The sequence below is a fragment of the Streptomyces sp. MZ04 genome, from assembly GCF_004684775.1.
GTDB lineage: Bacteria > Actinomycetota > Actinomycetes > Streptomycetales > Streptomycetaceae > Streptomyces.
The window spans coordinates 57,437-103,120 of record NZ_SRIC01000003.1 but is presented as its reverse complement, the minus strand read 5'-3'; the positions used below and the strand labels follow the sequence as shown (position 1 = coordinate 103,120).

Genomic DNA, 45,684 nt, shown 5'->3' with positions numbered 1-45,684 from the left:
TCTCTTGACAGCCCCTCCCGTTCCCCCACAGGATCACCTCCGTGAACCTGTCAGACAGCCAGACAGGTGGCTCGGTGCCGCGGCGCGTCAGCGCCATGGAAGCGGTCCTCGGTCATCTGCGTACTGCCATTGAGCGCGGCGACTACGCCGTCGGGGACAAGCTGCCCTCCGAGGCGGAGCTCTGCCGTCGCCTGGAGGTCAGCAGACCCGTGCTGCGGGAGGCCCTGCGGGCCCTGCAGACGATGGGTCTCACCGTCTCCCGCACCGGCAAGGGCACCTTCGTCGTGTCCAACGGTCCTGACGAGGACCCCACCTTCGGCGACTACGCGGCCAGCGATCTCCTCGAGGTCCGGCGGCACGTCGAGATCCCGGTGGCGGGGTACGCCGCGGCGCGCCGGACGCCCGAGGACCTCGACCACCTCGCCCACCTCCTCGAGCGGATGGAGCGCGAGACCGACACCACCGCCTGGGTGGCCATGGACACGCTCTTCCACCTCGCCGTCGCGCAGGCCGCCCAGAACCCGGTCTTCCGCCGCGTGATCGAGGAGATCCGGGACGCGCTGGCCCGCCAGTCGGCGTTCCTGAACGAACTCGGCGGGCGCCGCGAGCAGTCCAACCGCGAGCACCGCGCCATCGTCGAGGCCCTGATCGACGGCAGCGAGCACGACGCCACCGACGCCATGGCACACCACCTCGACCGCGTCGAGACGACCCTCACCGCGATCGTGCGCCCCGAGCCCACGGACGTCCCAACGGAAGGCGGAGCCCCAGCGTGAGCGAGCAGTCCCTCGACGAGCAGACCGGGCGGATACGGAAGGCGGGCGCGCATGTCGACGCCGGCGACGCGGGGTACAGCAAGTCCCTGAAGTCCCGGCACGTGAACATGATCGCCATCGGCGGCGCCATCGGGACGGGGCTCTTCCTCGGCGCCGGCGGCCGGCTCGCCGAGGCGGGTCCCTCGCTGTTCATCGCGTACGCCGTCTGCGGTCTCTTCGCCTTCCTGGTCGTCCGCGCCCTCGGTGAACTCGTCCTGTACCGGCCGTCGTCCGGCGCCTTCGTGTCGTACGCACGGGAGTTCCTCGGCGAGAAGGGCGCCTACACGGCGGGCTGGATGTACTTCCTGAACTGGGCGACCACCGGCATCGCCGACATCACCGCGGTCGCCACGTACACCCACTACTGGGGCATGTTCTCCGACATCCCGCAGTGGGTGATCGCCCTGATCGCGCTGGCCGTGGTCCTCACCGTGAACCTCATCTCCGTGAAGATCTTCGGGGAGCTGGAGTTCTGGTTCGCGATCGTCAAGGTCAGCGCCCTTGTGATCTTCATGCTGATCGGGATCTTCCTGCTTGTCACCCAGCAGCCCGTGGACGGCCACTCCCCCGGCCCGTCCCTGGTCACCGACAACGGCGGCATCTTCCCCAGCGGCCTGCTGCCGATGCTGCTGATCATCCAGGGTGTCGTCTTCGCGTACGCCTCTGTGGAGCTGGTGGGCGTCGCGGCGGGCGAGACCGAGAACCCCGAGAAGATCATGCCGAAGGCCATCAACTCGATCATGTGGCGCGTCGGTCTCTTCTACGTCGGCTCCGTGCTGCTGCTCTCGATGCTGCTGCCGTGGAACAAGTACACCTCCGGCGAGAGCCCCTTCGTCACCGTGCTCTCCCATATCGGCATCCCGGCCGCCGGCGGCGTGATGAACCTCGTGGTGCTGACCGCGGCCATGTCGTCGCTGAACTCCGGCCTGTACTCCACCGGCCGCATCCTGCGCTCCATGGCGATGTCCGGCTCCGCGCCCCGGTTCACCGGAGTCATGAGCCGCAGCCAGGTCCCGTACGGCGGCATCCTGCTCACCAGCGGCATCTGTGTGCTCGGCGTCGGGCTCAACTTCGTGGTCCCCGCCGACGCGTTCGAGATCGTCCTCAACTTCGCGGCCCTCGGCATCCTCGCCACCTGGGGCATGATCATGCTCTGCCATCTGCAGTTCTGGCGGAAGACCCAGGACGGCGAACTCGAGCGCCCGGACTACCGGCTGCCGGGCTCCCCCTGGACCGAGCTGGTCACCCTCTTCTTCCTGGCGTCCGTCCTGGTCCTGATGTACGCCGACGGGGGCGCGAGCCGCACGACGGTGCTGTGCCTGCCGCTGATCGCGGCCGTGCTGGTGGCGGGATGGTACGGCGTGCGGGGCCGGGTGGCGGCCGTGCGCAAGTCCGGGGCGGACGCGTGAGCCACCTCAACACACTTTCCGCGTACGGCCGTTCACTCACCGAGGCGCCCTCCGTCCGGGAACCGCTGCACGCGCCCGTCGCCCATCTCGTACGCGGCGGTGTCGTCGAGGGTGTCCACCACGGCTCGGTCGTCGTGCTCGGCGCGGACGGCCGCGTGGAGCTGCAGATCGGTGACGTCGAGGTGGCCTTCTATCCGCGCTCGGCGCTCAAGCCCGTGCAGGCCGTGGCGCTGCTGCGGGCCGGTCTTCCGCTCGACGGCGAGCTGCTCGCACTGACCGCGGCCAGCCACTCCGGCGAGGAGCGGCATCTGGCGGGCACCCGGCGGATCCTGGAGCTCGCCGGGCTCGGCGAGGCGGATCTGCGCAACGTCACGGACCTGCCGTTCGACCCGGTCGTCCGCGAGGACTGGATCCGCGCGGGGCGGCTGCCGTCGCGGCTCGCGCAGAACTGCTCGGGCAAGCACGCCGCGATGCTCTACGCGGCGCGGCTCGGCGGCTGGTCGCTCGACGACTACCTCGACCCCGCCCATCCGCTGCAGCAGGCGATCGCCCTGACCGTCGAGGACCTCACCGGGCAGGCCATCGCCCAGGTGACGGTCGACGGCTGCGGCGCGCCGCTCTTCTCCGTCTCCCTGCACGGCCTCGCGCGCGCCGCCGCCCGCATCACGACGGCCCCGCCCGGCACCCCCGAGGCGCGGGTGGCCGACGCGATGCGCGCACACGCCGAGATGGCGTCGGGTTCCGGCCGCGACGTCGCCGCGCTGATGCGGGCCGTGCCGGGGCTGCTGGCCAAGGACGGTTTCGAAGGTGTGCAGGTCGCGGCGTTGCCGGACGGCCGGGCCGTCGCCGTGAAGATCGCCGACGGGGCGGACCGGGCGCGCGTGCCGGTCACCGCGGCGGCCCTCGCGCGCTGCGGTGTCGACCCGGCCGCGCTCGCCGAGTTCGCCGGGGCACCGCTGCTCGGGGGCGGGGCGGTGGTCGGGAGCATCCGGCCCGCGCGCTCGCTCCGGCCGACTACGGCGGCCTGAGCTCCCCGCCCCTGTAGGACCAACTCATCCCCACCCACTCCAGAAGGAAGATCCACACCGCTATGTCCGTCCGCAGCGAGCACGACCTGCTCGGCCACCGTGACGTCCCCGCCGAGGCCTACTGGGGTGTCCACTCCCTGCGCGCCAAGGAGAACTTCCCCATCACCGGTACGCCGATCTCCGCGTACCCGCATCTGATCGACGCGCTCGCCGCCGTCAAGGAGGCCGCGGCCCGCGCCAACGAGGAACTGGGCCTGCTCGAGCCGCGCAAGGCCGCCGCCATCGTCGAGGCCTGCCGGGAGATCCGCGACGGCAAGCTGCACGACCAGTTCGTCGTGGACGTCATCCAGGGCGGAGCCGGGACGTCGACCAACATGAACGCCAACGAGGTCGTCGCCAACCGTGCGCTCGAGCTGCTCGGCCATGCCAAGGGCGAGTACGCCTTCCTGCACCCGAACGAGGACGTCAACCTCGGGCAGTCCACCAACGACGTCTACCCGACGGCCGTCAAGATCGGCACGGTCTTCGCGGTACGCGGTCTCCTCCAGGCCATGGCCGTGCTGCAGGACGCCTTCGCCGCGAAGGCGATCGAGTTCCGCGACGTCCTGAAGATGGGGCGTACGCAGCTGCAGGACGCCGTGCCGATGACGCTGGGCCAGGAGTTCTCGGCGTACGCGGTGATGCTGGACGAGGACCGCAGCCGGCTCGCCGAGGCCGTCGAGCTGATCCACGAGATCAACCTGGGCGCGACGGCGATCGGGACGGGGCTCAACGCACCCGCCGGATACGCCGAGTCCGCGCGCCGGCAGCTGGCCGAGATCACCGGCCTTCCACTGGTCACCGCCGCGAACCTGGTCGAGGCCACGCAGGACTGCGGGGCGTTCGTGCAGATGTCGGGGGTGCTGAAGCGGATCGCGGTGAAGCTCTCCAAGAGCTGCAACGACCTGCGGCTGCTCTCGTCCGGGCCGCGCGCGGGCCTGAACGAGATCAACCTGCCGCCGGTGCAGGCCGGTTCGAGCATCATGCCGGGCAAGGTGAACCCGGTGATCCCCGAGGTCGTCAACCAGGTCGCCTTCGAGGTGATCGGCAACGACGTCACGATCACCATGGCGGCGGAGGCGGGCCAGCTGCAGCTGAACGCCTTCGAGCCGATCATCCTGCACTCCCTCTCCGAGAGCATCACGCACCTGCGCGCCGCCTGCCTGACGCTCGCCGAGCGGTGCGTCGTCGGGATCACGGCCAACACGGAGGGGCTGCGCGCGGCGGTGGAGAACTCCATCGGCCTGGTGACCGCGCTCAACCCGCACATCGGCTACGAGGCGGCCACCACCATCGCCAAGGAGGCGCTGGCCTCGGGGCGCGGCGTTGCCGAACTGGTTCTGGAGCAGGGCCTGTTGCCGGCCGAGCGGCTGACCGAGCTGCTGCGGCCGGAGGCACTGGCCGGGACCCAGCCCCGCTGAACCGAACCGCCCGCGCCAACGGCCCGGCCGGGGCGAGCGGTTGGGAACTCCTGGAGTGTCGTGGGCGTCATGGGGATACGGGCGACGTGCCCGTCGCCCTGAGGGCGCGCAACGCCTGCGACGACGAGACGATCAAGATCTGGGACACGGAGGCCCCGCCTGTCGACGGGCCCGGGTGGCGCACTGGACTGCGGGACAGCAGTGATTCAGGCCAGGGAACCGCCGCGCGAGCGGCCTCGATCACACCGGACGGCAGCCGGCTTGTCACGCTGCACCCGTCGAACGATCTCCGGATCTGGGCCCCGCACGCCGAGTCCGTGACCGGCTGGGATGCCGTCTCCTGGGAGCAGAACAGCAGGTACAGATTTCACGCCGTCCTTGCGCTGTCCCCGGACTGCAGGTACTTGGCCGAATGTCAGGACAGCCACCGGCCCACTCGCGCCGACCTCGCTTCGTATGCCTACGTCTACGATCTGGCCGGAACTCTCGAGCAGCAGATCTTTCCACGCTTCGGGGTCACCATCACCACCCTGGCGATCGCCGCGAACCGATCCCGGTTCGTCGTGGGCGACATGGAGGGCGCCGTGACGTTCTGGGACCCCACGGAGGAATCCCCGGCGGCACACACCCGCCCCGGCCACACCGGCCGCGTGACCGTAGCGACCATGGCGCTCGACGGGTCCTGGGTCGCGACCGGCGGTGAGGACAAGAAGGTCAAGCTGTGGAACATGGCCACCCGGCGCGCGACCACCCTGACCGGCCACACCGCCCCGGTGACGGCCATCGCCGTCGCACCGGACGGCACCTGGCTCGCCACCGGCGGGGAGGACGGCACCACGAGGATCTGGGACCGCGCCGGGGGCGCCTGCACTGCTGTCCTCACCGGGCACACCGGCCGGGTCACGTCACTGGCGATCACGCCGGACGGCGGCCGCATCGCCGTCGTGACCGGCTCGCGGACGCTGCACATCTGGGATCGCGCGACGGGCGAGGCGCTGACCCTGATGCGTACGGAGGCCCCGCTGCTCGCCTGTGCCTGGACGGGCGACGGGCACGACCTGATCGCCTGCGGCTCGCGCGGTCTGTACGGCTACCGGTTCCGTCCGCGCGGCACGGCGACCGATCCCGGCTCCTCCGGTTGATCACGCACAATGGTGATCATGACCTCGTCCCTGACCTTTCAGCCGGTTCTGGACCGCATCGCGGCCGAGATCGAGGAGACCCCGGGGCGCGGCCGACCCGCCGGCTACATCCCGGCGCTCGCGGCCTGCGACCCGAGCCGTTTCGGCATGGCCGTCGCGGAGCCGGACGGCACGGTGTACGGGGTGGGCGACTGGCGGGAGCCGTTCTCCACGCAGTCCATCACCAAGGTCTTCACCCTCGCGCTCGACCTGGCGCGCGAGGGCGACACGCTGTGGGAGCACGTCGGGCGCGAGCCCTCCGGAAACCCCTTCAACTCGCTGGTGCAGCTGGAGTACGAGAACGGCATCCCGCGCAATCCGTTCATCAACGCGGGCGCGCTGGTCGTCACCGACCGGCTGCAGACCCAGACCGGCGACGCGGCGGGCGCCCTTCTGCGCTTCCTGCGCGCCGAGAGCGGGAACGAGCGGCTTGCCATCAACCATGACGTCGCCGCGTCCGAGTCCGCCCACGGCGACCGCAATGCCGCGCTCGGCCACTTCATGGCGTCCTACGAGAACATCGACAATCCGGTGCCGGTCCTGCTCGACCAGTACTTCCGCCAGTGCTCCATCGAGGCCTCCTGCGCCGACCTCGCCCTCGCCACCGGCTTCCTCGCCCGCCACGGCATCCGCGCCGACGGCTCACGCCTGCTCACCCGCAGCCAGGCCAAACAGGTCAACGCGATCATGCTCACCTGCGGCACGTACGACGCGGCGGGCGACTTCGCCTACCGCGTCGGCCTGCCCGGAAAGAGCGGCGTCGGCGGCGGCATCATCGCCGTCGTCCCCGGCCACTGCACGTTGTGCGTCTGGAGTCCGGGACTGGACCGGCGCGGCAATTCCGTGGCGGGCGTCGCGGCACTGGACCGGTTCACGACTCTGACCGGGTTGTCGGTGTTCTGAGGCGCACCCGTGGTTCAGCGGCCCGCAGACGCCGGGGCCGGGGCCACGTCCTTGGACGCCGTACCCGAGTCCTCCGTACGCATCCAGACGGTGCGCTGCGGGAAGGGATGCTCGATGCCCGCGGCGTCGAGGGACTCCTTCACGCGGCGGCGCAGTTCGCGGGTGACGGACCACTGCTTGAGCGGGGCGGTCTTGACGACGAGGCGTACGACGATGCCGTCGACGTCGAGCGACTGCACGCCCCAGACCTCGGGGTCCTCCAGGAGAACCTTCTCGAAGTGCGGGTCCTCGCGCAGCGCGTGGCCGGTCTCCTCCAGGACGCCGAACAGGGTTTCCAGGTTCGTGTCGTAGGCGACGGAGACGTCGAGGACCGCGCGGGCCCAGTCCTGGCTGTCGTTGCGCACCCGCAGGATCTCGCCGTTGCGGATGTGCCACAGGCCGCCGTTGATGTCCCGGACCTGGGTGAGCCGCAGGCCGACGTGCTCGACCTCGCCGACGGCTTCCCCGAGGTCGACGGAGTCGCCCACGCCGTACTGGTCCTCGAGCATGATGAGCATCCCGGACAGGTAGTCCGCGACCAGGCTCTGGGCGCCGAAGCCGATCGCCAGGCCCACCACGCCCGCGCTGGCGAGCAACGGGCCGAGCGCGATGCCGATCTGATCGAGGATCATGGCCAGGCCCATGACGGCGATGACGACGGTCACGATGCTGCTGAGCACCGAGCCGATGGTGCGGGCCCGCTGCTCGCGCCGCTCGTCGGCACGGGACGCGTCACGCTGCAGGACCGCGGGGCCGCGCGTGGAGCGGCGCGGTTCGTTCTCCCCTTCGGCGGGCTGCAGGATGCGATCCACGACCCGGGTGATGGCTCGCCTGGCCAGCGCCCGGACGAGCATCGCGGCCACGACGATGACGAGGATCCGCAGCGGGATGCCTATCACGGCGCCGAGATTGTCCGCGAGCCAGTCCGGGGCGGCACTGGGGGTCAGGAGAGGCGACGCGGACGCCTCGATGGGTGACACGGGAAATGCTCCACTCACTCGGTGTGCGTGCTGATCGGCGCGCCGAACGTAGTTCCGGTTCTTGACGCCGGTCAAAAGATGTGGCGAGCACGTGTGAGTGGCGTGAACGGCGTGCGGGCGCCCCCGCGTTCCGGGCCCCGCCGTGGGCTCAGGCCGTGACGGTCGTCAGGAGTACGGCGGCGTCCGTGACCGCGGTCAGGCCGTGGCGTTCCGGCCCGATCGGGTGGAGCTGACCCGCGACGAGGGTGACGTCCCCGGATGCGGCCGTCAGCCGCACCGTGCCCCGCAGCACCTGGAGCGTCGCGGCGACAGGCGTGTAGTGCTCGTCCAGCGCGTTGCCCGCCGTCAGGGCGATCACGCTCTGCCTCAGCGGATCCTCGCGCAGCAGCAGATGGGCGCTGCGTCCGTGCGCCGAGTTCTGCGCACGGGAGAGGTGCTCGTCGGCCAGCAGTTGCAGGTCGTACGTCGTGGTCATGGGCCCCAGCCTGTCGCGCGGGCCGTGGCCCCGCGATCCACCGGGTCCGAACGGGTCCGAACGGGTCGCGAACGGACGTCAGAAGCCGTGACGCGACCCGATCCGCAGTTGCAGCCAGCAGGCAAGCCGGCCGTCGGGGGTGTCGAGGTCGAGGCCGAAGACCTCCCGTGTGCGCCGGAGCCGGTACTTGAGGGTGTTCGGGTGGATGTTGAGCCGCCGCGCCGCTTCACCGACGTTCCCGACGGCGTCGAGCCAGGCCGTCACCGAGGCGGCGTACCGCGTGTGATGGGTGCGGTCGTGCTCGAGCATCGCCTCGACGCCGGGGTGGCGCAGCCTCGGCCGGTGGTCCAGCGCGTCCGCGAGGTGGGCGATGAGCACTTGGGCGTGTACGTCGGTCAGCGCGGCGACGTCGGGGCGGTCCGGGTCGCCGGTGGTCACCCGGAGGACGTCGTCGGCCTCGGCGCGCAGCGCGGACAGTTCCGTCAGGTCCGCGGTGAGCCGGCTGACGGCGGCGCGCAGCGGCCGGGTGCGGGGGCGGGAGACGGCGGCGAGTGCCTGGGCGGCCTGTCGCCGGGCCGCTTCCGGGTCGTCGGCGGGCAGCAGGGCGTACACGGAGCGTGGGCCGGTGGAGACCGCGCCCGTGGGACGTACCGCCGAGAAGTGCCGGCCGAGGTCGGCGCCCAGACGTGCCAGGAGTGTGCCCGCCTCCGGGGCGGGACGCACCGGGGCGAAGGCGAGCACGGTGACCTGGGCGCCCTTCGGCAGGCCGAGCCGGTGAGCCGTCTCCGGCGCCGGCGCGGTGCCGTCGAGCGCGGCGCGCAGGGCCTGGTCGCGGGCGTGCAGTTCCAAGGCGGCGGCGCTTCGGCGGCGCAGCAGATGCAGGGCCGCGGTCCCGGCACCCTCCAGCAGAGCCCGCTGCCCGGCATCGTCGAGGGGCTCCCGGTCCACGATCGCCCAGATCGTGCCGAGGGGAAGGTCTCCCGCGCGGATGGCGACGGCGGCGCGCGGCAGTTCGCCATCGGCAAGGCCCGGCAGCGCCAGGACACCGGGGGCCGCCAGGACGTCCCGGTACTGGCGCTGCTGCCGGGCGGCCTGCGGCGCCGGCTGGTCGGGGACCTGCCGGCCGAGGATGCCCTGGCGGCGCAGCTCGTCGATGCGCTGGCCCGCCAGCGTGGAGTGCGCGAGCACCCGGGTGTCCAGATCCTCGATGGCCACCGATCCCCCGATGACCGCCGCGATGGCGTCGGCGAGCGCGAACAGCTCCTCGCCGCTTCCGTCACCGCCTTCGCCGATTGGCGATCCCGACCATTCCATGGCCGGATCCTAGGCGTTCGCGACAAGGCGGCGGGAGCGGGGCGGGCTCCAGCATGGTGCGACCGGTCCCCGGCTCGGGGAGACCGCAGCACATGTACGGAGGAACACCATGGCCATCCCGGTCGCGCCGACCACCCAGCCGCCGTCGTCCGAGGCGTCGCAGGCTGCGTCGCAGGCGGCACTCCTCGGGCTGTTCCCGCCGGGAGCGGCGCTCGCCGAGGACGGCGGCCTCGTCATCGGCGGCTGTCGGGCGACCGACCTGGCGGAGCGCTTCGGCACGCCCGCGCTGATCGTCGACGAGGCGGCGCTGCGCGACCGAGCACGGCGGTACGCGCGTGGGCTCGCCGCGCGGTGGTCCCCTTCGCGGGTGGCGTTCGCGTCCAAGGCGTTCCCGTGCACCGCCGTGTACCGGCTGCTCGCCGATGAGGGGCTGAGCATCGATGTCGCGAGCGGCGGTGAGCTGACCCTGGCCCTGGCGGGCGGGGTCGACCCGGCTTCGCTGGTGGTGCACGGGAACGCCAAGACGGACGCCGAGCTGCGGATGGCCGTGGAGGCCGGGGCGGGCCTTGTCGTCATCGACAACTTCGACGACATCGACCGCCTCGAGCGGATCGTCCCCGCCTCCGCCGAGCAGCCCGTTCTCGTCCGGGTCACACCCGGCATCCGTCCCGACACCCACGCTGCGGTCTCCACCGGACAGGAGGGATCGAAGTTCGGCCTGACACTGCCCCAGGCCCGGGAGGCGATCGCCCGGCTGCGCGGAAGCGACCGGCTGCGCCTCGACGGCGTACATGTCCACATCGGGTCCCAGATCCTCGACACCGACCCGTTCGCGCGGGCGGTGGAGGCGGTGGCGGGTCTCGGCGCCTTCGCCGTCTACGACCTCGGTGGCGGCCTGGGGGCCCGCTACACCTACGACGATCACCCGCCCAGCGTCGAGGAGTACCTCGACACGCTGGTGGGCGCCGCGCGCCGGGTGCTGCCCGCCGACGCGCAGATGGTGATCGAGCCCGGCCGGTCCATGGTGGCCGAGGCCGGGGTGACGCTCTACCGGGTGGTCACCGTCAAGCACGGCGAGCCGACGTTCGTCGCCGTGGACGGCGGGATGGGCGACAACCTGGAAGTCGCCCTGTACGGACAGCGCTTCGAGGCCACCGTCGTCACACGCGTGGGCGGCGGTGACCCCTGCGACCTGGTGGGCAGGCACTGCGAGTCCGGCGACAGCCTGAGCACCGGGGTGCGGCTGCGCGATCCCCGTCCCGGAGATGTGATCGCGGTGCCGGCCACCGGCGCGTACTGCTTCTCCCTCGGCAACAACTACAACGGCGCGCTGCGGCCGCCGGTCGTCTTCTGCGCCGACGGCGACGCGCGCGCCGTGGTCCGCCGGGAGACGTACGGCGACCTGCTGCGCCGCGACCTTCCCTGAGTAGTCAACCGTCCCCGCCCTCCCCTCTTCCCCGTAGGAGCCTCGATGCCCGTTCGGCCGACGCTGCGTCAGCAGCTGCTGAGACGCAAGCCGTTGCACACCTTCACCACGGAGTCGGAGTCGGAGTCGGACGGGGGCGGCGGGCTGCGCCGCAGTATCGGTCCCTTCCAGCTCACGATGATCGGCGTCGGCGCCACCATCGGCACCGGGATCTTCTTCCTCCTCGGCAGCGCGGTACCGGAGGCAGGCCCCGCGGTCGTCGTGTCTTTCGCCCTCGCCGCGACCGCCGCGGCGCTCACCGCGCTCTGTTACGCGGAACTGGCATCGGCGGTACCGGTGTCCGGCTCCTCCTACTCCTACGCGTACGCCACCCTCGGCGAGTTCGCGGCCTGGGCGGTGGGCTGGTGCCTGCTCCTCGAGTACGCGGTCTCGGGCGCCGCGATCGCGGTGAGCTGGGGGCAGTACCTCAACGACTTCACCGAGCGCCTCTTCGGGTTCCGGATGCCCGAGGCGATATCGGCGCCGCCGGGCGCGGGCGGATTGATCAACCTGCCCGGGGTGGTCCTGGTGGGCCTCTGCTGCCTGCTGCTGGTGCGCGGCGCCAAGGAGTCGGCCGCGTTCAACACCGCGATGGTGCTGGTCAAGCTCGCGGTGCTCGCCCTGTTCGTGGTGGTGGGGATCACCGGCTTCGACGCCGGCCACTTCCAGCCGTTCGCTCCCCTGGGCGTGGCCGGCATCGGCACGGCATCGGCCACCGTGTTCTTCGCCTTCATCGGCCTGGACGCGGTCTCCACCGCGGGCGAGGAGGTCCGCGACCCGCGGCGCACCCTGCCGCTGGCCATCGTCGGGGCCCTGGTCGTGGTCACCCTCACGTACATCCTGGTGGCCGTGGTGGGTGTGGGCGCCCAGCCCTGGACGGCGTTCGAGGGGCAGCAGGCCGGGCTCTCCGACATCCTCGCCACGGTCACCGGAGCAGGCTGGCCCGCCGTGCTGCTCTCCGCGGGGGCGGTGCTTTCCATCGTCAGCGTCACCCTGGTCGTGCTGTACGGACAGAGCCGCATCCTGTACACGATGGGCCGCGACGGCATGCTGCCCGCAGCGTTCCGCCGGGTGAGCCCGCGCACCGGAACGCCGGTGTTCAGCACGCTCCTGACCGGCGCCTTCGTCGCCGTCCTCGCGGCGGTCTTCCCGCTGGACCTGCTCGCCGATCTCACCAGCATGGGCACCCTGGCGGCCTTCGCGGTGGTGTCCCTCGGCGTGATGATCCTGCGCCGTACGGCCCCGGACCTCGACCGCGGTTTCCGGGTCCCCGGCTATCCGGTGGTGCCGCTGCTCTCGCTCCTGGCCTGCGGCTACCTCATCTATGAACTGCCGCTCGGCACCTACCTGTTGTTCGGCGGCTGGCTCGGCCTGGCCCTGGCCGTCTACCTCTCGTACAGCCGCCGCCACTCACGGCTGCAGGCTGCCGCCGACACCGCTCCCGAACAGGCCCCGGCATGACGTCGTCATAGGGCAGTGCGCCCCGCCGGACCGGCGGGGCGCACTGCCGCAGCATGGGGCGCGACCTGTCACACGAGTTCGGCGGCGGGTTCCGCTACCGCGGGCCGGTCCGTGCGCACCACCGCGGCTCGCGGCGCGTGCGCCGCCTTGAGGCCGATGAGGGCGACGGCCACGACCAGGGCGAAGGCCGCTCCGGCGATGGCGAAGCTCAGCGTGAACTGGCTCTCCTGGGGCAGCGCGGGCATGCCGTCCGGCAGCTCGATGGTCTTCGACGCGAGAAGCGAGGTGATCATCGCGCTCGCTATGGCGCTGCCGACCGAGCGGGAGATGGAGTTGATGCCGTTGGCAATGCCGGTCTGGTGGGCCGGGACACTGGCGACGATGAGCGCCGGCATCGACGCGTAGCCGAAGCTGATCGCCAGGCCGATGACCATGCCCGCGCCGATCACCGATGCGGTGGTGCCGTGCGCGGCGGTCAGCCAGGCGAATCCCGCCACGCCGAAGGCGGCGCCGGCGGCCAGCGTGAGGCGCGCCCCGATCCTGCGCACAAGGAGTCCGCCGAACTGGGCGCCCACCAGAGAGACGAGGGTGGTCGGCAGGAGGTAGACGACGGCCGCGTCCAGGACCGAGGCGCCGAATCCGTATCCCGTGAGCTGTTCGGGCATCTGCACGAGGTACGAGACGCCGATGAACTGGGCGAACATCGCGAAGCCGAGGAGCAGCCCGGCCAGGTTGGTGAAGAGGACGGGACGGTGGACGAACATCCTCATGTCCACCATCGGCTCCTTGACCCGGAGCTCGGTGAGGACCCACACCCCCGCCATCACGATCGCGCCGGCGAAGGCGCCGATCGTCCGGCCGGAGGTCCAGCCCCACTCGTGGCCCTGCGAGATGGGCAGAAGCAGCAGTACGAGCAGCAGCGCGAGGGCGAGGGCGCCCAGCCAGTCGGTCCGTCCGCCGGTCTTGGCGCGGGAGGCGGGCACCACGAACAGCACTCCGGCCAGCGCCACGACGGCGAGCACCACGGCGAGCCAGAAGACCCGGTGGTAGTCGGGGTCGGAGCCCTGCGTGAGGAGTCCGGCGCCGACAAGCGCGAGCCCGCTGCCGAAGGCGAGGGTGCCGCTGACCAGGGCCATGGCGCCGGGCAGCTTGGCCGGCTTGATCTCCTCGCGCAGCACGGACAGGGCGAGCGGGAAGATCGCGGTCGCGGCGCCCTGCATGACGCGGCCGACGATCAGCCAGGTCAGCGAGCTGGTGGTGGCGGCGAGCACCGAGCCCGCGATCATCACGAGCAGGACGCCGACGAGGGTCTGCTTCTTGCCGTGCTGGTCGCCGAAGCGCCCGAGCAGCGGGGTGAAGACGGCGGCGGAGAGCAGCGTGGCGGTGGTCACCCAGCTGACGTTCGCGGTGGTGGCGTCGAGGTCGGACTGGATGATGCTCAGCACCGGGACGACCAGGGTCTGCATCATCGAGACGACCATGGCGGCAAGACCCAGCGCCAGGACGAGCAGGGTCTGCCCGGAGGCGCGTGGGGGCGCGGCGCGATGTGCGTTGGACACGGTGGTTCTCTCTCAGTTCTCGCTCGGTTACTTGACAACCTTGATGCTTGAGATTCTCAAGCAATGAGGTCGACCGTAGACGTCGATATTTGAGATCGTCAAGTTTCACGAGGTAAAGTGATCCTCATGACAGGCTCTCCCCGCACCGAAACGGCCCAGCTCATGGAGGGGCTCTCCAGGTCGCTCGGCGCCTACTACGGCGACTTCACGCTCGCGGCGGCGAGCGAGAATCTCACGGCCAGCCAGGGCAAGGCACTGACCGTGCTGCGCCGCGGTCCCGCGGCGATGCGCTCCCTGGCCGACGACCTGACCTGCGACGCGTCCAACATGACCGGGATCCGATGGTCGGCCCGCGGCTCATGGGGCCCTGCGAGCCGGCCTGGATAGAACAGGCCCTCGCCGCACTGGACGACACCGGCCTGACGGGCGCCGAACGGATGGACGCGGTCGTCCTGCTGTCCGGCCACGTACGCGAGATCGCCCAGCAGGCCCGCGCGGCGGGCCCTGCGGGTGACCCCGAAGCGCAACTCAGCGCCACGCTCGGCGAGTTGATGCGGGAGCACGGCGAGCGCTACCCGGCCGTCGCCGCCGCGCCGGCCTCGGCGGCGCAGCACGGCGGTCAGGACCAGGCACTGGAGTTCGGCCTGCAACGCATCCTGGACGGCCTGGGCCTGCTGATCGACCGGCGCGCGAGCTGACCGGGCCGCCCGTCAGCGCCGGGGGCCGCCTCGTCAGCTCCGGGGCTGCCTCAGATCGGCGAGGAGGCCGTCGAGGGCCTTGCCGAGGGCTTCCGAGTTGGCCGGGTCGAACCACGTGGTGCGGATGCGTTCGTTGTTCCCCTTCGGCGATTCATGCTCGGCGGCGAGCCCGCTCAGCGAGCGTGCGTCGAAGGCCGCCTCGTCCGCGACCGGCTGCGCCCCGCCCAGCCGGCCGAAGAGCGCGTCCACCACCGGGTGGGACGGAAACGTCACCGTGACGGAGCGGCGATCGCGCGCGGTGGGCAGCGGGATGGCTCGTACCAACGCGGCGTCGGTGGTGAGCATGCGGCGCATCTCCGATGACGCCGATGCGTTTGATGCCGATGCGTTTCACCGCGCCTTCCCCCCATCCTTCCAGAGAGAGGCTCCGAGGAACTCGAGGATCTCCGTCCGCGCGGCCTCGGCCTGCTTCACCATGCCGGGCATGCTGAGGAACGCGTGCCCCGCGCCTGGGTATTCGGTGAGCCGCGTGAGTGTCCCGGCCGCTTGCAGTCGTTCGGCGTAGCGGCGGCCGTGATCGGCCACCGCGTCGTGGGTCGGCACCACGACGAGCGCCGGGGCAAGCCCGTTCAGGTCGTCTGCGGAGAGCGGCGAGAGCGCGCGGGAGTCAGTTCCCGCCGGCACGGCGAGCCGCTGGAACAGGCGCAGTTGGGGCTCGGCGAGCGTCGGGGTGTGTGCGTACTCGACGACCGAGGGGTAGTCGAACATCGTCTCGGTCACATCGACAGCCGGGTTGACCAGCACCTGCGCCTGGAGGTGCGGTCCTGCCTCTTTGGCCCGGATCGCCGCCAGGGCGCTGATCAACGCGCCGCAGCTCTCGCCGAACACGGCCGTCCGCGCCGGGTCGATGCCCCATTGCGCGGCGTGCCGCACCACGTGCTGGAGCACGTCCCAGCCGTCGTCGACGGCCGCCGACAGCGGGGTCCGCGGGTCGAGGAGGCGGTGTTCGACCGAGACGACGACCGCGGGCAGTTGGGCGGCGAGGTGGCTGGTGACCCAGTCGCACTGCACCGCCGTACCCACGAAGCCGCCGCCGTGTACGTGGAGCACCAAGGGCAGTTCGCCCCGGTCGCCGCCCTCGCCGTCGCGCCCTGGGGCCGGCCGGTACACCCGGACCGGGAGTTCGCGGCCGGGCAGCGCTATGGCCTGCCATTCGATCCCGGCTCCGGGATCCGGCTCCCCGGTGACGACCCGCGCCGCGTCGGATGACCGGAACCGGTTCTCCGCGTCGCGGTAGGCGACCAGTTCCTCGGCCGTCATCGCCAACCAGTCCGGCTCCGGCGGTCGTTCCACAGCGGTTACCTCACTCATGCCTGCTCCTTCGCCCAGGGAGTTCCACTAGAGAGTTACGCGACCTACGGTATCGAAACCGAAGGTAGCGAAAAGAGGTATCGTTTGGCTATGGCATCGACCACATCCGCCAGGCCGCCCGGTCGCCCGCGCGCCGGCGTCAACGACGCGGTGTTCGCCGCCACGCTGAGCACGGTCCAGGAGCTCGGCTACGCGCGCGCCACCGTCGAACGCATCGCCGCCGCGGCCGGCGTCGCGAAGTCGACGGTCTACCGGCGCTGGCCGTCGAAGGGCGCGCTGATCGTGGACTGCCTCCTGGACGCGTTCGGCCCGGCGCCGCTGGAGGGCACCGGTCGGGCCGAGCTCCTGGCCTCGACCATCCGCTGGATCGCGGCGAAGATCGGCGAGCCCGGGGTGGGGGACGCGTTCGCCGGCGTGTTCAGCGATGCCGTCAGCGACCCGGCCCTGCGCGAGATCCTGTCCACGCGGTTGCAGGACCCGTACCGCCTCGCGCTCCAGGACGCGCTCGGCGAGCCCGAGACCCGGGTCCTGTTCCTCATCGACGTAGTTGTCGGAGTCCTGCTCCACCGGATGGGCATGACCGGCGCACCGATGGCCGATGCCGACGTCGACGCGCTGGTCGAGATGGTTCTGGCGCACTTCGCCGGCGGCACCGGCCGGGATTAGGGCGCCATTCATTACCGTTACGACGATGACAACGGGGCGGTCCGCGGTTCACCGCGGGGAGGGGACGGAAGTCGATGAGTCTTCGTCAGTACGAGTACGCCCTGGCCGTTGCCGAGCAGGGCTCGGTGACGGCGGCGGCGGAACTGCTGCACGTCGCTCAACCGTCGGTGTCCCAGCAGATCCGCGGCCTGGAGCGGGAACTTGGCGTGAAGCTGTTCGCCCGCACGCCGACCGGCCTTGTGCCCACCGTGGTCGGCCGCGCGTTCCTGCGGGAGGCGGAGGTCGCGGTGAGCGCGTCGCGGCGGGCGAGGGCGACGGCGCGGGCCGCTGCCGACGAGCTGGTGGGCGAGCTGGTGGTCGCGGCTCAAATGGGCTTTGGCACACGGCAGTTGCCCGGCGCCCTGAGCGCGCTGCGGCGCCGCTTCCCGCGCCTTGAGGTCACCGTCTTCGAGGAGCCGAGCTCCGCCGAGCTGGAGCGGCTGTGCCGCCGGGGCGTGCTCGACCTCGCCCTGATGGCGGCGTGCGAGCGGAGCCCCGCCGACGCCCACCACCTCGGCGACGAGGAGTTCGTCGTGGTGTTGGGCGCCGGGCACCGGCAACTCGCCGCGGACCGGGTCGAGTTGCGCGAACTGGAGGGTGAGCCGTGGGTGAGGTTCGACCGCGACAGCGCGCTCGACGGCGTACTCCTGAACGTACTGCGGGAAAACGGTCTGACCCCCACCACGGTCGCCCGCGTGTCCCAGACGGCGACGGCCGTGCGCTGGGCCGCCCACGGGCTCGGGGTGACGCTCGTCCCGGCCTCCGCGGTGCCCCAAGGACACGAGCACCTCGTTCGCCCGGTGTCCCCGGCCGTGCCCCAGCCCGTCATCGCCGTGCTCCGGCAAGCGGCGGGCCCGGCGGAGACGGCTCTGCTCGAACTCCTGCGCAAGGAGACCTGGTCCGAGTCCGAATTCTTCTCGCCGGCTTCCTGACGGCCGAGAAGGAGACGGGCGTCAGGGCCGAATTTCTTTTTTCGAAAACCGCGTTACGTCACGGAATTGCCGTCGGCTTCACCCCCTGGGGAATTCGCCGCCGTCCACGGCGAGATTGCTCCCGGTCAGCCAGCTCGCCCGGTCGGACAAGAGGAACAGCACCGCGTGGGCGATGTCGTCGGGGTGACCGTCGCGCCCCAGCGGGGGCGCGGTGGTGTCCTGGCCAGGCCCCTCGTCCAGGCGGGCCCACTGCTCCCGCGTCGCTTCGCCGCCGGGGGTGGCGGTCCTTCCAGGAGACACCGTGTTGACCCGGATTCCGAACGGAGCCAGCTCCGAGGCCAGTCCCCTGCTGTAGTTCTCCAGCGCCGCCTTCGCCGCCGTGTAGTGCAGGAACGGTGGCGGCGTGAGGGGGACCGCGGCCGATGAGACGTGCACGATCGCCCCCGAACGCCGTTCCCGCATCCCCGGTGCCAGCAGTGAGTCCAGGCGTACCGACGCCAGGAAGTTCAGGTCCAGCGCGTCCTGCCACACCTCGTCGGGGATGGCCGCAGCGCCCTTGTACGGCACCGCCCCACCCGCGTTGTGGACCAGGATGTCCACCCCGCCGAGCCTCTCCCGCGCGGCCGCGGCGAGCGCCTCCGCACCGGCCCGCGTCCGCACGTCGGCCGCCACGAAGGCGGCCCCCTCCGGCACCGTGCCCGTCGCCGACCTGGCGGTCGTGAGCACCTCGGCGCCCGCGTCCAGGAGTTGGCGCACAATGGCCGCTCCAATTCCACGAGAACCACCTGTGACCAAGGCCCGCTTTCCCGCGAGTTCGCGTGTTCCCGATCCGTTTTCGTTCGTGGCCATGCCACCGGTCCTCTCGATTTCGTCCGCTCGATTTCGTCCGCTCGATTTCGTCCGCTCGATCCGTCGAGCTGTTTGACCGTACGTTCGGAAAAGAAGGAGAGGCAAAGACCAAATGCCAGCAGGCGCCATAGGGAATTCCTATGGCATCGCGACTCCCTCTGTGGCGCATACATGTCGACTTGTGGACCCGTCACGCACCCGTCGCGAACTATTCCTTGACACGAATATTCGTTATGGCGAATACTCGTCGCCATGGACGCACTCCTCACCGCACTGGCCGACCCGGCCCGCTGGCGACTCGTCAGCCTGCTGGCCGAGCGGCCCCGCTCGGTCGGTGTCCTCGCCCAGCTCGCCGAGGCACGCCAACCGCAGACGACCAAGCACCTGCAGACCCTTGAGCGCGCCGGCATCGTCAGCTCCCAGCGCACCGGCCAGCGCCGCGTCTACGCACTCCGGTCCGCTCCCCTGCGTGACCTGGCTGCCGCGCTCAACCGGCTCGCCGACACCGCGGACCAGGACGACGGGCCGCGCGCCACCTATGACCGGTACGGGCTCAACCTCCACGCGGAGCGGCTCGCCGCGGAGGAGTCGGGGTGGGCCGACGGACGCTCGTTCACGTTCCACCGGTCGTTGACGGGGCGCCCCGAGCTGGTGTGGCGCCACCTGACCGAGGCCTCGCTGCTCGCCCGATGGTGGACGCCCGACGACCTCCGCGTCTCCGAGCTCGTCTTCGAGGCGCGGCCGGGCGGGCGGATCGTCCACGAGTACCGCGACGCCGAGGACGCCGACGGCTCGGATCTGGTCGCCGGTCGCGCGGAGGGAGTCGTGGGCGACGTACGCACCGGTGAACGTCTCGCCTACCGGCTCTCCCCGCTCCTTCCCGACGGCAGCATCGCCTTCACCGCCCACGTCGAGCTGGGCCTGCGGCCCACCGGCACAGGCACGGACCTCGACGCCCACTGGCGGATCACCGACAGCACGGTGGACTCCGCGGACTTCATCGCGGGCATCGAGATCGGCTTCGGCCAGAGCCTCGACAAGCTCGCGACGACACTCGCCGCAGAAGCGCACGACACCAACGGCAACAGCAACGCCCATACCAGGAGCGCGAAATGACCGAGCAGAAGCAGACGTCCGGCCGCCGAGTCGTCACCAACATGAGCCTCTCCCTCGACGGCCGGTACGCCGCGCCGGACAACCCGCTGGACATGAGCTGGGTGATGCCGTACGCCGTCACCGACGTCTCCCGCGATCACATGGCGGGTCTGCGGGAGTCGGCGACGACGGCCCTGCTCGGGCGGGTCAACGCCGAGGGATTCCTGGGTTTCTGGCCCACCGTCATCGGCATGGAGGGTGCCGACCCGCGCGACGAGGCCTTCGCCCGGTGGCTCGTCGACACCGACAAGGTGGTCCTGTCCTCCACCCTGGGCGAGGCGCCGTGGGAGCGGGCGACGGTCGTCGACAAGCCGACCGCCGAAGTGGTCGCGGACCTCAAGGCCACCGAAGGCGGCGACATCCTCGTGCTCTCCAGCGCGAGCGTCATCAAGGCGCTGCTGGCGGCCGACCAGGTCGACAGGCTGGCGCTCACGATCTTCCCGGTCTTCCTCGGCGGCGGGCCGCGCCTCTTCGACGACGGCCTGCCCACGGGACAGTGGGAGCTGGTCCGTCAGGCCGCGGGCGAGCACGGCACGTTGGCCCTCGTCTACGACCGCGTTCGCTGATACCGGCTGATACCGGCTCAGCTGTCGCCTGCGTGCGGCTCGGCCGGTCGGAACGGGCCGTCGAGGGCGGCCCATTGGAGCAGCATGATGGTCTTGGCGTCGGCGATCGTGCCGTCGCGCACCATGGCGAGCGCGTCGGCGAAGGGCAGCTTGACGGTGGTGATGTCCTCGACGCCCTTGCCCTCGGCGCGGGCCTGGGCGGCCATCCGGTCCGCTCCCTCGGAGGGGCCGCCGATCCGCAGAACGGCGTCGCAGCGGGCGAGCAGTTGCTCGGCGACGGGGTGGAAGATCTCGTCGAACAGCGGGTCGCCGGGCCCGGTGCTCCCCGCGGTGTCCAGGAGCGGCAGGGCGAGGGCTTCGCCGGTGACGGGGGCGGGGGCGGTGACTTGGTCTCAGGCCAGGACGGTCTCGACGCCCGCCTCGCGCAGGGCGTCCATGGTCTGCGGGCCGCTGGGGTGTGTGCCGGCGTCCTCGGCGGCCCGGTCCGTAACGAAGCGGTGCACGGCGTCGAGGGGGGCGACCCTGCTGAAGGCGCGCACGCCGAGCTTGGTCGCGTCCGCCACCGCGATGGTGTGCTCGGCCCGGGCCAGTCCGGCCTGTTTGACGGCGGCGTCGTCCAGGGAGAACTCCGACCAGCCGTGCTCGGCGTGCACTCCGCCGATGGACATGACGAAGCAGTCGAAGGCCAGGGACTCCAGCGTGCGCAGCGCCAGCGGGCCGACGAAGGAGCGCTCACCGGGGCGGGAGCGGCCGCCCACCACCAGGAGCTCGATCCCGGGCCGGTCGGCCAGGCAGACCGCGGCCTGCAGGCTCAGTACGGCGACCGTCAGCGGGGCCCGGGCCGCCAGGTGTTCGGCCACGTGCACCGTCGTGGTGCCCGCGTCGAGCAGGACCCGTGATCCGGGCTCCACCAACGCGGCCACGGCGCCGCCCAGGCGGTCCTTGGTCGCGGCCTGCCACGGCTCGCGCGCCAGGAATCCCGCGTCCTCGGCCCGTGCACGCGTCGCCACGGCCCCGCCGTGCACGCGACGCACGAGGCCCTGACGCTCCAGCGCGTCCAGGTCCCTGCGCACGGTCATCTCCGACACACCCAGGCGCTGGGAGAGCTCCGACACGGAAACCCGGTCGGAGCCCTGCACCCATCGCAGCGTCAGGTCCAAACGATTGGCGACACCCATGCCGCTTTTCGATCACTCCAGAGTTCGAATGAACAACGAAGTGTGAGGCTCTCGCGGTCGATACCCCCGTCGCGCGCGAACGCGCAGCGATGTCCGAAACCGATCAGAGGCCGAACTCCTGCGGGGACACACCGAGCGCCGCGCACGCTTCGCGCAGGACCTGCTCCTCGGCCGGGGCGATGTACCCGTCCGCGCCGGCGACCACGAATCCGGTCTGCACGACCGCCTTGGCCTCCACCGGCTTCTTCGCGGCCTTGGCGATCTCCTGCATGACCTGGGTCTTGCCCTGCTGGAAGTTCAACGTCAACTGGTCGACGTGCTTGTTGAACCGCTGCCGCAGCTGGTCCGGCGGGAAGTTCTGCAGGACGTCGTTCTGTAGGATCAGCGACTCCACATGCTGCCGCTCGGCCGGGTCGACCGACCCGTCGGCGGCCGCGACCAGGGCGCACATGGCCATGCTGGCGTCCCTGTACGCACCGCTCTTGAGTTCCGTCTTGAGGGAGCCGAGCTGGGACTTGAGCACGCCCACGAGCTGAGCCTTCGACCCGCCGCCGGACCCTGAACCCGACCGTCCGTGACCGCCGGAGCTCCGTGCCCCCTGCGACTGCTGCTGCAGACCCTTGGCCTGGTCCTTGATCCGGTCCCACATCGCCATCCGTGCCACCTCTGCCAGCCGTTCGCTCGTCCGCGCACCTTCCGCGCGCACCTCTGCCAACGCCTTCCCGCCCGCCGAAGTTCCATGGGAATCACGAGCCGGCCAGGGCGGTTGACGCAGGAGCGACGCCGATTCGGCAGGGGCAACTTCGACTTGGAGTGTGCGTTGAGCGGTCTTGATCCTCGGTTCATCACCTTCGACATGTACGGAACGCTGACGGACTTCGCCATCGGGTCCGCCGCCAGGGAGGTGGTCAAGGACGTGGCACCGCCCGACAGGCTCGACGCCTTTCTCCATCGGTTCAGCTGCTACCAACTCGACGAAGTGATGGGGGATTGGCGGCCCTACGACGAGGTCGTCTCCCGATCCTTCGAGCGAGCGTGCCGGAGCACCGGCGTCGAGTTCCGGCCGGGTGATCCCGACAAGATTTTCGCGGCGATCCCGGGGTGGGGTCCTCACCCCGATGTGCCGGGGCCCCTCGCCGAGCTCGCCGAGCATTTCCCTCTCGTCATCATCTCCAACGCCGCCGACCGGCACGCCGATCAGAACGTCGCGAAGCTCGGCGCATCGTTCCACGCGGTGTACACGGCGGAGATGGCGCGGGCCTACAAACCGAGGCTGCGTGCCTTCGAGTTCATGTACGAGCAGTTGGGCTGTCGGCCGGAGGAGACGATGCATGTGTCTTCCAGCCCGCGTTACGACCTGCAGTCGGCAACCGACCTCGGCGTGAAGGACACGGTGTATCTCAACAGGGGAACTGAGCCGTCGGCGCCCTACTACCACGCGTACGAGGTCACCTCCCTCGCCGGGGTGGTAGAGCTTCTCGGCATCTGAATTCCGCCGAATCGCCGCGCAGTTGCCCGCCCCGGAGCGAGAGACTGTGGGCATGGAGTTCTTCTGTTACCACCGTGACCGGCCCGGCTCCGGCAAGTTGCGCAGCGAGCTGCTGGAAGACCACTGGTCCTACATGGACCGGTACGCGCAGCAGATGATCGCTCGCGGCCCGACGTTCGCCGACGACGGGGACACTCCCACCGGCAGCGTGCACATCGTCGACCTGCCGGATCCCGCCGCCGCCCGCGCGTTCGCCTTCGACGAGCCCAACTACCAGGCCGGCGCGTACCGGGACGTGCTGCTGCGCCGGTGGCGCAATGAGCTGGGGCGCACCATGTGGGACTTCCCCGGCGGCCGGACCGGCGACGATCGGTATCTGGTGCTCGGTCTCGGCGCCGGGCCGGCCACCGACGTCGCGCTGCCGCCCGCCCGGGACGAGTTGATCGCGTACGGGCCGCTGCTGTCCGACGACGCCGCCCAGTGGCTGGGAACGGCGGCGCTGGTCCGCGCCCCGGACGCGGACACGGCACGCGCAGTCCTGGACCCGCACCGCTACGCCGCCGTCGAGGTCCACGCCTGGGAGTTCGGCGGGCGGCGGTGACGTCACGCCGTGGCCGCCACGGGCCGCCGCCCGGCGAATGCGCTTGTCCGCACTCGGGGCACCGCACTACCGTGCCGATGTGGATCTCTTCTCGCACTCGTGGACGGCTCTGCGGGCGGCCGTCGCCGACCTCGAAGACGCGGACTTCGCCCAGCCGTCCGGCTGTTCGGGCTGGCTCGTACGGGACCTGGTGTGCCATCTGGTCATCGACGCCCAGGACGTACTGATCACCCTGGTGACCCCGGCCGAAGGCGAACCGACCCGCGACGCGGTGACCTACTGGGACGTCGCCGACACGCCGCCGACCGGCGACGACCCGCTCGACGCGCTGATCGTCCGGCTGGCCGCCGCGTACGGGGAGCCGTGGCTGCTCAAGTTCCACCTCGACGACGTCGGTTCCGCCGCGGGCCGCGCCGCCGAACTCGCCGACCCGGCCCTGCGGGTCGCCACCCAGGACATGGTCCTCACCGCGGGCGACTACCTGGACGCGTACGTCCTGGAATGGACGCTGCACCACCTCGACCTGGTCGAGCACCTCCCGGACGCGGCGGGACCGCCCGCGGAGGGGCTCGCCCGGTGCCGCGAGATGCTGGAGAAGATCGCCGGCGCCGTGTTCCCCGCCTCGTTCTCCGACCGGGACGCACTGCTGGTCGGCACCGGACGCCGGGCTCCGAGCGCGGCGGAGCAGGCCGAACTGGGCGAGCTGGCCGAACTGGGCGAGCTGGCCGCGAAACTCCCGCTCGTCCTCGGGTGACCGCCCCTCATCGTCATGTGACAGGAGACGCCGATGTCCATCCGCCGGGTCATGCCCGACATCCGATCGGAGGCCCTGGAGGAGAGCCGGGACTTCTACGGCCTCCTGGGGTTCGAGGAGGTCATGAACCTGGGCTGGGTGATGACGCTCGCGTCCCCTGACAACCCCACGGCGCAGGTCACCTTCATGGCGCACGACAGGACCGCGCCGGTCGTGCCCGACATGAGCGTCGAGGTGGACGACGTGGACGCGGCCTACGCGGCGATGCGGGCGAGCGGCGCGGAGGTCGTACACCCGTTGCAGGACGAGGAGTGGGGGGTGCGCCGGTTCTTCGTACGCGACCCCAATGGCCGGGTGGTCAACGTCCTCGGCCACCGCTGACCCGCCTCTCCCGTGATGCGCGGCGCGCGAGCCGCCGTCCCCCAAATTCCCTACCGTGGCGGCCGGAAAGGACGGAGACTCCTCTCATGGCTGACATCGGGGCTGGCATCGGGGCTGACATGCGGGCTGACATGGGGTTGTTCCAGGAGGCGGTCGCCTCGTGGGCGGCCGGAGGCCCCGGCGACCCCGCGCGCGAGCTGGCCGCGCGGCTGCCCGTCCGGACAGCCGTCCTGCTCGAAGGGCCCAGCGACGCCGCGGCGGTCGGCGCGCTGGCCGCGCGCCGCGACCGGAACCTGGCGGCCGAAGGAATCTGCGTCCTGTCGATGGGCGGCGCGATGAGCGTCGGGCGCTTCGCCCACCTCCTCGGACCGACCGGCCTCGGCCTGCGCCTCACGGGCCTGTGCGACGAGGCGGAGCGTGGCTACTACGCCCGCGGCCTGGAGCGGGCCCGTGCGACACAGGACGGGTTCTTCGTCTGCGAGGCGGATCTGGAGGACGAGCTCATCCGCGCGCTTGGCGTGCCACGGGTGAAGGAACTGGTCCGGGCGGAGGGCGACCTGCGCGCCCTGGAGACCTTCCTGCGCCAGCCCGCCCAGCAGAGCCGCACCGCACAGCAGCAGTTGCGGCGCTTCCTCGGCACCAAGAAGGGGCGCAAGATCCACTACGGCCGTGTACTCGTCGAGGCCCTCGACCCCGACCGCGCACCCGCCCCACTGGACGACCTGCTCACCAGCCTCTGACTCGCCGGCCCCTGACCAGCTACCTGCCCCCTGCGGACCCGTCAGGCAGGGCCGGGTGCGCGGCCGCACCGGGAACCGGATGAATCCCACCGTGGCCGTTGACTGCTATCGCCGCCTGTTGGAGCGTCTGTGCGGCCACCAAGCGGGATTCCGTCAAGACGTCACCGCGTTCCCGCACCAGGCCCTCGTAGACCGGCAAATGATCGGTTCCTGCTGACGTGGGTGTCACAGGGCTGCCCCTTCTCGATGTCGTGCGTACTTCTGGCAGATCCCCGCGGCCAGAACTGAGATCTGAATGCGGTCACGCTCGACTGAGGCGCGCCGCGATCCCATGACCGACCAGTAGATAAATAACGGCCGGCAGTCCGTAATTGAGGAGAACACGAAGCCCCTCTGTGTCCATCGTGAAAACATCCTGTGACCACCAGGCAAGCAAGTCGGCCGTGCCGTGCACGAATTCGACGAAGACGTTGGCCTCATTGGCGTCGAGCAGGTAGAGCAGGACCCACAGGCCGAGGAATACGGCGGCGATGTCGGCGATGGTGTGGACGGCGAGGGCCGTCCGCCGAGCAGCGCTCGGGTTCCGCTCTTGGCGCTGCGGAGCCTGCGGAGCCTGCGGGGGCCGGCCGTAGCCATGGGGGCCCGACATCGGGTCGATATTGCTCACGGGTGTCCAATCTGACGCATTGCTTTGCGGGCCGGGGCAGTCGCGCGGGCCCGTGTACATCTGCGCCGTATGGCCGCCGCCGCGTTACGCAGGCATCGGAACATCCCCAATATGGTCAGGCATTCCGCACCTTGTGTGCCCCTGATGGCGACTCAAGGCATATCACTTCACGTCTGGTTCAGATTGAGCGGCACGTGGCGGGGTAGCCTCCCGCGGCTATGCGCGAAGACCAGACCGATGGCGCGAAGTCCGACAGGTCGACGTTCGATGACGTCTTCTGCGGCCTGCTGCCCCGGCTCTATCGCAGAGCCGTGATGTTCTCCGGATCCCGGCAGCTCGCCGAGGACGCCGTGCACGAGGCCTATCTCAAGCTCGCCACCCGCCCCGAACGGCTGCTCGACCACCCCGAGCCCTACGCATACGCCTTCTCGGCGCTGATGAGCGCCGTCCGGGACGCGTACCGTCGGGAAAGACGGCAGGTGCTCATCGACGACGTCGAGGCGCATAGCGGGGTGCGGACGCTCGAGAGCGGAGTCGCGCACGGGGGTGCCTTCGTCGACGGCGCCTGGGACGGCGGTCTTGAGCGGCGGCAGGGCGAGTGGGAGGCGATGCGGCTGCTGAGCAGACTCTCGCCCCGGCAGGCGGGCGTCGTCATCCTCGTCGATCTCGACGGCTACACCATCGACCAGGCCGCGAAGATCATGAAGGTGCACCGGGGCACGGCGGCCCGCCACCGCGCCCGCGCCCTCGACAGCCTGCGCGGCATGCTGGTCGAAGCGCCGTCCGAGCCGGACGGCGGGCGTACATCACAGCCCGGGCGGCGACCCGAGGACGGGAGGGCGTCATGAACTCAACTCCGGGCCCCCCGGGGCAGGTTCCTCCGGACGGCACCGAGCGCTCCCGGCGCGCCGGGGCCACCGATGACGCCGCCGTCGCGGTACTGCGCGAGCGGTTGCGCGCAGCCGACGAGGCGATCGAGGTGCCCCACGGGCTGTGGGACCGCATCCAGGCCGACTCCCCCGCCGGGCGCCGACAGCGCAGGCCGCACCGCATCGCCGTACTCGACACACTGGGCGGACATCGTCCGCGCTTGGCCCTCGTCTTCGCGGCGGCGCTTGTCGGTGCGATCGCCCTGGGGACGTGGTGGCTGGTGCGCCCCGGCGGGCAGGACCGCCCCGCCCCGCCCGCAGGGACACGGGGCGTGACCATGACGGTGCACAACGCGGAGTCGGCCTGCCGTGAACTGCGCACCCTGGAGTGCGCGTTGCGGGTCGCGAAGGATCCGTACGAGCGGTACGCCGCACCCGGCAACCGCGCGGCCCGTGTCTGGCACGGCGACCGGCTCGAAGCGCTGTGCGTCGTCACCGACGGCACGCTCGTACAGGACGAGAAGGGCATCACGTCCACCCGGTGGTACCTGGTGCGCACCACTACCGGCACGGAGGGCTGGCTGCCCGGTGTACGGACGCGCAACAGCGCGGAGGTGCCGGACTGCGCGCGGAGCGGCGACACCCCGTGACGCACACGCTCCCCTGACGCACATGTGACGCAGGTCACAGACGCGGATGTCATACAGGAAGCGGTCGCGTCCCGTGTAGCGCGTGAGAGCACGTACTACACGGGGAGAACGACATGAGCGTACGTACCTTTCTGACCGGGTCCGTCGCGGCCGTGGCGCTGACCGCGGGGAGCCTGGCCGTGACCGCGGGTACGGCATCCGCCGCCGAGGCGGCGCCGAAGGCCGGTGCGGCTGCCGCCTTCACCGTCTGGGCGACGGACGTGAACGTCCGCGACAACCCGCAGTCGCCCGCGACGTGCGACGGCTTCCCCTCGCCGGGGAACTGCCCGACCGTGTCCGGCAAGTTGCAGCCCGGGCAGCAGTTCGAGGCCCGCTGCCAGCGCAAGGGCGAGACGGTGAGCGGCAACGACTGGTGGGTCTTCATCGAGCGGGGCGACTCACGCGGCTGGATCGCCAGTTACTTCGTGGACACGCCGTCCGACCAGCTGCCCGGCGTGCCGGTCTGCGGCGCCTGACAGCGAGAACCGAACCAACCAATCGACCAACCAATCGACCGACCAACCAACCAACCAACGGGGAGACAGACATGAGGATTCTGAGGAGCACCGGCCGGACCGTCGCGCTGGCGGCGGCCGTCGGCACGCTGGCGCTGGCCGCACCGGTGGCGGCGTCGGCGTCGGCGTCGGCGTCGGCCCAAGACGCACCCGCCGCCGTACAGCCCTCGGCGCAGCAGCAGGCGCTGGCGGGCAAGGAGGTCCGGGTCTGGGCCGGCAATGTGCGGCTGCACGTCGAACCGGCCGTCAACTCGCCCTCGCCCACCACCTTCGGGCCGGGCACGCTGATCGACTTCTGTCAGCGGCAGGGCGACTTCGTCTCCGAGCCGGGCCAGGGATCGAGCAGCTGGTGGTCCTACGTGGAGCTGCCCGGCGGCAGCGACGGCCTGTGGATCAGCAATGTCTACCTGGTCGGCGGGGAGAAGATCGAAGGCGTGCCCGACTGCTGACCTCCTTTCCTGCCACGCGCCTCCCGCTGTCGCCCAAGGCGGCGGGAGGCGCGCCGCCACCCTTCAGTGGGTCACGGCGAACAGGAGCAGGACGATGAGCAGCGCCAGGGCGCCGAGGGTGGCGCCGATGAGCGAAGGGCCGAAGTTCGTCGCGAGGCCCCGCTCGTTCTTCCATACCCCCAACGCCCCCAGGACCAGGGCCAGGAGACCGAGGGGCGCGGCGACGAAGTCACCGAGTACGGGGATGAAGGAGCCGAGGAGGGCGACGATGCCCAGAGGGAGGGCGATGTCTCCCAGGCGGTTGCCGGGTGCGCCCCCATGGCGTTGGTCGTCCTTGTGCGACATGCGTCCTCTCACACTGGCATCCGGTACCGAAGACCCGCAGGACCATCAGACGTCCTGCGCGGCCGCGTGTCCAGCACGGCTCCGCCCGATCCCGGTCACAACGCCGGCCAGCGCGACGCACACCACGCTGACGCCGATGCCCAGGCAGGTGGCGGTGACACCGGCTCCGGCCGCCGCCGCGGTGACCGCGGCGGCCCCCAGCGGGCCCAGGGCCGAATGCGTCGTCCAGAACGCGGCAGTGACGCGCCCCAGGAGATGGCCGGGGGTCACCTCTTGGCGTAGCGACATGGAGCAGGTGCCCGCGATGCTGGTGCAGAACAGGATCACGGCGGCGAGCACACCGACCACCAGGGCGCTTCCCGAAAGGCCGACGCACAGCACGGTCGCGCCGCACAGCACGAAGGCCCCGATCCAGCTGACGCCGAAACCGAGGCGTTCGCGTACGCGCGCGACGGCGAAGGACGCCAGACAGGCCCCGAGAGTTCCGGCTGCCAGGACGAACCCGACGGTGCTGTCCGGGTGCCCGAGCTCTTCCTTGAGCCGGAAGATGATGAGGTCGGTCAGACCGTAGGTGAGGAAGGTCAGGAGCGAGAGCAGCACGGTCAGCGGGCGCAGCACCGGGTGGGCCCAGAGGAACCGCACTCCGGCCAGGAACTCGCCGCGCACACCGGCTCGTTCGGCCGCATCACGCGTGGTGACCCGCCGGGCCGGGCGGATCTTCACGAAGGCGATGCCGATCGCGGAGAAGGCGAACGTGACCGAGTCGATGCCGATGGCCGCGGCCGGGCCGAAGGCGGAGGCGATGAACCCGGCCAGTGCCGGACCTCCCGCGCCGGCGGCCGCGTACGTGCCGAACAGATGGCCGTTGGCCCGGGTGATCTGACCGGGCTCGACGATGGCGGGAACGACCGTCACATAGGCCACTTGGAACAGCATCATGAACACGCCCGCGGCCGGGACGACCGCGTAGACCAGCCACATCGGCGTGGCGAAGAGCCAGACCAGCGGGATGAGAGCGAAGAGCAGGCAGCGCGCCCAGTCGGCCACCATGAGCAGGCGACGCCGGTCCACGCGGTCGACGAGCACACCGGCGAACACTCCCGTGACGATGGAGGCGACGCCGGTCAAGCCGGTGACGAGGCCCATCTGCACGACCGAGCCGGTGCGGTGCAGGACGAGGAGCGGGATCGCCACGTACGAGAAGGAATCACCGAGGGCGGACAGCGTCTGGATGACCAGGAATATCCGGTAGTTGGGGTTCGCCCATAAGCCAGGAGGATCCGGGTCCGTCCTGCCCGCCGCCCCCGGCTTCGCACCTTCGCGCGCATCTCGCGCATCTCGTGCGTCTCGTGCGTCTCGTGCGTCTCGTGCATCTCGTGCATCTCGTGCATCTCGTGCGGACACGGCCCGCCCTTCTCGCGCTTCTCGCGATGGCCGCAGCGATTAGATCACGGGGCACCGGTCCGTGCGGGCGGGTGGCGTCAGCACCACCCCAAGCTCGGGCCTCAGGCCTCCTGCCCCGCGGCCTTCATCGGCGCAGGCTGGTTCCCGTAGCCAGCGGACAAGTCCGGCGTTCCTGCCGGACCCCGACGCGACGAACGGGGAGAGACGATGACCAGTCATACGCGGCGGAGGATTCTCCAAGGGGCGGCGCTCGCGGCGGCGGGCAGTGTGGTCGGGGGGTACGGGCTCGGCCACGGCGCCTCGGCGGCGCAGGCCGCCACATCCGGGGCAGCGGGCGGTGCGGCGGACGGAGGCAAGAAGTCGCTGCCCTTCCTGGAGGGCGCGTTCGCGCCGGTCGCCGAGGAGTTGACCGCCTTCGACCTGCCGGTGACCGGCCGTGTGCCGCGTGACCTGGACGGCCGCTTCCTGCGCACAGGGCCGAACGCGCTGGGCCTCGAGGACCCGCGGGCGCACCACTGGATGCTGGGCGACGGCATGGTGCACGGGGTGCGGCTGCGCGGCGGACGCGCCGAGTGGTACCGCAACCGCTGGGTGCGCTCATCGCAGGTGGCGAAGAAGCTGGGCGAGACGTACCCGGGCGAGGTGCCGCCGGACGACTTCGCGTGCAACACGCACGTGATCCCGTACAAGGGGCGGATCCTGGCGCTCCAGGAGGGCGGACCGCTGCCCTACGAGCTCGACGGCGAGCTGGGCACGGTGCGCCCGTACGACTTCCGCTCCACGCTGCGGGGCGCGTTCACCGCGCACACCAAGTACGACGCGGCGGCGGACGAGTTGCACGCCGTGGCGTACTACCCGACCTGGGACCACGTACGCCACATCATGATCGACCGCACCGGGCGGGTGGCGCGGACCACCAGGGTCCCGGTGGCGGACGCGCCGATGATGCACGACTTCGCCCTCACGCAGAAGTACGTGGTGATCGTGGACGTCCCGATCACGTTCGACGCGGCGGCCGCCGAGGCGGGGGCCACGGTGCCCTACATCTGGAACGAGCGGCACCCCATGCGCGTAGGGATCCTGCCGCGCGCCGGAGGCGCCACCCGCTGGTTCGAGATCGACCCGGTCTACTTCTCGCACACGCTCAACGCGTACGACGAGGGCGACAAGGTGGTGATCGAGTACACCTCCATGCCCGCGCCGTTCTACGCGGCCGGACGGGGCAGCGGCGGCCCCTCCGCGACCGGCACGCCGACGCTCGACCGCTGGACGGTCGACCTGCGCGCCGGCCGGGTCCGCGGCACCCGCATCGACGATCTGCCGCAGGAGTTCCCCCGCGTCAACGAATCCCTCGTCTCCCGCCGGCACCGCTTCGGGTATGCGGCGAGCGCGGCCGAGATGTGGCGCGCGTACGAGACGGTCGACGGGGTGCCGCCGGACGACAAGTTCACCAACTGCCTGGTGAAACACGACATGTTGCGCGACAGCAAGCAGGTGCACCGCTTCCCGCGGGGCGCGGCGGCGAGCGAGCCGGTGTTCGTGCCGCGCCGGGACGCGCGGGACGAGGACGACGGCTACATCCTCTCCTACGTCAACGACCCCGACCGGGGCGCGACCGACCTGGTGATCCTCTCGGCCCAGGACTTCACCGGCCACCCGCTGGCCCGCGTCCACCTGCCCGGCCGGGTGCCGCTCGGCTTCCACGGAAGCTGGGTGGCGGACCTGTAGCTACCCGGCGCGGGATCGGCCCGGCGCACCCGCGCGCGTCATGCCGCCGGCGGTGAACGCCGCTGCCGCCGCGGTGGCGACAGCGGTCAGGCCGCCGGCCAACCACGCACCTCCCACCGGGGGGTTCGTCTGCGGCGGGGCGAATCCTCCGGGCACCGCGTACACCACGAGCCGCTCCCCTGCCTTGGCATCGGCAGGGCATGCCTCCCCCAGCGCGAAGAAGTCCGACTCCCTGAGGGTCCGTTCCATTTCCGTCCCGTCGAGCCGCGCCAGCGAACACTCCCACCAGGATCCGGTGACGTTCCCCGTCGGCGCGTTCCGCTCGTGCCGTACGGCCTCCGTGACAACGGTCTCCACCGGCTCGCCCCACACATCGAGCACGGCCTGGTCGAGAAGCGTCAGCAACCCCACGGCCAGCAGGCACTCCACCATGGCCGCCGCCCCGAACTGCCAGGGCCCAAGGCGGACGAAGCACAAACCGATCAGCGCGAATCCCACGCCGAGGAACAACACCCCCGCGACGACGGCTACTACGGGGCTGGGCCACCACGCGGGAACGAGCACCACGGCCAGCACGGCAAGACCGCACATCAGCACCGAAGCGGCGACCCCGATCAGCGCACCGCCCGCCCAAAGCCACGCTCTCCCCCTCACCGGCGCCTCCCGCGACACCGCCCAGCTCCTGACGCCCCTCACATCAGCGGTGGTGCCGGCGCGGGCCCCAGTGTCGTCGTGCCCGGAGTGGCCCGGTGGGCGAGGCCGGTGCGGTAGGCGTCCAGGGCGGCCTCCGTCCGTCCCGTCCGTCGGAGGAGGTCGCCGAGCAGGCAGCACAGGGACGCCAAGTCACCGGCCACGCCCGCCCGTTCGAGGAGCGGCAGCGCGGCGCGGTAGTGCTCCTCGGCGGCCTCCGTGTCTCCGCACTCCTCCGCGATGAGGCCGAGCAGCCGGTGCGCGGCGCCCACGTGCACCACACCGCGTCCCGCTGTCAGGGCCCGCGCCTCCGGGATCTCCGCGGCTTCCGCGGTCGCCGTGCCGACGGCCAGCAGCGGCCTCAGCAGTGCCTCGGCCTCCCGGGCCTTGCCGCGCCGGCGCAGCACGTCGGCGAGTTCCACCTCTACCTGTTCGGCGAAGAGCGCGGCCCGCTTGGCGGTCAGCATGTCGTAGGCGGTGCGCAGTTCGTTCTCGGCGCGCTCCAGGTCGCCGTCCTGGGCGTGTACGTAGCCGCGCATCCAGTGGCAGTGGGCGAGTTCGGTGCGAATGTGCAGCTGCCGGTAGAGATCCTGGGCCTTGGCCAGCGATGCGTCGGCCTCGGCGATACGGCCCTGGGCGATGAGCGTACGGGCCACCCCGCGGTGCATCCCGGCGAGCAGGGCGGGGTCGTCCACGCGGGGCGCGAGCGCGAGCGCCAGTTCGGCGGCGTGCGCGGCGCGCTCGTGTGCGCCCATGTCCATGTACGGGGCGATGGACGCCGTGTAGAGGAGGAGCAACGCGTCGGGGTCCTGCAGACCGGAGGCGTTGAGCTGATCGAGCGCGGTCTCCAACAGGTAGCAGGCGTAGCGGAGTTCACCGGTCAGGCGGTGGGCGTTGGCGCGGCCGCGGATGGCGGGGACGCGGCGGGGCAGCGGCTCGTCGGCGAGCAGCCGTTCCACCGAGGCGAAACACTCGTGTGCGTCGTCGAGTTCTCCGGACTCCAGGAGGCAGTCGCCCAGGCCGAGGAGCGCGGTGGCCTGCTCCCCCGGGAGCGCGTGTTCGACGGCTTCGGCGCACAGGGCCCGGAAGAGGGGGGCTGCGTCCTCGGCTCCGGTGGCCAGCGCGCGCCGCGCGTCGGTCAGGCGCAGCCGCAGTTCGGCGGCGAGGCGGGCGGGGCGTCCCGTCGCGAGCTCCTCGGGCGTGACGCCCAGGCGCTCGGCCAGGTGCCGCAGGGCGGTCTCGGACGGCCTCACCTTGCCCGACTCCAGTGTGGACACGTAGGCGGGCGTGTACGCGGGTTCGGCCAACTGCCGCTGGGTGAGCCCGAGTTCCGTACGAAGACGCAGGACGCGACGCCCGATCACCGCGGGCTCGTCGAGCCGAACGCCCCCAGGTCCACTGTCCGACATCTCTCCGCCTCCACGCTCGAGCCAAGTCCATGCAGGCCTGGAGCGAAAGGACTTGGGATGGCGTGGCGCGAACTCACCACTCCCACCGTCACCTTGCGCCCCGGGCATTGCCTTGCTTCCCCACGACCTCTACATTGAACCGCGTCTTAAGCTCCCTTAACCCCCCACTTACGTCGCGGACTTGCTGACCCCATGTCCGCGCGGACTCCCGGGAGAACCTCCATGCGCAGACACGCATCCCGCATATCCCGCATATCCCGCAAGCGGCTCACCGCGGCCGCCGGTGTCGCCCTGGCGGCGGCGCTGGCCGCCACCGCGCCGGTCGCCGCGGATCAGGGCCAGGACGACACCGCCGCTGCCGCCCGCTCCACCGGTGACGTCGAGGTCGAGTACTTCACCGGCCCCGACAGCCACCCCCGCCACACACAGATCCCCGCCTCCGCCCCGCTCTCCAGGAAGCAGCAGGCCACGATCAAGGACGACGGTGACGTCCTGCCGATCGTGGAGGCCGGAGCGAGCGACGCCAAGGTCGATGTCGTCTTCATCGGGGACGGCTACACCGCCGCCCAGCAGGAGGACTTCCACGCCGACGTGCGCACCAAGTGGAAGGAGATGTCCGCCGTCGAGCCGTACGCCGAGTACAAGGACCTGTTCAACGTCTGGGCCGTCGACGCCCACTCGCAGGACTCCGGCGTCTCGGGCGACCCGACGGCCGACGTCCACAAGAACACCGCCCTGGGATCGGCGTTCTTCTGCGACGGCATCGAGCGGCTGCTGTGCGTCGACACCAACAAGGTCGAGGGGTACGCGTCCAAGGCCGCCGACCCCGACCTCGTGATCGTGCTCGGCAACTCCACCAAGTACGGCGGCGCAGGCTACAACGACATCACCTCGCCGTCCGGGTACGACGGCATCGGCACCGCCTCATCCGACCACCCCGACTCCGACCAGGTGGCCGTCCACGAGACCGGTCACTCCTTCGGCAAGCTCGCCGACGAGTACTGGTACGACGACAGCACCTACGACGGCCCCGAGCCGGGCGAGTCCAACCTCACCAAGCTCAGCGCCGAGGAGATGGCCGCGCAGAAGGCGAAGTGGCACCAGTGGCTCGGCCAGGAATCACCTGACGGCGGCACCGTCGGCGCGTACGAGGGCGGCGGCTACCACGGCCACGGCCTCAACCGCCCCACCGAGGACTCGATCATGCGCACCCTGGGCCGCGAGTTCAATCTGCCCGGACGCGAGGCGATGATCGCGGGATTCCATCAGCACGCACCGGTCCTCACCGGCGTCACACCCACCGACCGGCAGGTGCGCGGCGCCGAGCGGATCCGCGTCGAGGCGTCCTCCCGCGCGCGGTTGCGCTGGTACGTCGACGGCCGCGAGGCACGGCAGGCCCGGGACGCGAGCAGCGTGACACCAAGGCGGCTCGGGGTGCCCGCCGACGGCCGCCCGCACACCGTCACGGCACGCGCCACGGACCCGACCGACGCCGTCCGCGACCCCGAGCTCCGCAAGTCCCTGACCGGCTCGCTCAGTTGGCAGGTCACGCGCTGACACACAGGGGCGGGCGCCGCATCAGTCGTCGCCCGCCCGCTCCCCCGACACCGGGTAGGGGACGAAGGTGCTGCTGTTCTCGTCGATCGCCAGGCGGCGGTCCAGCGGTGGGACCGCCCGCTGGGGGCAGTCGGTGCGTTCGCAGAGGCGGCAGCCCATGCCGATGGGGACGGCGGACGAGGCGTTGCTGAAGCTGGCGGACCTGATCGGCCTGGACACGCTCGCCTCCATCGCGGCGTCGCTCTACGAAGAGTTCAAGGAACCCCTGTACGCCCCGCCTCCGTTGCTCCAGCGCATGGTGGAGGCGGGGCTGCTCGGCCGGAAGAGCGGCCGCGGGTTCCATACCTACGACCGGGGTTGAGGGGCCCGGGTCCGCCGCCGGGCTGAGGGGCCCGCGGCTGCGGTGAGCGGGGCGCGGAACAGACTGGTGATCTGTTCCGCGCCCCTGCACTCCTGTCAAGCCCGTCCTGGATTCCGGGCGAAGGTGAAACGCCGCCGGAGTAACGTCGTTGGAAGGCGTGGAGGTGAGGGCAAGGGTGCCGGTATCGACGTTTGAGCCCGCGTTGCAGGCGGAGTCGGAGAGCCTCAGGCGATGCCTGCTGGCCCTGGAGTCACTGCGTCACGACGATGCGCGGCCGCTCCCGGGCGAACAGGCCGCGGTCGCGGCGTACCGCGCGGCCCGCTCCCGGGCAGGTGCCGGCCAAGGTCACGCCGTTGCGGGCCCGCGAGGGCGCGACGCGACGAGAAGAAGCCGTGAACCCTCGGTCCGGGCCGGAATCGCGGCGGCCGTCGGCGCCTGCATGCTCGGCAGTGTCGCGGTGGCGGCGGGCACAGCCGCTCTGCCGACGCCGTTCGATGAGGACGCGTCACAGCCGACGTCAGGTATTTCAGGCCCGGGCCGGCCGGGGCCTGGGCATACGGAGACTGGCCACGGGGCCGTCGAGGACGCGGCCATGGTGAGCGGAGCGGTAGCCGGTCTCGCCGCCGGTGTGGGCGGGTTCCTGGGAGGCCTTGCGGCATACGGCACGTGGCGAGACAACCGCCGTGTACAGCGCCCCGGCCAACGCGGCGGTCACGACCCCGCCGACCCGCCCGAACCGGGTTCCGCTGACGGGGAAGGGCCGGCACCGGGGCGCGACGGCTATCTGTGAGGCGGAGTGATGCGGCGGTAGGCGGCGCGGGCGTGCAGGACACGGCCTGTCGCGGCGCCGAGGAGAGTCGCGGCCAGCAGGCAGGCCATCCATTCGGGATCGCGGTGCCCGGCCCAGGAGATCTCCCCGGTGGGGGCGGTCGCGAAGATGTTCAGGAGGGCCCAGCACAGCAGAGCCGTGCCCGGCGCCGCGGCGAGACGGCTCCGTACGCCAAGGACGGCGGCCAGCAGTGACAGGGCGGCGAGCGCGAATCCCGTGCGGTCCAGCACGCCGAGCAGGTCGAACACGCTCACCAGGACAAACGCGCCCGCATACGCCCCCGCCCAGATGAGGGGCGTCGGCACCGGTTCCGGAACAGCCCTCGCGCCACTGGCCATGTGCCGCCATTCCACCACTGTCAGGTCCTCCCCCACCCCTGGGCCGGCATCGTCGCCTCGGCCCACTGGGCCGCGAACGATTGTCGCCCATGCGTCGGCGGCCGGACACCTGTGTGCCCGGCCGCCGCCCCCGTCGGCTTGAACCAGCGAACCAGCGAACCAGCGGATCAGAGAACCAGCGAACCAGCGGATCAGCGGATCAGCAGGAGCCGCCCGCGCAGGCGTCGAGCCAGGTGTACCAGTCCTGGTCGTAGCGTGAGCCGATCGTCTGCGTCAGGTGCCGGCGGGCGGAGGCCCAGTCGCCGGTGCGGTAGGAGCCGAGCACGGTGGCCACGTCGTCCGGGTGCTTCTCCAGCATGTAGCGGACGGCCAGGTAGCCCCAGCGGTAGGTGCGGGTGGTGTCGGTGTTCTGGTAGGTGGTGTCGAACAGCTGGCTGAGCGGATAGGTCTTCTTTCCCGCTTCCTTGATGGCCTCGTCGTAGGGCAGTTCGCGGTACGAGTACGAGACGTACTCGGCGAAGCCCTCGATCCACCAGACCGTCGGGGTCGAGACCCCGGCCTCGAAGTCGCCGTACATGTCGAAGCGGCCGTCGAGGTAGTGGGTGTACTCGTGGTTCAGGTTCCAGATCTGGAAGTCCGGCCGCATCCAGTCCGCTTCGTAGGCGATGAAGCGGGGCAGGTTGCCGTCCGCCGAGGGGTCGCCCTCGAGGTACATGCCGCCGTTGTTGGTGTCGATGCCGTAGATCACGCCGGCGTAGGTCTGGTAGTCGGCGCTGGAGTCGAAGACCACCACCTCGATCTTGGTGTTCTTGTCGTCCTTCACCGGGCCGCCGTCCTTGGCCACTTGGTGGAAGTACGCGTCCTGGCCGTTGAGGCTTTCGCAGGCGTACGAGAAGTTGCTCGCGTCCATGTCCTGGGCGGCGATCGCGATGCTGTCGCTGCACGCGTTCCTGCCCTGCAGGACGGCCGCCTTCAGCCGCTCCTTGAGGTCGCAGACGCCGTAGTACGCGCAGTTGTCCTTGTCGTACGCGTCGGCCATCTCCGCCACGCCGACCCAGAGCCGGGCCGTCCTGCCGGTCATCTCACTGACGCCGAGCAGGTCCTTCATCAGCGGGCGTACCCTCTCCCGCAGTTCGGCGTGCTGGACGAACCGGCCCATCTCGCGGCCCGCGTTGGAGGCGAGGAAGGACTGTTCGCCGCCGAGCAGGTCGAGATGGTCCTTGGCGAACCGGTGCACTGTGTCGAGGACACTCGGGTCGTTCTGGACGGCCTGGACGAACTCCGGCACCTGATGCCCGCGCCACAGCACCGTGTACACGTTGTTCACGGCGTTGACCATCCACCACTTGTCGTTGTACGAGGTGTCGTAGCCCTGCAGCATCCGCTGGACGACGTTCAGGTAGCGGGCGTTCTCCTCCGCGCTGTCGATGAGCGTGATGGCCTCCGCCAGGGTCTCGCCGTTGGCGTCCGTGACGTCGTTCGAGTGCGCGGAGGCGAAGAAGGCGTCCAGGCCCGCCTGGATCGCGGACTTCAACTGAGGCCCGTACTCGCCCACATCCGGCTTGTGGTACCAGTGCACGTAGTAGCCGGCCCGCAGGAACAGCACGATCTGCGGCATGCCGGTGCTGCCGTTGCCTGGATACGCGGCGGAGCCGTCGCGCAGCGCGGTCGCGACGGTGACCATCTGCGCCTCGCGGAACGCGCCGCCCGCGTCCGCGCCGGTGAGGCTGAACAGCGTGTTGATGCAGTCGGTCGTGGACGAGGTGATCTGCCTGACCAGCGCGTCCCCGGTCTGGGCGAAGTCACCTGGGGAGCACCCCGCCTTGCCCCCTCCCTTCTTCTTGGCCGCCAGCATCGAGGGCCGCTTGTGCGTGGGGGCGGTCGTCGGGGTGTCGTAGTCCTGCCGCAGTAAGTCCTGGGAGGCGGACAGCGGTGCACGGTCGTCGACCGCGAGCCGCCCCTCACGCACGTGTTCGGCCTCCGCGGCCGCGACCGCGGGCTGCGGGCCGGTTCCCTTGCCGGCCGGCGCCGCCTGGGCCGTCCCGCCGCCGAGGGGGCCGACGCCGACGGCAAGCGCGAGGGCCAGGGCTCCGGCCCCGGCCGCTCGGACGACGCGTGCACGTAACGAGCTTCTTCGTTCGTTCCGGCTCATGTGCGGTTCTCCTGTGGGGGATTGGTTGCCTGTCGCGGACGCGTTTGTCGTGAGCTCGTCCGCGCGATGGGCGGTACCATTTCACACATCACATGACGCTGGAAGCCTCGCGGGGCGGGTGGTTTTCCCCGGATCTCGTACGGATCTCCTTCGACGGATCGGGCCACGCGCGGGCAGGCGGCCCACGGTTGGCCCCCGGACGACCCCACCAGGGCGCTACGCCCGGATACGGCGCACGCCCGGAACGTAGACGCGAGGGAATGCGGGGAGTTGGGGTTCGCGGGGCGGCGCCCCGGCGGGCAGCCGCCTGCTGTGGCGGGTCGGCGTCACCCCACAGTCAGACGCCCGGCGGGATCCGTCGTGCGCGGGAGCGGATCTGGAACGCCGTGATGATCTCGACCACGCCGACCGCGAGCAGCCACACTCCGCCGACCAGTGTCAGGACGGCGACCGACTCGAACGGCGAGACGATCAGGACGATGCCGGCCAGTGCGCTGATGACACCGAGGCACACCTGCCAGCCGCGGGCCGGCATGTCCGGGTCGGAGGCCGCCGCGATGGTCTGCGTGATGCCGCGGAACAGCCAGCCGATGCCGATCCAGAGGGCGAGCAGCAGGATCGACTGCATCGCTCCGCGGAAGCAGAACAGGCCGAGCAGTACGGACAGGGCGCCGCTGATGAAGGCCATCACCCGCATCGGGGCCGACACATGCGTACCGAAGGCGGAGACCAGCTGGAAGATGCCGCTCACCAGGAGATAGAGGCCGAAGAGTACGCCTGCCGCCCACAGGGATGCGCCCGGCCAGACGAGGACGAGGACGCCCAGGATCAGCGAGGCGACACCCGCGAGCAGCACGACCTGCCAGGCCGACTTCGCGAGGCTGCCGAGCGGGCCCGGCGGCCGGTCACGGTCGCCGTCGCGGGGCGTCGGGTCCGGTGTCCGGGGGTCGTACGGCGCTTCGGTCATGCTCGACTGTCCGCTCGGTTCCCCGGCGTCCGCCACAGAACCTGGACCGAACGGCGTACTACTGCATAAGGCATGCGGCATGCGGCATGCGGTGGTCCGGCTTCCTCTGGGGGGGCAGGAACGCCGACGGCTCGTCCGTTCCCCGGCGGTCGCCACGGATCCGGCGCCGATTGAACGTACCTCAAGCGCGCCCGGCGAGCGGTGATCCGCAGGCTCTGCTGGAGCCCGCAGACGGCGCCGCAGTCCGCGGTGGACTGCGTGCCGTCCTCGGGCAACCGCCCCGACGATCACAAGTGGCATGGCCTGATCGGCAGACCTAGCCTAGGCAAAAGCGACGTCCAGCACAGCGCACGTCCGCGTGGCGGAAGGGTAAGAGTCTTGAGCCCGTCGAATGAGGACCAGGAACAGCTGGAGGCCGGCGTGGGTCCCGCGCCCAAGGCCGAGCCGGAGTTCCACCCCTACCACCACCCCGCCGCCGGATGGGGCGCCGCCAAGAGCGTGACCCGGTTCCTGCTGCGTGAGCGTGAGCTGGTGGACGGTCCCCGGGCCATCATGAAGATGAACCACGAGAACACGGGCTTCGACTGTCCCGGGTGCGCGTGGCCGGACGACACCAAGGGCCTCAAGCTCGACATCTGCGAGAACGGGATCAAGCACGTCACCTGGGAGATGACCCGCAAGCGCGTCGACCGGAAGTTCTTCGCCGAGCACACCGTGAGCGAGCTGTCCCGGTGGAGCGACTTCGCGCTGGAGGACCAGGGCCGGCTGACCGAGCCGATGCGGTACGACCCCGAGTCGGACCACTACGTACCCATCAGCTGGAAGGAAGCGTTCGCGATGGTCGGGCGCGCGCTGCGCGAGCTCGACGACCCGAACCAGGCCTCCTTCTATACGTCCGGGCGGCTCGGCAACGAAGCGACGTTCCTCTACCAGTTGATGGCCCGTGAGCTGGGCACGAACAATCTGCCCGACTGCTCCAACATGTGCCACGAGGCAAGCGGCCGCGCGCTGCAGGCGTCACTGGGCACCGGCAAGGGCACCGTCGACCTGAAGGACTGGGACGCCACCGACGCCCTGTTCATCATGGGCGTCAACGTGGCCTCCAACGCCCCCCGGATGATCACCGCGCTCGCCGAGGCGTACCACCGCGGCGCCCAGATCGTGCACATCAACCCCCTGGTCGAGGCGGCCGCCACCCGCACCATCGTCCCGCACGACATCATGGACATGGCCCTGTTCAAGACGACCAGGACGAGCACGCTGAACGTGCAGCCGCGCATCGGCGGTGACATGGCGCTCATGCGGGGCATGGCCAAGGCGGTCCTCGAGCAGTCCAGGACCGATCCCAAGGCGCTGGACCAGGAGTTCATCGACCGCCACACCGCGGGCTTCGAGAAGTACCGGGAGCTGTGCGAGGCCACGCCCTGGGAGGAGATCGAGCTCCAGTCCGGGGTCGACCGTGCCGACATCCTCAAGATGGCGCGCGTCTACCGCGATGCCGACCGCAGCATCGTCAGCTGGTGCCTGGGCGTCACCCAGCACGAGCACGGTGTCGACACCGTACGGGAAATCGTCAACGTCCTTCTGCTGCGCGGCAATCTGGGCCGGGAAGGCGCGGGCCCCTCCCCCGTCCGCGGACACAGCAACGTCCAGGGCAACCGCACCTGCGGCATCGACCACCGCCCGGCCCCGGAGTTCCTGGACCGCCTCGCCGAGGTCTGCAAGATCGACCCGCCCCGCGAGCACGGCCTGGACACCATCCGCACCATTCAGGCGATGAACCGCGGCGATGTGAAGGTGTTCATCGGGATGGGCGGCAACTTCGCCCTCGCGGCGCCGGACACTCCGTACACCTACGCGGCCCTGGGCAACTGCGAACTCACCGTCCAGGTGAGCACCAAGCTGAACCGCAGTCACATCGTGCACGGACGCCAGGCGCTCATCCTGCCCTGCCTGGGCCGCACCGAGAAGGACCAGCAGCGCCTCGGCCTCCAGAGCACGTCCGTCGAGGACTCGATGAGCATGGTGCACCTGTCGGTCGGCATGAAGCGCCCCGCGTCGCCGCATCTGCTGTCCGAGCCCGCGATCGTCGCCGGCATGGCCCGCGCCGCCCTCCCCGACAGCGACACCCCCTGGGAGTCGTACATCGAGGACTACGACCGTATCCGCGACACCATGGCCCAAGCCCTCGACGGCTTCGAGGACTTCAACCGCCGGGTGCGCCTGCCGCTCGGCTTCCGCATCAAGCAGCCGGCCCGCGAGCTGGTCTTCCTCACACCGTCCGGAGCGGCCGAGTTCTCCTCGGCCCCGCTGCCGGACGTCGTGCCCGCCGCCGGGACCCTGGCGCTCGGCACGATGCGCTCCCACGACCAGTGGAACACCACGATCTACTCCGACAACGACCGGTACCGCGGCATCAAGAACCTGCGCACGCTCGTCTTCATGAACGCGGACGACATGCGCGAGCGCGGCATCGACGCGTTCGACCCGGTCGACATCACCAGCACCGCCAAGGACGGCAGCAGCCGCCATCTCAACGGCTATCTCGCCATCCCCTACGACATCCCCCGCGGCTGCGCCGCCGGCTACATGCCCGAGATGAACGTCCTGTGCGCACTGATCGACCACAGCACTCAGAGCGACCAGCCGATCATGAAGCACGTCAAGGTCACCATCGGCCCTGCCGTTTGAGCGCAGGCGGATTCTCGATCGTCTGATCGGCAGGGATTGTCAAGGGGTGAATGCGAGGCAATAAGCGGCACCTATCACATCATCGAAAACGCCTCTTTGACATGCCCTCAAGCCCGGCCGGAAACTGCTCCCGCAGCGGCGTCGCATTGCGGAAAGAGGCAGTCCAGATCATGAGCAGCATCGAGGATCCCAGCGACGACCTGTCGGTGACGCCGCCCAAGACCTGGGCCGCCGGGGTTCCCGCGGTGACGCACGCGCTGCGGTACTCGCTGGAGCAGACATCGGTGCGGCGCACGGCGTTGACCCTGCTGAACATCAACCAGGCCAAGGGCATCGACTGCCCCGGATGCGCCTGGCCCGAGGAGGCGCCGGGCAAGCGCCACATGAACGAGTACTGCGAGAACGGCGCCAAGCACATCAACGACGAGGCCACTTCACGCCGCGTCACCCGGGACTTCTTCCGCGAGCACTCGATCGCCGAGCTCGACGGCAAGTCCGACTACTGGCTCAACCAGCAGGGCCGGCTGACCGAGCCGATGGTCAAGCGGCCCGGCGCGACCCATTACGAACCGATCGGCTGGGCCGAGGCGTTCGGTCTGCTCGCCGGGGAATTGAAGGCCCTTGCCTCTCCCGACGAGGCGCTCTTCTACGTCTCCGGCCGCCTTAACAACGAGGCCGCTTTCCTCTTGCAGCTCTTCGCCCGCGCCTACGGCACCAACAATCTGCCGGACTGCTCCAACATGTGCCACGAGTCCAGCGGATGCGCGATGAACGAGACGCTGGGCACCGGAAAGGGCAGCGTCTCCCTCGACGACATCCACGACTCCGACCTGATCTTCGTCGTGGGGCAGAACCCGGGCACCAATCACCCGCGGATGCTCTCGGCGCTCGAGAAGACCAAGCGCAACGGCGGTCAGGTCGTCGCGGTCAACACGCTGCCCGAGGCCGGGCTCATGCGCTTCAAGAATCCGCAGGTACCGCGTGGCGTCGTCGGCAAGGGCACAGCGATCGCCGACCAGTTCCTGCACATCCGCGCCGGCGGCGACCTGGCCCTGTTCCAGGCGCTGAACCTGCTGCTTCTCGAGGCCGAGGACGCCGCGCCGGGCACGGTCCTTGACCACCGGTACATCGACACGTACTCCACCGGCTTCGCCGCATTCGCCGAGCACACGCGGAAGGTCACCTGGGAGCACGTCTTCGAGGCGACCGGACTGTCCCGGGCTGAGATCGAGCAGGTCTTCGACCGGGTCCTGGGTGCCAAGAAGGTCATCGTGTGCTGGGCGATGGGGCTCACCCAGCAGAAGCACGGTGTTCCCTCCATCCGGGAAGTCATCAACTTCCTGATGCTGCGCGGCAACATCGGCAAGCCGGGAGCGGGTGTGTGCCCGGTCCGCGGGCACAGCAACGTCCAGGGCGACCGCACCATGGGCGTCTGGGAGCAGATGTCGCAGGAGTTCCTGGACGCCCTGGAGGCGGAGTTCGGCTTCACGCCGCCCGCTCATCACGGCCTGGACGCGGTGAACGGCATCCGGGCCATGTACGAGGGCCGCGCCAAGTTCTTCCTCGGAGTCGCGGGCAACTTCGTACGGGCCACCCCGGACAGCGCTGTCACCGAAGAGGCGATGCGCAAGTGCCGGCTCACGGCGCACATCTCGACCAAGCTCAACCGGTCCCACACCGTCTGCGGTGACACCGCGCTGATCCTGCCCACGCTGGGGCGCAGCGACAAGGACGTACAGAACGGCGGCGAGCAGTTCATCACCGTCGAGGACTCGATGAGCGACGTGCACGCCTCCCGCGGGAAGCTGCCGCCGGCCTCCCCCGACCTGCTCAGCGAGGTGGCGATCATCTGCCGGATGGCGCGCGGCACCCTGGGGTCGACTCCGCCGCTGCCCTGGGAGGACTTCGAGGCGGACTACGGAACCATCCGCGACCGGATCTCCCGTGTCATACCGGGCTTCGAGAACTTCAACGCCCGGGTGTCCGAGCCCGGCGGCTTCCACCTGCCCAACCCCGTGAACCAGGGCGTCTACCGCACCCCGAGCGGCAAGGCCGTCTTCACCTGCAACGACTTCACGATGCCGCACGTCCCCAAGGGGCACCTGCTGTTGCAGACGCTGCGCTCGCACGACCAGTGGAACACCATCTGGTACGCGCCGGACGACCGCTACCGCGGCATCCACAACGCGCGCCGCGTCGTGCTCGTCAACCCCGCCGACCTGGAGGAACTGGGCATCGCCGACGGCGACTTGGTGGATCTGGTGAGCGTGTGGCACGACGAGAGGGAACGCCGCGCGGAGGACTTCCGGGTCGTCGCCTATCCCGCGAGCCGGGGATCCGCGGCGGCCTACTACCCGGAGACCAACGTCCTGGTCCCGCTGGACAGCGTCGCCGACATCAGCAACTGCCCCACCTCCAAGGCGGTCGTGGTCCGCCTGGACCCCGCGCGCGCCTCCCGCTGAGCCGACGCGTGCTCCAGAAAGACCCAGTCTTTAAGGTATTGCCCCGCATGCCCG

The 45,684-nt window shown here is 70.6% G+C and carries 43 protein-coding genes and 5 pseudogenes (1 of these 48 running past the window's edge); 29 read left to right on the top strand and 19 right to left on the bottom strand.

The window, feature by feature from the left end:
* The first annotated feature begins 41 nt into the window (after positions 1 to 41).
* The 6 genes from E2651_RS01825 to E2651_RS01800 all read left to right on the top strand — a co-directional run bounded on the left by E2651_RS01825 (position 42) and on the right by E2651_RS01800 (position 6,796).
* The gene (locus tag E2651_RS01825) at positions 42 to 776 is read left to right on the top strand and encodes a FadR/GntR family transcriptional regulator (RefSeq protein ID WP_135329156.1); all 735 of its coding nucleotides are present in this window, start codon (positions 42 to 44) and stop codon (positions 774 to 776) included.
* Positions 773 to 2,224, top strand: a complete 1,452-nt coding sequence (locus E2651_RS01820; protein ID WP_135329155.1) for an amino acid permease — start codon at positions 773 to 775, stop codon at positions 2,222 to 2,224. The genes E2651_RS01825 and E2651_RS01820 overlap by 4 nt, the downstream gene beginning before the upstream one ends.
* A complete protein-coding gene (locus tag E2651_RS01815; RefSeq protein ID WP_245238498.1) occupies positions 2,221 to 3,252 on the top strand; it encodes an asparaginase in 1,032 nt (343 codons plus the stop codon). The genes E2651_RS01820 and E2651_RS01815 overlap by 4 nt, the downstream gene beginning before the upstream one ends.
* A gap of 62 nt (positions 3,253 to 3,314) precedes the next feature.
* Positions 3,315 to 4,712, top strand: a complete 1,398-nt coding sequence (gene aspA, locus E2651_RS01810; RefSeq protein ID WP_135329153.1) for an aspartate ammonia-lyase — start codon at positions 3,315 to 3,317, stop codon at positions 4,710 to 4,712.
* An 86-nt stretch (positions 4,713 to 4,798) separates the two neighbouring features.
* Positions 4,799 to 5,854, top strand: coding sequence for a hypothetical protein (locus tag E2651_RS01805; protein WP_135329152.1), 1,056 nt, complete (start codon positions 4,799 to 4,801; stop codon positions 5,852 to 5,854).
* Positions 5,855 to 5,863: 9 nt separating this feature from the next.
* Entirely contained in the window at positions 5,864 to 6,796 is a 933-nt protein-coding gene (locus E2651_RS01800; protein WP_167828658.1) for a glutaminase, read from the top strand.
* Positions 6,797 to 6,810: 14 nt separating this feature from the next.
* Here E2651_RS01800 and E2651_RS01795 read toward each other — a convergent pair whose 3' ends face one another.
* The 3 genes from E2651_RS01795 to E2651_RS01785 all read right to left on the bottom strand — a co-directional run bounded on the left by E2651_RS01795 (position 6,811) and on the right by E2651_RS01785 (position 9,604).
* Positions 6,811 to 7,815, bottom strand: coding sequence for a mechanosensitive ion channel family protein (locus E2651_RS01795; RefSeq protein WP_167828657.1), 1,005 nt, complete (start codon positions 7,813 to 7,815; stop codon positions 6,811 to 6,813).
* 148 nt (positions 7,816 to 7,963) lie between these two features.
* The gene (locus tag E2651_RS01790; protein ID WP_135329150.1) at positions 7,964 to 8,290 is read right to left on the bottom strand and encodes a cupin; all 327 of its coding nucleotides are present in this window, start codon (positions 8,288 to 8,290) and stop codon (positions 7,964 to 7,966) included.
* Between the two features lie 78 nt (positions 8,291 to 8,368).
* Positions 8,369 to 9,604, bottom strand: a complete 1,236-nt coding sequence (locus E2651_RS01785; RefSeq protein WP_135329149.1) for a helix-turn-helix domain-containing protein — start codon at positions 9,602 to 9,604, stop codon at positions 8,369 to 8,371.
* 109 nt (positions 9,605 to 9,713) lie between these two features.
* On the opposite strand from E2651_RS01785, the gene lysA reads away from it, so the two are divergent.
* Positions 9,714 to 11,030 (top strand): diaminopimelate decarboxylase, encoded by a 1,317-nt coding sequence (gene lysA / locus E2651_RS01780; RefSeq protein WP_135329148.1) that lies wholly within the window; start codon positions 9,714 to 9,716, stop codon positions 11,028 to 11,030.
* Positions 11,031 to 11,075: 45 nt separating this feature from the next.
* The gene (locus tag E2651_RS01775) at positions 11,076 to 12,530 is read left to right on the top strand and encodes an amino acid permease (protein WP_135329147.1); all 1,455 of its coding nucleotides are present in this window, start codon (positions 11,076 to 11,078) and stop codon (positions 12,528 to 12,530) included.
* Between the two features lie 68 nt (positions 12,531 to 12,598).
* Here the strand turns inward: E2651_RS01775 and E2651_RS01770 are convergent, their stop codons facing one another.
* Positions 12,599 to 14,089, bottom strand: coding sequence for an MFS transporter (locus E2651_RS01770; protein WP_135329146.1), 1,491 nt, complete (start codon positions 14,087 to 14,089; stop codon positions 12,599 to 12,601).
* A 162-nt stretch (positions 14,090 to 14,251) separates the two neighbouring features.
* Between E2651_RS01770 and E2651_RS01765 the strand changes: the two are divergent.
* Both E2651_RS01765 and E2651_RS01760 read left to right on the top strand, forming a co-directional pair.
* Positions 14,252 to 14,428, top strand: a pseudogene (locus E2651_RS01765) (MarR family transcriptional regulator); the annotation flags it as partial.
* A 20-nt stretch (positions 14,429 to 14,448) separates the two neighbouring features.
* Positions 14,449 to 14,787 (top strand): TetR/AcrR family transcriptional regulator C-terminal domain-containing protein, encoded by a 339-nt coding sequence (locus E2651_RS01760; protein WP_245238497.1) that lies wholly within the window; start codon positions 14,449 to 14,451, stop codon positions 14,785 to 14,787.
* A 33-nt stretch (positions 14,788 to 14,820) separates the two neighbouring features.
* Here E2651_RS01760 and E2651_RS01755 read toward each other — a convergent pair whose 3' ends face one another.
* Together E2651_RS01755 and E2651_RS01750 are read right to left on the bottom strand one after the other, a co-directional pair.
* Positions 14,821 to 15,132: a hypothetical protein gene (locus E2651_RS01755; RefSeq protein ID WP_245238496.1), complete on the bottom strand. Its 312-nt coding sequence runs from the start codon at positions 15,130 to 15,132 to the stop codon at positions 14,821 to 14,823.
* 45 nt (positions 15,133 to 15,177) lie between these two features.
* Positions 15,178 to 16,158, bottom strand: coding sequence for an alpha/beta hydrolase (locus E2651_RS01750; protein ID WP_135329144.1), 981 nt, complete (start codon positions 16,156 to 16,158; stop codon positions 15,178 to 15,180).
* A gap of 90 nt (positions 16,159 to 16,248) precedes the next feature.
* Here E2651_RS01750 and E2651_RS01745 point away from each other — a divergent pair, with 90 nt between their 5' ends.
* Both E2651_RS01745 and E2651_RS01740 read left to right on the top strand, forming a co-directional pair.
* Positions 16,249 to 16,824 (top strand): TetR/AcrR family transcriptional regulator, encoded by a 576-nt coding sequence (locus tag E2651_RS01745; protein ID WP_135329143.1) that lies wholly within the window; start codon positions 16,249 to 16,251, stop codon positions 16,822 to 16,824.
* Between the two features lie 74 nt (positions 16,825 to 16,898).
* Entirely contained in the window at positions 16,899 to 17,795 is an 897-nt protein-coding gene (locus E2651_RS01740; RefSeq protein ID WP_135329142.1) for a LysR family transcriptional regulator, read from the top strand.
* Positions 17,796 to 17,873: 78 nt separating this feature from the next.
* Here the strand turns inward: E2651_RS01740 and E2651_RS01735 are convergent, their stop codons facing one another.
* The gene (locus tag E2651_RS01735; RefSeq protein WP_135329141.1) at positions 17,874 to 18,644 is read right to left on the bottom strand and encodes an oxidoreductase; all 771 of its coding nucleotides are present in this window, start codon (positions 18,642 to 18,644) and stop codon (positions 17,874 to 17,876) included.
* Between the two features lie 252 nt (positions 18,645 to 18,896).
* Here E2651_RS01735 and E2651_RS01730 point away from each other — a divergent pair, with 252 nt between their 5' ends.
* Entirely contained in the window at positions 18,897 to 19,760 is an 864-nt protein-coding gene (locus tag E2651_RS01730; RefSeq protein WP_135329140.1) for a metalloregulator ArsR/SmtB family transcription factor, read from the top strand.
* Entirely contained in the window at positions 19,757 to 20,365 is a 609-nt protein-coding gene (locus E2651_RS01725) for a dihydrofolate reductase family protein (RefSeq protein WP_135329139.1), read from the top strand. Before E2651_RS01730 ends, E2651_RS01725 begins: the two co-directional genes overlap by 4 nt.
* A 17-nt stretch (positions 20,366 to 20,382) precedes the next feature.
* Here the strand turns inward: E2651_RS01725 and E2651_RS44560 are convergent.
* From E2651_RS44560 to E2651_RS01710, 3 genes and pseudogenes are all read right to left on the bottom strand, one after another.
* Positions 20,383 to 20,544: pseudogene (locus tag E2651_RS44560) on the bottom strand (GDP-mannose pyrophosphatase); the annotation flags it as partial.
* A gap of 213 nt (positions 20,545 to 20,757) precedes the next feature.
* On the bottom strand, positions 20,758 to 21,543 hold the full coding sequence (locus E2651_RS01715) for a DeoR/GlpR family DNA-binding transcription regulator (protein WP_135329138.1): 786 nt from the start codon (positions 21,541 to 21,543) through the stop codon (positions 20,758 to 20,760).
* A 103-nt stretch (positions 21,544 to 21,646) separates the two neighbouring features.
* Positions 21,647 to 22,198, bottom strand: coding sequence for a tellurite resistance TerB family protein (locus E2651_RS01710; protein ID WP_209446038.1), 552 nt, complete (start codon positions 22,196 to 22,198; stop codon positions 21,647 to 21,649).
* Positions 22,199 to 22,363: 165 nt separating this feature from the next.
* On the opposite strand from E2651_RS01710, the gene E2651_RS01705 reads away from it, so the two are divergent.
* From E2651_RS01705 to E2651_RS01685, 5 genes are all read left to right on the top strand, one after another.
* Positions 22,364 to 23,032, top strand: a complete 669-nt coding sequence (locus tag E2651_RS01705; RefSeq protein ID WP_167828656.1) for a haloacid dehalogenase type II — start codon at positions 22,364 to 22,366, stop codon at positions 23,030 to 23,032.
* A 52-nt stretch (positions 23,033 to 23,084) separates the two neighbouring features.
* Complete coding sequence (locus E2651_RS01700) at positions 23,085 to 23,633, top strand: YciI family protein (protein ID WP_135329136.1); 549 nt, start codon at positions 23,085 to 23,087, stop codon at positions 23,631 to 23,633.
* Positions 23,634 to 23,712: 79 nt separating this feature from the next.
* Entirely contained in the window at positions 23,713 to 24,387 is a 675-nt protein-coding gene (locus tag E2651_RS01695; RefSeq protein WP_135329135.1) for a maleylpyruvate isomerase N-terminal domain-containing protein, read from the top strand.
* A 33-nt stretch (positions 24,388 to 24,420) separates the two neighbouring features.
* Positions 24,421 to 24,768 (top strand): VOC family protein, encoded by a 348-nt coding sequence (locus E2651_RS01690; RefSeq protein ID WP_135329134.1) that lies wholly within the window; start codon positions 24,421 to 24,423, stop codon positions 24,766 to 24,768.
* Positions 24,769 to 24,854: 86 nt separating this feature from the next.
* Positions 24,855 to 25,508 carry a TOPRIM nucleotidyl transferase/hydrolase domain-containing protein gene (locus E2651_RS01685; protein ID WP_245238495.1) on the top strand — a complete coding sequence of 218 codons (654 nt, stop codon included), beginning with the start codon at positions 24,855 to 24,857 and terminating at the stop codon, positions 25,506 to 25,508.
* A gap of 301 nt (positions 25,509 to 25,809) precedes the next feature.
* Here the strand turns inward: E2651_RS01685 and E2651_RS01675 are convergent, their stop codons facing one another.
* Entirely contained in the window at positions 25,810 to 26,175 is a 366-nt protein-coding gene (locus tag E2651_RS01675; RefSeq protein ID WP_245238494.1) for a hypothetical protein, read from the bottom strand.
* A gap of 218 nt (positions 26,176 to 26,393) precedes the next feature.
* Here E2651_RS01675 and E2651_RS01670 point away from each other — a divergent pair, with 218 nt between their 5' ends.
* The 4 genes from E2651_RS01670 to E2651_RS01655 all read left to right on the top strand — a co-directional run bounded on the left by E2651_RS01670 (position 26,394) and on the right by E2651_RS01655 (position 28,697).
* A complete protein-coding gene (locus E2651_RS01670) occupies positions 26,394 to 27,023 on the top strand; it encodes an RNA polymerase sigma factor (RefSeq protein ID WP_135329132.1) in 630 nt (209 codons plus the stop codon).
* Positions 27,020 to 27,694, top strand: coding sequence for a hypothetical protein (locus E2651_RS01665; RefSeq protein WP_245238493.1), 675 nt, complete (start codon positions 27,020 to 27,022; stop codon positions 27,692 to 27,694). Before E2651_RS01670 ends, E2651_RS01665 begins: the two co-directional genes overlap by 4 nt.
* A gap of 113 nt (positions 27,695 to 27,807) precedes the next feature.
* Positions 27,808 to 28,209: a hypothetical protein gene (locus E2651_RS01660; RefSeq protein ID WP_135329131.1), complete on the top strand. Its 402-nt coding sequence runs from the start codon at positions 27,808 to 27,810 to the stop codon at positions 28,207 to 28,209.
* A gap of 71 nt (positions 28,210 to 28,280) precedes the next feature.
* Entirely contained in the window at positions 28,281 to 28,697 is a 417-nt protein-coding gene (locus E2651_RS01655; protein ID WP_135329130.1) for a peptidase M23, read from the top strand.
* Positions 28,698 to 28,760: 63 nt separating this feature from the next.
* On the opposite strand, the gene E2651_RS01650 is transcribed toward E2651_RS01655, so the two are convergent.
* Positions 28,761 to 29,042, bottom strand: coding sequence for a hypothetical protein (locus E2651_RS01650; protein ID WP_135329129.1), 282 nt, complete (start codon positions 29,040 to 29,042; stop codon positions 28,761 to 28,763).
* Positions 29,043 to 29,087: 45 nt separating this feature from the next.
* The gene (locus E2651_RS01645; protein ID WP_280922752.1) at positions 29,088 to 30,287 is read right to left on the bottom strand and encodes an MFS transporter; all 1,200 of its coding nucleotides are present in this window, start codon (positions 30,285 to 30,287) and stop codon (positions 29,088 to 29,090) included.
* A 366-nt stretch (positions 30,288 to 30,653) separates the two neighbouring features.
* Between E2651_RS01645 and E2651_RS01640 the strand changes: the two genes are divergently transcribed.
* On the top strand, positions 30,654 to 32,174 hold the full coding sequence (locus E2651_RS01640) for a carotenoid oxygenase family protein (RefSeq protein WP_135329127.1): 1,521 nt from the start codon (positions 30,654 to 30,656) through the stop codon (positions 32,172 to 32,174).
* Here the strand turns inward: E2651_RS01640 and E2651_RS01635 are convergent, their stop codons facing one another.
* The gene (locus tag E2651_RS01635; protein ID WP_135329126.1) at positions 32,175 to 32,828 is read right to left on the bottom strand and encodes a hypothetical protein; all 654 of its coding nucleotides are present in this window, start codon (positions 32,826 to 32,828) and stop codon (positions 32,175 to 32,177) included.
* 38 nt (positions 32,829 to 32,866) lie between these two features.
* Positions 32,867 to 34,273: a helix-turn-helix transcriptional regulator gene (locus E2651_RS01630; protein WP_135329125.1), complete on the bottom strand. Its 1,407-nt coding sequence runs from the start codon at positions 34,271 to 34,273 to the stop codon at positions 32,867 to 32,869.
* A 222-nt stretch (positions 34,274 to 34,495) separates the two neighbouring features.
* Between E2651_RS01630 and E2651_RS01625 the strand changes: the two genes are divergently transcribed.
* Entirely contained in the window at positions 34,496 to 35,830 is a 1,335-nt protein-coding gene (locus E2651_RS01625) for a M64 family metallopeptidase (protein WP_135329124.1), read from the top strand.
* Between the two features lie 21 nt (positions 35,831 to 35,851).
* On the opposite strand, the pseudogene E2651_RS01620 reads toward E2651_RS01625, so the two are convergent.
* A pseudogene (locus E2651_RS01620) lies at positions 35,852 to 36,016 on the bottom strand (short-chain fatty acyl-CoA regulator family protein); the annotation flags it as partial.
* Between the two features lies 1 nt (position 36,017).
* On the opposite strand from E2651_RS01620, the pseudogene E2651_RS01615 reads away from it, so the two are divergent.
* A pseudogene (locus E2651_RS01615) lies at positions 36,018 to 36,191 on the top strand (3-hydroxyacyl-CoA dehydrogenase family protein); the annotation flags it as partial.
* A 780-nt stretch (positions 36,192 to 36,971) separates the two neighbouring features.
* Here the strand turns inward: E2651_RS01615 and E2651_RS01610 are convergent.
* The 3 genes and pseudogenes from E2651_RS01610 to E2651_RS01600 all read right to left on the bottom strand — a co-directional run bounded on the left by E2651_RS01610 (position 36,972) and on the right by E2651_RS01600 (position 40,477).
* Complete coding sequence (locus E2651_RS01610; RefSeq protein ID WP_348541597.1) at positions 36,972 to 37,358, bottom strand: hypothetical protein; 387 nt, start codon at positions 37,356 to 37,358, stop codon at positions 36,972 to 36,974.
* Positions 37,359 to 37,560: 202 nt separating this feature from the next.
* Positions 37,561 to 39,510 (bottom strand): annotated as a pseudogene (locus E2651_RS01605) (collagenase); the annotation flags it as partial.
* 337 nt (positions 39,511 to 39,847) lie between these two features.
* Positions 39,848 to 40,477: an HdeD family acid-resistance protein gene (locus E2651_RS01600; protein WP_135329121.1), complete on the bottom strand. Its 630-nt coding sequence runs from the start codon at positions 40,475 to 40,477 to the stop codon at positions 39,848 to 39,850.
* Positions 40,478 to 40,897: 420 nt separating this feature from the next.
* On the opposite strand from E2651_RS01600, the gene E2651_RS01595 reads away from it, so the two are divergent.
* The 3 genes from E2651_RS01595 to E2651_RS01585 form a co-directional block, all read left to right on the top strand.
* Positions 40,898 to 43,168, top strand: coding sequence for an FdhF/YdeP family oxidoreductase (locus tag E2651_RS01595; protein WP_245238500.1), 2,271 nt, complete (start codon positions 40,898 to 40,900; stop codon positions 43,166 to 43,168).
* Between the two features lie 170 nt (positions 43,169 to 43,338).
* A complete protein-coding gene (locus tag E2651_RS01590) occupies positions 43,339 to 45,630 on the top strand; it encodes an FdhF/YdeP family oxidoreductase (RefSeq protein ID WP_135329119.1) in 2,292 nt (763 codons plus the stop codon).
* A gap of 47 nt (positions 45,631 to 45,677) precedes the next feature.
* Positions 45,678 to 45,684 carry the start of an MFS transporter gene (locus E2651_RS01585; RefSeq protein WP_135329118.1) on the top strand. Its footprint extends 1,286 nt past the window's final position, so the window shows 7 of its 1,293 coding nt (coding positions 1-7); the start codon lies at positions 45,678 to 45,680; its stop codon lies off the right edge, out of view.

Bases quoted from the DNA above. Each gene is read 5' to 3' on its own strand.
- E2651_RS01740 (WP_135329142.1), top strand. From the start codon at position 16,899: ATGAGTCTTCGTCAGTACGAGTACGCCCTGGCCGTTGCCGAGCAGGGC.
- E2651_RS01655 (WP_135329130.1), top strand. From the start codon at position 28,281: ATGAGGATTCTGAGGAGCACCGGCCGGACCGTCGCGCTGGCGGCGGCC.
- E2651_RS01760 (WP_245238497.1), top strand. From the start codon at position 14,449: ATGGGGCCCTGCGAGCCGGCCTGGATAGAACAGGCCCTCGCCGCACTG.
- E2651_RS01685 (WP_245238495.1), top strand. From the start codon at position 24,855: ATGGCTGACATCGGGGCTGGCATCGGGGCTGACATGCGGGCTGACATG.
- E2651_RS01745 (WP_135329143.1), top strand. From the start codon at position 16,249: ATGGCATCGACCACATCCGCCAGGCCGCCCGGTCGCCCGCGCGCCGGC.
- E2651_RS01790 (WP_135329150.1), bottom strand. From the start codon at position 8,290: ATGACCACGACGTACGACCTGCAACTGCTGGCCGACGAGCACCTCTCC.
- E2651_RS01660 (WP_135329131.1), top strand. From the start codon at position 27,808: ATGAGCGTACGTACCTTTCTGACCGGGTCCGTCGCGGCCGTGGCGCTG.
- E2651_RS01785 (WP_135329149.1), bottom strand. From the start codon at position 9,604: ATGGAATGGTCGGGATCGCCAATCGGCGAAGGCGGTGACGGAAGCGGC.
- E2651_RS01710 (WP_209446038.1), bottom strand. From the start codon at position 22,198: ATGGCGATGTGGGACCGGATCAAGGACCAGGCCAAGGGTCTGCAGCAG.
- E2651_RS01775 (WP_135329147.1), top strand. From the start codon at position 11,076: ATGCCCGTTCGGCCGACGCTGCGTCAGCAGCTGCTGAGACGCAAGCCG.
- E2651_RS01610 (WP_348541597.1), bottom strand. From the start codon at position 37,358: ATGGCCAGTGGCGCGAGGGCTGTTCCGGAACCGGTGCCGACGCCCCTC.
- aspA (WP_135329153.1), top strand. From the start codon at position 3,315: ATGTCCGTCCGCAGCGAGCACGACCTGCTCGGCCACCGTGACGTCCCC.
- E2651_RS01600 (WP_135329121.1), bottom strand. From the start codon at position 40,477: ATGACCGAAGCGCCGTACGACCCCCGGACACCGGACCCGACGCCCCGC.
- E2651_RS01730 (WP_135329140.1), top strand. From the start codon at position 18,897: ATGGACGCACTCCTCACCGCACTGGCCGACCCGGCCCGCTGGCGACTC.
- E2651_RS01750 (WP_135329144.1), bottom strand. From the start codon at position 16,158: ATGAGTGAGGTAACCGCTGTGGAACGACCGCCGGAGCCGGACTGGTTG.
- E2651_RS01665 (WP_245238493.1), top strand. From the start codon at position 27,020: ATGAACTCAACTCCGGGCCCCCCGGGGCAGGTTCCTCCGGACGGCACC.
- E2651_RS01670 (WP_135329132.1), top strand. From the start codon at position 26,394: ATGCGCGAAGACCAGACCGATGGCGCGAAGTCCGACAGGTCGACGTTC.
- E2651_RS01625 (WP_135329124.1), top strand. From the start codon at position 34,496: ATGCGCAGACACGCATCCCGCATATCCCGCATATCCCGCAAGCGGCTC.
- E2651_RS01715 (WP_135329138.1), bottom strand. From the start codon at position 21,543: ATGGGTGTCGCCAATCGTTTGGACCTGACGCTGCGATGGGTGCAGGGC.
- E2651_RS01735 (WP_135329141.1), bottom strand. From the start codon at position 18,644: ATGGCCACGAACGAAAACGGATCGGGAACACGCGAACTCGCGGGAAAG.
- E2651_RS01800 (WP_167828658.1), top strand. From the start codon at position 5,864: ATGGTGATCATGACCTCGTCCCTGACCTTTCAGCCGGTTCTGGACCGC.
- E2651_RS01725 (WP_135329139.1), top strand. From the start codon at position 19,757: ATGACCGAGCAGAAGCAGACGTCCGGCCGCCGAGTCGTCACCAACATG.
- E2651_RS01630 (WP_135329125.1), bottom strand. From the start codon at position 34,273: ATGTCGGACAGTGGACCTGGGGGCGTTCGGCTCGACGAGCCCGCGGTG.
- E2651_RS01640 (WP_135329127.1), top strand. From the start codon at position 30,654: ATGACCAGTCATACGCGGCGGAGGATTCTCCAAGGGGCGGCGCTCGCG.
- E2651_RS01650 (WP_135329129.1), bottom strand. From the start codon at position 29,042: ATGTCGCACAAGGACGACCAACGCCATGGGGGCGCACCCGGCAACCGC.
- E2651_RS01690 (WP_135329134.1), top strand. From the start codon at position 24,421: ATGTCCATCCGCCGGGTCATGCCCGACATCCGATCGGAGGCCCTGGAG.
- lysA (WP_135329148.1), top strand. From the start codon at position 9,714: ATGGCCATCCCGGTCGCGCCGACCACCCAGCCGCCGTCGTCCGAGGCG.
- E2651_RS01700 (WP_135329136.1), top strand. From the start codon at position 23,085: ATGGAGTTCTTCTGTTACCACCGTGACCGGCCCGGCTCCGGCAAGTTG.
- E2651_RS01755 (WP_245238496.1), bottom strand. From the start codon at position 15,132: ATGCTCACCACCGACGCCGCGTTGGTACGAGCCATCCCGCTGCCCACC.
- E2651_RS01590 (WP_135329119.1), top strand. From the start codon at position 43,339: ATGAGCAGCATCGAGGATCCCAGCGACGACCTGTCGGTGACGCCGCCC.